Source organism: Duganella aceris (genome assembly GCF_011090165.1).
Classification (GTDB): domain Bacteria; phylum Pseudomonadota; class Gammaproteobacteria; order Burkholderiales; family Burkholderiaceae_D; genus Rugamonas; species Rugamonas aceris.
The window spans coordinates 113850-169406 of sequence record NZ_JAADJT010000013.1; the positions used below are offsets into that span (position 1 = coordinate 113850).

Here is a 55557-nt window from a genome sequence, read left to right on the forward strand (position 1 = left end):
GCGCCCGCGCCGAGCACGCTCACTTTGCGGACGCTGCCCGCCGGTTTGCTGGTTTTATCTTGCATGGAATCTCATTCAACGCCGTGGGATGGCGCCGCTACGGCAATTATATGCCCCAGACTTCGGAATTCTTGACGTAACCGCTCAGGCCGTCGCGATGACGCACCTTGAGCCAGCCGCCGGCGGCCGCTTCGGTCACTTCCAGCAGCACGCCCTTGTCGGCGATGAAGGCCGGCGCCGCGGCGTCGTCCGGGTTGGCGCGGACTTTCAGGTTGGCGCCGCGCACGATGACGTTGCGCTTCGGGCTCAGGCCCTTGGCTTCGGTCCACGCCACTTCGCCGCTGACGTCGCGCACCTTGAGCCAGTCGCCGTAGGCCAGCACCACTTCCAGCGGCGCGCCGCGCGGCACGATGAACAGCTTGCCGCCCTTGGTCGAGGGTGCGTCATACAGGATGACGGGGGCGGCGCCCACCGTTTTGAAGTCGAATGCCTGGCTGCCGGCAGCGGCCAGCGTCATGCTCAGCGCAGCGATCAAACGGGGAAAAGTCATGGCTTACCTTGATGTGAAACCGCCGCCGGACGCGTGCCCGGCGGCGTGATATTGCTGCTGATTACTGCTGCGGCGGAGGCTTAGTGGGTCGCGTCGGCCGATGGCGCCGCTGCGGCCGCTTCGGCGATCGCCGCCTGACGCTGCTGGTAGAACACTTCGAAGTTGATCTCGGCCAGATGCACTGGCGGGAAACCGGCACGGGTGATCACGTCGGCGATGTTGGCGCGCAGGTAAGGGTAGACGATGTTCGGGCAGCCGATTCCCAGCAGCGGATCCAGCTGGTCCGCAGGGATGTTGCGTGCTTCGAAGATACCGGCTTGCTTGCCTTCAACCAGGAAGGCGACTTTGTCCTTGACCTTGGCGGTCACGGTGATGGTGACGGTCGATTCGAAAATGCCGTCGGCCAGTGGCTCGGCGCCCACGTCCAGCGCGACTTCGATGGTCGGTGCTTCCTGTTCCAGGAAGATTGCTGGCGAGTTCGGTTGTTCCAGCGACATGTCTTTCAGGTAGACGCGTTGGATTTGGAATACTGGTTGCAGGTTTTCTTCAGACATGGAACGCTTTCGATGATAGGGAAAAGTGATGTTTTGGTGTGGCTTGAAGACGGCTCAAATCAAACGCGAGGGCAATTGTATCAAAACCGTTATCGTTTCCAAGGTTTTCCGCCCCCGCGTTGTTATTTGAGGTCCATTAGCCATTTAACAAGGGCGACAAACCGCCGGCTTGATCCAACGCATACAAATCGTCGAAACCGCCGACGTGGGTGTCGCCGATGTAGATCTGGGGCACGGTACGGCGGCCGGTCTTTTGCATCATCAGCGTGCGCTGCTCCGGGTCGAGGTCGACGCGGATCTTCTTCAGCCCGGTCACGCCCTTGGCTTCCAGCAGGCGTTCGGCGCGGGTGCAGTACGGGCACACGGCGGTGGTGTACATGATCACTTCGGTAGTCATATCGTTTCCTTCAATTTTTAGCCAGGGGCAGGCCGGCTTTTTGCCATGCGACAATGCCACCATCCAGGTTGACCACGTCGGTGAAACCGGCCTTGGCCAGCTTGGCCGCCGCCGCCGAGGCGCGCGCGCCGGTCTTGCAGACCACGACCACGGCCTTGCTCTTGAACTTCTCCAGCTCGCCGACGCGCTGGTCCAGATCGGCCAGCGGAATGTTCCTGGCGTCCGGCAGGTGGCCTTCGGCGAATTCCTTGGCGTCGCGGACGTCTACAATGGTGGCTTTGCTGCGGTTGATCAGCAATGTCACGTCTTGCGGCGTCGCGCGTTTGCCGCGCTGGGTCAGGAGCGGCCACAGCAGGGCGCCGCCGGAAACCAGCACGATGGCGAGGAGGAAAATATTGTCAATGAAGAATTTCACAGGGTTCCAATGGTTTAAGTCAATCCCCGCATTATAAAATAGAAGCTGGAAGAGTTCTTAAAGCACCGGTTTTACCGTTTCGTCCACTCCTTTATTGAAGATAGTTCACATGTATAAAATCGTATTCATGCGCCATGGCGAGTCCACCTGGAACCTGTCGAACCGCTTTACCGGCTGGACCGACGTCGACCTGACCGAGAAGGGCGTGGCCGAGGCCAAGGCCGCGGGCAAAGTGCTGAAGGAATCCGGCTACACCTTCGACCTGGCTTACACCTCGGTGCTGAAGCGCGCCGTGCGCACGCTGTGGCTGGCGCTGGACGAGATGGACATGATGTATCTGCCGATCAAGAACGACTGGCGCCTGAACGAACGCCACTACGGCGCGCTGCAGGGGCTGGACAAGGCCGAGACCGCCGCCAAGTACGGCGACGAGCAGGTGCTGGTCTGGCGCCGCAGCTACGACACCCCGCCGCCGGCGCTGGAAGCGTCCGACGATCGCGCCTCGTTCAACGATCCGCGCTACGCCGGCCTGGACAAACAACAGATCCCGCTGACCGAATGCCTGAAGGACACCGTGGCGCGCGTGATGCCGGCCTGGGACGAGGAAATCGCCCCGGCCATCCGCGCCGGCAAGAAGATCATCGTCTCGGCCCACGGCAACAGCCTGCGCGCGGTGATCAAGATGCTGGACGACATCAGCGACAACGACATCGTCGGCCTCAACATTCCGAACGGTCAGCCGCTGGTGTATGAGCTGGACGAGAACCTGAAGCCGATCCGCCACTACTACCTGGGCGACGCCGACGCCATCGCCGCCGCCCAGGCGGCGGTCGCGAATCAGGGCAAGGCCAAGTAATTTGACGCATTCTTCATTCCGCAAGTGGGTGGGCGCAGCGGCGCTGGGGTTGATGGTGTGCGCCACGGCGCAGGCCGCGCCGTTCGGCAAGACCACCGAGCGCAGCAAGCAGAAAGCGGCGGCCGAGGCCGAGCGGGCCGGCTTGCAGCAAAAGCTCAGCGCGCTCAAGCGCGACATCGGCAAGACCGAGAGCGCCAAGGACGACGCGGCCGATACGCTGGCCGAGTCGGAACAGGCGATCTCGGACGCCAACCGCGCGCTGCGCGACTTGCAGCAGGAGCAGGGCGACACCAACACCAAGCTGCTGCAGCTGTCGGCCGAGCACGAGCGGCTGGCCGCCACCGTGGCGCAGCAGAAGCAGCAGCTGGCAAAGCTGTTGCGCGAGCAGTATGTCGCCGGGAATGAGGACCGCATCAAGTTGCTGTTGTCGGGGGATAACCCGAACCGCATCAATCGCGATTTGCAGATGATGGCGTATGTGTCGCAGGCGCAGGCGCGCCTGCTGGACGCGTTGCGCGCCAATCTGAAGGCGGTGGAGACCAACCAGGCCGAGGCGCAGAACGCCAAGGATGAGCTGGAGGAAATCGCGCAGGAACAGTTGCAGCAGAAATCCAGACTGGAGCAGGAGAAGTCGCGCCGGGCCGAGTTGCTGACCAGCTTGTCGAAGAAGCTGGTGGCGCAGCGCAAGGAGGTCGGCAACGTCGAACGCGACGAGCAGCGCATCACCGGGCTGGTCGACAAGTTGAACAAGTTGATCGCGGAGCAGGCGATCGCCGCCGCCGCCGAGAAGAAACGCCAGGAGCAGCTGGCCGCCGCGCGCGCCGAGGCCAAGGCCAAGGCGGACGCCGAGGCGCGCGCGCTGGCCCGCGCCAAGGCCGAAGCCAAGGCCGCCGCCGAGGCGGAGCGGCAACGCCTGGCCAAGGCCAACGCCAGCAAGTCCGGCAGCATCAAGCCGGCGCAGCCGACGCCGGGCACGCAGGTCGCCCAGACGCCGGCCCGGCCGCCAGCGCAGCCGGCGGCCAAGCCCGACGCCATCGATGCCGACGAGCCGAAAGTCGCCGCGCAGCCGGGAAGGCCGGCGGCGGATCCGCAGCAGCCGGCAGTGCAGGCCGGTGGGCAAGCGGGCGCGCAGTCCGCCGCGCAGGCGTCCGCCCAGGCGGCGCAAGCGGCGGCCCAGGTGGCGCAGGCGGCGACGCAGGCCAGCCAGGCCACGCAAGCGGCGGCGCAGCTGGCCGCCAAGCCCGCCGCCAGGCCGGAGGACATCGCGCTGGCCCCGGCCGCGCCGGCCGGCGCCTTCTCCAGCCTGAAGGGCCAGCTGCGGCCTCCGGTCAACGGCAAGCTGGCGGCCAAGTTCGGCGCCAAGCGCGGCGACGGGCCGAGCTGGAAAGGCCTGTTCATCAAGGCCGCCGAAGGCGCCGACGTGCGCAGCGTGGCCGGCGGCCGGGTGGTGTTCGCCGACTGGCTGCGCGGCTTCGGCAACCTGATCATCGTCGACCACGGCGGCCAGTACATGAGCATTTACGGCTACAACTCGGCGCTGCTGAAACGCGCCGGCGACATCGTCAAGGCCGGCGATCCGATCGCCAGCGCAGGTAACAGCGGCGGCAACGAGGAATCGGGGCTATACTTTGAACTTCGCCATCAGGGCACAGCATTCGATCCGGCTGGCTGGGTCAAGTTTTAAGGTTCGCGGAAAATATGGGCAACAAAGTCAAGAGCATCGGCCTGATCGGCCTGGGTATGGTGGCTGGTGTTGCCGTCTCCCTGCAGTTTTCCGCCATCGCGCAAAAAGTCACCGGCTCGCCGCTGCCGCTGGAGGAGTTGCGCCAGCTGTCCGACGTGTTCGGCCTGATCAAGACCGACTACGTTGAAAACGTCGACGACAAGAAGCTGTTGTCCGAGGCCATCAGCGGCATGGTGTCGTCGCTCGATCCGCATTCGACCTACCTGGACAAGAAAGCCTTCCGCGAAATGCGCGAGACCGTGGCCGGCAAGTTCGTGGGCATCGGCGTCGAAGTCGGCATGGAGGACGGCTACATCCGCGTCGTCTCGCCGATCGAGGACACGCCCGCGTTCAAGGCCGGCATCAAGGCCGGCGACCTGATCACCCGCATCGACGGCGTGCTGATCAAGGGCAATTCGCTGGACGAAAGCGTCAAGAAGATGCGCGGCGAGCGGCATTCCAAGGTCAGCGTCACCATCAGCCGCAAGGACGAGGACAAGCCGCTGGTGTTCAACATCACGCGCGAGGAAATCCGCGTGCAGAGCGTCAAGGCCAAGATCGTCGAGCCGGGCTACGCCTGGGTGCGCATCTCGCAATTCCAGGAACCGACCGTGGACGACATGGCGAAAAAGATCACCGCCCTGTACGCGCAAGACCCGCACATCAAGGGCCTGGTGCTGGACCTGCGCAACGATCCGGGCGGCGTGGTGCCGGGCGCGATCGGCGTCTCGGCCGCCTTCCTGCCCAAGGATTCGGTGATCGTCTCGACCAACGGCCAGCTGCTGAGCTCCAAGGAAACCTTCTACGGCCGTCCGGAATTCTACGCGCCGCGCGCCAAGGTCGATCCGCTGGCCAAGCTGCCGGCCGGCCTGAAGGACGTGCCGATGGTGGTGCTGGTCAACGCCGGCTCGGCTTCGGCCTCGGAGATCGTCGCCGGCGCGCTGCAGGACTACAAGCGCGCCACCATCATGGGCACGCAGACCTTCGGCAAGGGCTCGGTGCAGACGCTGCGCCAGCTGACCGCCGACACCGCCGTCAAGCTGACCACCGCGCGCTACTACACGCCGCAGAACCGCTCGATCCAGGCGCGCGGCATCGTGCCGGATTTGATGGTCGATGAAACCGCCGACGGCGACGGCTTGAACCGCCTGCGCGTGCGCGAGTCCGATTTGCAGAAACACCTCGGCAACGACAAGGATCCGGAGGACGACGCCGCCAAGAAAGCCCTGGCCGCGCAGCGCGATCAGCTGGAGGACGATCAGCGCCTGCTGGCGCTGGCGAAGAAAGCCAAGCCGGTGGAATTCGGCACCAAGGAAGACTTCCAGCTGGCGCAGGCGATCAACCACTTCAAGGGCCTGCCGGTCAAGCTGTCCAAGGTGGAGCCGGGACCCGCCGCCGGCGATATCGGCGAGAGCAAGTCCGATCTGAAACCCGAGCTGAAGCCGGTCGACATCCCGGCCGCCAAGCCCGAGGTCAAGCCGGAAGTCAAACCGAAGCCGGCCGACAAGAAGCCCGCGTTGAAACAGCCCGTCACCCAGTAACCGCAGCGCGCCGCTGCCGCATTGATGAACGACTCACAACTGCTGCGCTATTCGCGCCACATCCTGCTCGACGAAATCGGCATCGAAGGCCAGCACAAGCTGCTGGCCGCGCATGCGCTGGTGATCGGCGCTGGCGGCCTCGGCTCGCCGGCGGCGATGTACCTGGCCTCGGCCGGCGTCGGCCGCATCACGCTGGTCGACGACGACACCGTCGACCTGACCAACCTGCAACGCCAGATCGCCCACACCACCGAGCGTGTCGGCCAGCCCAAGGCCGAATCGGCGCGCGCCACGCTATTGCAGATCAATCCCGAGATCAGCGTCACCGCCCTGAACCAACGGGTCGACGACGCCCGCCTGGCCGCGCTGGTGGCCGACGCCGACGTGGTGCTGGACTGCACCGACAACTTCGCCACGCGCCACGCGGTCAACCGCGCCTGCGTGGCGGCGCGCAAGCCGCTGGTGTCGGGCGCGGTGATCCGCTTCGACGGCCAGGTCAGCGTGTTCGATCCGCGCGGCGGCGCGCAGCCTTGCTATTCGTGCCTGTTCCCGCAGGACCAGCGCTTCGAGGACGTCGCCTGTTCCACCATGGGCGTGTTCGCGCCGCTGGTGGGCGTGGTCGGCGCGATGCAGGCGGCGGAGGCGCTCAAGCTGCTGATGGGCGTCGGCGCCTCGCTGGCCGGACGGCTGATGATGCTGGACGGGCTGCACATGGAATGGACCAGCATCGGCGTGGGCCGCAACGGCGCCTGCCCGGTCTGCGCCGATCACACAATCTAAAGGAGTTCCACCTTGCTCAAGAAACGACTCGCGGTATTGCCGCTGGCCCTGGCCGCAGCCTTCGGCGCGCACGCCGCCAGCACCACCAGATATCTGATCATCTCCGAGAACGCCAAACAGATCGGCGAGCAGGTGGTCGAGCGCGGCGACGACGGCCTGACCAAGGTGGCCTTCAGCTACAAGGACAACGGCCGCGGCCCGGACCTGGCGGAACAGTTCCGCCTCGGCGCCGACGGCACCATGACCGAGTACTCGGTCAAGGGCAATTCCACCTTCGGCGCGGTGGTCGACGAGCACTTCACGCGCAAGGGCGACCAGGCCGAATGGACCTCGACCTCCGAAAAGGGCAACAAGACCGTCAGCGGCCCGGCCGCCTACCTGCCGCTGAACGGCTCCTTCGAAGTGGAGTCGATCGCCATCGCCGCGCTGGCCGCCGCGCCGGAAGGCAAGCTGCCGCTGCTGCCATCGGGCACGCTGTCGCAGCGCGTGCTGGATAGCGTCGAAGTCACCGGCCCGGATGGCCGCAAGCAGACCGTGCGCCTGCTGGCGCAAACCGGCGTCGGGCTGTCGCCATCGTTCTACTGGGCCACCTCCGGCGACAAGCCGCGCCTGTTCGGCGTGATCATCCCCGGCTTCGCCAACATGCTGGAGCAGGGCTGGCAAGCGGCCGCGCCGGAACTGGCCGCGCGCCAGAAGGCCGCCGAGAGCAAGATGCTGGCCGACGTCGCCGCCAGGCTGCAACATCCGCTGACCGGCCTGACGGTGGTGCGCAACGCCCGCGTGTTCGACAGCGAGAAGGCGGTGGTCGGCCCGGCCTCCGACATCTACGTGCTGCGCGGCCGCATCACCGCCGTGCTGCCGGCCGGCTCGCCGGTGCGCGAGGCCGACAACAGCATCGACGCCGGCGGCCGCATCGTGCTGCCGGGCCTGTTCGACCTGCACGCCCACGTCGACCGCTGGTCCGGCGCGCTGGACATGTCGACCGGCGTCACCAGCGTGCGCGACATGGGCAACGACAACAAGCAATTACAGGCGATGCTGGACGAAACCGCCGCCGGCAGGCTGCTGGCGCCGCAGGTGGTGCCGGCCGGCTTCCTCGAAGGCGAGAGCCCGTTCAGCGCCAATCTCGGTTTCGTCATCAAGGACCTTCCTGCGGCGCAGAGCGCGATCGACTGGTATGCGGAGCGCGGCTATCCGCAGCTGAAGATCTACAACTCCTTCCCCAAGGCGATCCTGAAGGACACCATCGCCTATGCGCACCAGCGCGGCATGCGCGTCTCCGGCCACATCCCGGCCGGCCTGCGCGCGCAGGACGCGCTCGACGCCGGCTACGACGAGATCCAGCACATCAACCAGGTGCTGCTGAACTTCCTGGTCAAGCCGGACACCGAAACGCGCAACCTGAACCGCTTCGTGCTGCCGTCGGAAAAAGTGGCGGACCTGGACTTCAATTCCAAGCCGGTCAAGGACTTCGTGGCGCTGCTGGCGAAGAAGCAGATCTCGATCGATCCGACGCTGGCCACCTTCGCCTTCCTCAAGCAGCGCGACGGCGACATGAACGAGCCGTATGCGGCGGTGGCGTCGCACATGCCGCCGGACGTGGCGCGCGGCTTCTCGGTCGGCACCATGAAGATCGACGGCGACGCGACCTTGAAGCGTTATGAAAAATCCTACGCCAAGATGGTGCAGTTCGTCGGCATCATGTACAAGGCCGGCGTGCCGATCGTGGCCGGCACCGACGACATCGCCGGCTTCACGCTGCATTCCGAGCTGGCGCTGCTGGTCAAGGCCGGCCTGACCCCGGCCCAGGCGCTGCAGGTGGCGACGCGCAACGGCGCCCGCTACACCCGCACCAGCAATGACCGCGGCAGCATCGTGGCCGGCAAGCTGGCCGACCTGGTGCTGGTCGATGGCGATCCGACCAAAAATATCGAGGACGTGCGCAAGGTGTCGGCGGTGATCACGCGCGGCTTCCTGATCTACCCGGCGGAGATCGACGCGGCGCTCGGCATCGCGCCGTTCGTCAAGGATGCGCCGTCATTGTTGAAGTCCGACGCCCCGGTCACGGCCGGGGAAAGCGGCGGCAACGAAGGCGCGCGCGCCCGCATCGGCGCCAGCGCCTTAAGGCATCATTAAACGCGCATCATTAAATGCGGCCGGAATCTCGCTTGTGCCGTGATTCCGCCTTATACTCTGCACTCACTTTAATTGGCACTCAATCTTATGAAAAAGTCACCTATCTTCCGCCGCGCCGCGCGCGGCTTTACGCTGATTGAAATCATGGTGGTGGTGGTCATCATGGGCGTGCTGGCCGCGCTGGTCGTGCCAAAGTTGCTGAGCCGCACCGGCGAATCGAAAGTGGCCGCCGCCAAGGTCGATATCGCGACCGTGATGCAGGCGCTCAAGCTGTACAAGCTGGATAACTCGCGCTACCCGACCACCGAGCAGGGCTTGCAGGCCTTGCTGGTCAAGCCGACCTCGGGCCCGGCCGCCAGCGGCTGGAAGGCCGGCGGCTACCTGGAAAAAATGCCGAAAGACCCATGGGGCAACCAGTACCAGCTGCTGTCGCCGGGCGTCAAAGGTGAAATCGACGTGTTCTCCTACGGCGCCGACGGCGCCCCGGGCGGCACCGGCGACGACGCCGACATCGGCTCCTGGGATCAATGATCGCGGGAGGATAGCCTATCATGCGCGTCGGCCATGAGCGTGGGTTCACGCTGATCGAACTGCTGGTGGTGATGGTCATCCTCGGCATCACGCTGGGATTGGTGTCGCTGAACGCGCTGCCGAGCCAGAAACAGGCGATGCAGCAGGACGCGCAGCGCATCGCGCTGCTGCTGCAACTGGCGCGCGACGAGGCCATCGTGCGCAACCGCCAGATCGCCTTCGAGGCCGGCTCGGACAGCTACCGTTTCCTGATCCGCAACGACAAGCAGTGGACCGAGGCGGTGCAGGACGACCTGCTGCGGGCGCGCGATTTCAAGCACGGCCCGTTCACGCTGATGCTCGATCCGCAACCCAACGTGCCGGAGGAAAAGCTGCGCATCATCTTCGGCCGCGAGCCGGTCGACAAACCGTTCGTGCTGACCATGGCCTCCAGCGACGGCAGCAGCGTCGCCATCCGCGCCGACGGCATCGGCCATTTCACGGTGGACTGAGCATGCTGCCTATTTCACAACGACGACGCGCGCGCGGCTTCACGCTGCTGGAGGTGCTGGTGGCGCTGGTGATCGTCGGCACCGCGCTGGGCGCGTCGCTGCGCGCGGTCGGCAGCCTGACGCAAAACAGCGACGGCCTGCGCAGCGCGATGATGGCCACCTGGTCGGCCGAGAACCGGCTGGTGCAGATGCGCTTGTCCAAGCTGTTCCCGGCGGTCGGCAAGCAAACCTACGAGTGCCCGCAGGGCGACCTGAAACTGATGTGCGAGGAAGAAGTCATCGCCAGCCCGAATCCGCGCTTCCGCCGGGTCGAGGTCAGCGTGTATGCGCAGGACCATCCGGAGCGCCGCATCATCAAGCTGGTCCAGCTGGTGCTGAACGGCTGATGCGTACCCGTCGCGGCGGCTTCACGCTGGTCGAACTGCTGGTGGCGATCACCATCCTGGCCTTCATCGCGGTGCTGGGCTGGCGCGGCCTGGACGGCATCATCCGCTCGCGCGGCGCGCTGACGGCGACCATGGAACAGACCCGCGGCCTGCAGCTGGCGTTCGCGCAGATGCAGAGCGATTGCGAAAACCTCGCCACCTCGGCGCTGCTGCGCAACCGCGCCAACATGCAGGTCGAGGACAACCGCATCACGCTGGTGCGCATGGTGCTGGCGGAGAACCAGCCGTCGCGCCTGCAGGTGGTGGCTTACCGCGTGCGCGAAGGCGTGCTGACGCGGCGCGAGTCGTCGGCGACGCGCGACCTGCTGGAGCTGGACAGCCTGTGGCAGGCGGCGCTGGCCGACACCGATCCGGCCGTCAGCGTGGCGCTGCAATCGGGGGTGCAGAACATGAGCATGCGCTACTGGATGCCGGGCGCCAGCGCCACCGGCTCGTCCGGCTGGCGCGACGGCGCCGGCGTCTCGACCTCGACGGTGGTATCGGCCGCGCCCGCCGCGCCCGCCGCCACGCCGACCGGCATGGAGGTGTCGCTGACCTTGCAGGGGCTGGAAGTGCCGCTGGTGAAATCCTTCCTGCTGGGGGCGATATGATGTCGCCCATGCTGCGGCGCCAACGCGGGGTGGCCGTCATCACGGCGCTGCTGCTGACCACCCTGGCGGTGACCATCGTCGCCAGCCTGTTCTGGCAGCAGCAGGTGCAGGTGCGTTCGATGGAGAACCAGCGGCTGCAACTGCAGACGCGCTGGATCGTGCGCGGCGCGCTAGACCTGAGCCGTTTGCTGCTGAACCAGGACTTGCTGGATTCGCAGACGGTGACTCGGATCAACGGCGTCTGGGCCACGCCGCTGGAAGAGACGCGGCTGGACGACTACATCGAACGCGAACGCCAGGAAGGCGAAAATTTCAACGCGACATTGGCGGGCCGGCTGGTGGACGCCCAGTCGCGCTACAATCTCGCCAATCTGGCCACGGCCAGGGTCGTCGATCCCACCGAGCTGACCGTGTTCGAGCGCTTGCTGGAGAACCTGAAGCTGGATGCGAGCCTGGCGCGGCCGGTGGCGGAGATGGTGGCGAGCGCGCAGAAGGTGGCGACGCCGCCGACGCCGACGCCGACGCCGACCTCGGCCCCGCAGTCCGGCGGAGCCGAGCCGATGGACCTGCTGCGGGTGGAGGATCTGCTGGCGGTGAGCGGCGTGACGCCGCAGGTCATCGAGCGGTTACGCGACTATGTCATCATCCTGCCGGGAGTGACGCGGGTGAACGTCAACACCGCGTCGGCGGAGCTGATTTCGGCGCTGGTGCCCAACCTATCCCTGTCGGACGCGGCGGCGCTGGTCAACACCCGCGACCGGGGCGCATACTACCTCGACGAGGCGCGCTTCAAGGATCTGCCGCAGGTGAAGGCGGCGCTGACGCAGAGCGCGGTGACGATGACGCAGATCGTGGTGAGGAGTAATTATTTCCTGGCATATAGCCGGGTGAGGCTGGACCGCGCGTCGCTCGATACGCAGTCGCTGCTGTCGCGGCCGGGCACGACGCCGACCACCTCGGTGGTCTGGATACGGGAAAACTAGAACAGCGATGAACGAAAGCGAGCTCCATTGACTACATTATTTATCCGCTATCCGGCCAAGGCCAGCGTCGACAGCGGCGCGGCGCAGACCTGCCCGTTCGCGCTGATCGGCGACGGCGGCAATCTGTTGCAGCAGGGCGCCTCGCCGCTGGGCAACCTGGGCGAGCTGGTGGCCTCGGCGCGGCGCGTGGTGCTGCTGCTGGCCGCGTCCGACGCCACGCTGCTGCGGCTCAAGACGCCGCCGCTGTCGGCCGCGCGCCTGAAGGCGGCGTTGCCGGCGCTGGTCGAGGAGCAGGTGTTGGGCGATCCGGCCGACTGCGTGCTGGCCGCCACCGCCGCCGACGCCGACGGCATGCGCACCGTGGCCGTGGTGCAGCGCGCCTGGCTGGAGGTGCTGGTCAAGGCCTTGCTGGCGCAGGGCGCGCACGCGGTGTCGGTGGTGCCGTCGCAGCTGTGCCTGCCGTTCCAGCCGGGTGCCGTCTCGGCCGCGCTGACGCAGGGCGACGCCGGGTTTGAACTGATCATGCGCCAGTCGCAGTACGAAGGCCTGGGCCTGACGCTGCCGGCGCAGCCGCAGGCGGCGTTGCAGACGCTGCGCGCGCTGGCCGGCGAGCAGCCGGTGACGCTGTACCTGGCGCCGGCGCTGCTGAAGCAACTGGAGCCGCTGGCCGCCGCGCTGCACGCCGAGACGCCGCACCTGACGCTGGCCGAAGACCATTGGGCCCACTGGGCCGCCGCCGCGCGCGGCGCCGGGCTGGACCTGGCGCCGGCCTTGGGCGCCAGCGGCGCCAGCGCGCGCCAATGGCAGCGCTGGCGCTGGCCGTTGCGCATCGCGGCGCTGGCGGTGCTGGTCAATGTGGTCGGCATCAACGTCGAATGGCTGCGCCTCAAGCGCGAGGCGGCCGCCGTGACCCAGTCGCAGGAGCGCATCTTCAAGGCCGCCTATCCGAAGGAAATGGTGATCTACGACCGGCTGGAGCAGATGCGCAAGAACATCTCGGTGGCCAAGGCCGCCGGCGGCCAGCCGGCCGCCGATGAGTTCACCGCGCTGTGCGCCGGCTTCGGCGAGGCGCTGAGCGTGCTGCCGCGCAAGGACATCATCGCCACCCTCGATTACAAGGAGCGCGCGCTGCTGGTCAAGGTCAAGCCCAACCTGGTGGACGCGGCGGCGATGGCGCAGCTGCGCGCGGCGCTGGAAGGCCGCAAGCTGGAGCTGTCGGAGACCAGTCCGGGCGCGTGGCAGATCCGCGCCGCCGCCGCCGGAGGAAAGAAATCATGAGCAAACTGAATCAGACCGTGCAACGTTGGCGCGGCCAGGCCGCCGCCTTCTGGCAGGCGCGCACCGAGCAGGAACGCAAGCTGCTGACCGTGGGCGGCGCGGTGGTCGCGCTGGCGCTGTTCTACAGCCTGTTGATCGATCCGGCGCTGAGCGGCCGCGACAAGCTGCGCCAGCAGTTGCCGCAGCTGCGCCAGCAGGAGGCCGAGATGCAGGCGCTGGCGCGCGAGGCCTCGTCGCTGCAAAGCCAGTCCCACATCGCGCCGACGCCGATGACGCGCGACAACCTGAACGCCGGCCTGGCGGCGCGCGGCCTGACGCCGCAGTCGCTCAACATCACCGGCGAATACGCCAAGGCGCAGTTCAACGGCGTGCCGTTCTCCGGCCTGGTGGCCTGGCTGGACGCGGTGCGCACCGAAAGCCGCATCAACGTGGCCGAGGCCAGCATCACCGCGCAGGAGACGGCCGGCACCGTCAACGCCACGCTGACGCTGCGCCAGGGCGGCGGCCAATGACGATGCCGTCAAAAGGCGCCGCATGAAGCGCGCCATGTTATGGTTGCTGACCATCGCGCTGACGGTGGTGCTGACCCTGCTGGTGTTCTTTCCAGCAAGCTGGCTTGGTTCCCTGGTGGAACAACGCACCGGCGGCCGTTTGACGCTGGGGGATGCACAGGGTACGCTGTGGCGGGGCTCGGCTTTCGTCGGCGGCGCCGTCGGCGGCGACGGCCCGGTGACGCCGCTGTTGCCGGGCCGCTTCAGCTGGCGGATTTCGCCGCTGGCGCTGATCGGCATGGTCGAGGTGCAGCTGGAAAACAGCGAGGCGCTGGCGCAGCCGGTCAGTTTCAAGGGCGGCTGGTCGCAATGGCGCCTGAGCCCGTCCGCGCTGCTGTTGCCGGCCGAGGGCTTGTCCGGCCTGGGCGCGCCGCTGAACACCATCGCGCCGAGCGGCGCCATGCGGCTGTCCTGGACCGGGCTGGAGCTGGCGCTGGACGGCCGCCAGATGGCGGTCAACGGCCGCACCACGCTGGAGATGAGCGACATGGCGTCGCGCCTGTCGTCGATCCGGCCGCTGGGCAGCTATGCGCTGGCGCTGGACTGGACCGGGCAGCGGGCGCAATTGACGCTGAGTTCGGTCAAGGGACCGTTGCTGCTGAGCGGACGCGGCGAGTTGAACAATGGCCGCCTGCGCTTTTCCGGACAGGCCGAGGCGGCGCGGGGGCAGGAGGAGGCGCTGGCCAACCTGCTGAATTTGCTGGGCCAGCGCAAGCCGGGTAGTGAACGCAACATCATCGCTTTAGAGTTCCATTAAAGATAAAAGTTCAGACAATGAAAAAACAGTCCGTGAGCAAATCCAACCTTCCCGCGCTGCGCCGCCTGAGCGCGGGTGCGATGCTGTGCTGCGCGGCCGCCGCCGCGCCGGTCGCGCCGCTGCTGGCCGTGCTGCTGCCGGCGACGGCCCACGCCGCCGCCGACGACGCCGCGCTGAACTTTGTCGGCGCCGACATCGAGTCGGTGATCAAGGCCGTCGGCCACTACACCAACATCACCTTCGTCATCGACCCGCGGGTCAAGGGCACGCTGACCGTGGTGTCGGAAAAGCCGGTGACCAAGTCGCAGGCCTTCAGCCTGTTGACCTCGGCGCTGCGCCTGCAGGGCTTCGCCGTGGTCAGCGGCGACGGCTACGCCAAGGTGGTGCCGGAAGCGGACGCCAAGCTGCAATCCGGACCGACGCTGGTGGGCTCGGCGCCGACCCAGATCAAGGGCGACCAGATCGTCAGCCAGATCTTCTATCTCAACTATGAAACCGCCGCCAACGTGGTGACGGTGCTGCGGCCGCTGATCTCGCCCAACAACACCATCAACGCCAACCCCGGCAACAACAGCGTGGTGGTGACCGACTACGCGGACAACCTGAAGCGCCTGGCCAAGATCGTCGCCGCGCTGGACGCGCCGGCGGTGGCCGACCTGGACGTGATCCCGGTGCGCTACGCCATCGCCAGCGACCTGGCCTCGATGGTCAACAAGCTGCTCGACGGTTCCAGCGCCGGCGGCGGCGGCGACGCCGCCGGCAAGACCAGCGTGCTGGCCGATCCGCGCACCAATTCCGTGATCCTGCGCGCGCCGTCGGCGGCGCGCTCCAACCTGGCCAAGTCGCTGATCTCCAAGCTCGACCAGCCGACCCAGGAACTGGGCAATGTGCACGTGGTCTACCTGAAGAACGCCGAGGCGACCAAGCTGGCGCAGACGCTGCGCTCGCTGGTCTCGGGCGATGTCTCGCAGAACAACACCGGCAACGGCACCGGCACCCAGGGCCAGAACACCGGCGGCGGCATGGGCGGCCAGAGCAGCAACACCGGCAGCCTCGGCGGCGGCAGCAACCAGAGCGGCGGCAGCTCCGGCCCGAGCAACCCGCTGCTGAGCGGCTCCGGCTCGCAGCAGCAACAGGGCGGCGGCAGCGGCGCCGGCTATATCCAGGCCGACTCCAGCACCAACACGCTGATCATCACCGCGCCGGAATCGGTGTACCGCAACCTGCGCGCCGTGATCGACCAGCTGGACGTGCGCCGCGCCCAGGTCTACATCGAATCGCTGATCGTCGAAGTCACCTCGGACAAGGCGTCCGAGTTCGGCGTGCAGTGGGTCGGCGCCACCGGCGACGCGGACAGCAAATACCGCATCGGCGGCCTGCAGTCGTTCACCGCCGCCGGCGCCAACGGCACGCTGACCTCGGTCATCACCGGCAACGGCACCGTGTTGCCGAGCAACGGCCTGTCGATCGGCGTGTTCAAGCAGATCGGCGGCGCGCTGGGCCTGGGCGCGCTGGCGCACTCGCTGGAATCGGACGGCAACGCCAACATCCTGTCGACGCCGAACATGATCACGCTCGACAACGAGCTGGCCACCATCCGCGTCGGCCAGAACGTGCCGATCCTGACCGGCCAGTTCACCACCACCACCGGCGCCAACACCAACCCGTTCCAGACCATCGACCGCAAGGACGTCGGCCTGACGCTGAAGGTGCGGCCGCAGATCTCCGAGGGCGGCACCATCAAGATGGCGATCTACCACGAGACCTCCAGCGTCGATCCATCCAGCCTGTCGGCCAGCGCCGGCATCACGCTCAACACCCGCGTGATCGAGAACAATGTGGTGGCCGACGACGGCCAGATCATCGTGCTGGGCGGCCTGATCGAGGACACCGAGGGCGACGGCGTCGACAAGGTGCGCGGCCTGGGCGACATCCCGATCCTCGGCAATCTGTTCAAGTACCAGAAGCGCAGCCGCAAGAAGACCAACCTGATGGTGTTCCTGCGCCCGGTGGTGATCCGCAACAAGGAGCAGAGCACCACTCTGGCCACCGACCGTTATGACCTGATGCGCAGCAAGCAGCAGGCGATCCAGCCGCCGGACAACATCCTGGTGCGCGACCTGGGCCAGCCGATGCTGCCGCAGCTGCAGAACGGCGTGCCGGAAGGCGGCGATACGGTGTCGCGTCCGGTGCCGCCGGCGCCGATCCCCAACCGCGGCACCGGCGCCGGCGCCGAAAACGTGCAACCGCAACCGCGACAGTGATATGAGTAATTTGCTCCCCTACGCCTTCGCCCGCGACTTCGTGGTGCTGGCACAGCACAGCGACGAGGCCGAAGCCACCGTCGACGTGCTGGTGTGCGGCGCCACGGCGCCGGCCGCCATCGCCGAGGTGTCGCGCCGCTTCGGCCGCATCCAGCTGAAGAACATGACGCGCGCCGACCTGGAGACCGCGATCGCCGCCGCCTACGCCAGCTCGGGCGGCAACGCCTCGATGGTGGCCGAGGAATTCGACGCCAACCTCGATCTGACCAAGCTGCTGCAGGACGTGCCGGCGATCGAGGACCTGCTGGAATCGTCCGACGACGCGCCGGTGATCCGCATGATCAACGCGCTGCTGACGCAGGCGCTGCGCGACAGCGCGTCCGACATCCACATCGAGCCGTTCGAGCAGACCTCGGTGGTGCGCTTCCGCGTCGACGGCTCGCTGCGCGACGTGGTGCGGCCGCGCAAGGCGATCCACGGCTCGCTGATTTCGCGCATCAAGATCATGGCGCAGCTGGACATCGCCGAGAAGCGCCTGCCGCAGGACGGCCGCATCACCTTGCGCATCGGCGGCAAGCCGGTCGACGTGCGCGTCTCGACGCTGCCGACCGGGCACGGCGAACGCGCGGTGCTGCGGTTGCTCGACAAGGAAGCCGGCCGGCTCGACCTGAACCATCTCGGCATGAGCGAGACCATGCTGCCGAAGTTCGACGCGCTGATCAACCAGCCGCACGGCATCGTGCTGGTGACCGGTCCGACCGGCTCCGGCAAGACCACCACGCTGTATGCCGCGCTGGCGCTGCTGAACGCGGCCACCGCCAACATCATGACGGTGGAAGATCCGATCGAATACGACTTGAACGGCGTCGGACAAACACAAGTCAATCCGCGCATCGACATGACCTTCGCCAAGGCGCTGCGCGCCATCCTGCGCCAGGATCCGGACGTGATCATGATCGGCGAGATCCGCGACCTGGAGACCGCGCAGATCGCGGTGCAGGCCTCGCTGACCGGCCACCTGGTGCTGGCGACGCTGCACACCAACGACGCCGCCGCCGCCGTCACCCGCTTGCTGGACATGGGCATCGAGCCGTTCCTGCTGTCGTCGACGCTGCTCGGCGTGCTGGCGCAGCGGCTGGTGCGCAAGCTGTGCGTCCACTGCAAGAGCTTCGACGGCCAGCAGTGGCACGCGGTCGGCTGCGAGCATTGCGGCCACACCGGCTACCAGGGCCGGGTCGGCGTCTACGAGTTTTTGGAGACCACCGAGAAGATCCGCGCCCAGATCCACAACCGCGCCTCGGAGGCGGACGTCAAGGCGGCCGCCATCGCCAGCGGCATGCAGACCATGCGCGACGACGGCGAGCGCTGGCTGGCCGCCGGCGTGACCACGCAGGCGGAACTGCTGCGCGTGACCAAAGAGTAGAGCGACCATGCCCGCATTCCGTTATGAAGCCGTCGACGCCGGCGGCGCCACCAAGAAGGGCGTGCTGAATGCCGACAGCGCGCGCTCGGCGCGCTCCGAGCTGCGCACGCAGGGACTGGTGCCGCTCAGCGTGGACGCCATCGCCGCCCAGGTCGACGCCGCCGGCGTCACCAAAAGCCGCGGCTTCGGCGAGCGCCTGTCGGCCAACGAGCTGGCGCTGTTCACGCGCCAGCTGGCCAGCCTGCTGGAGGCCGGCCTGCCGCTGGAGCAGGCCTTCACCGCCTTGCTGGAGCAGGCCGAGCGCCCGTATATGCGCGACCTGATCGCGTCGATCCGCTCCGAAGTGATCGGCGGCGCCGCGCTGTCCGACGTGCTGGGACGGCATCCGCGCGACTTCGCCGAGATCTACCGCGCGCTGGTGGCGTCGGGCGAGCAGATCGGCCAACTGTCGCGGGTGCTGTCGCGCCTCGCCGACTACATCGAACGCCGCAACGGCTTGATCCAGAAGGTCAAGCTGGCGTTCACCTATCCGGCCATCGTCACGGTGGTGGCGTTCTCGATCGTGATCTTCCTGCTGACCTACGTGGTGCCGCAGATCGTCTCGGTGTTCGCCAACACCAAGCAGAAGCTGCCGGTGCTGACCATCATCATGCTGGCGGTGTCGGACTTCGTGCGCAACTACGGCATCGTGGTGGCGATCGCGCTGGTCGGCGCCTGGTTCATGTGGCGCCGCGCGCTGCAGAATCCGGCGCTGAAGCGGCGCTGGCACACCTGGCTGCTGACCGCGCCGCTGTACGGCAAATTCGAGCGCAGCCTGAACACGGCGCGCTTCGCCAGCACGCTGGCGATCACCACCGGTTCCGGCGTGCCGATCCTGCGCGCGCTGGAGACCAGCCGCGACACCTTGTCCAACGTCGCCATGCAGGAGCTGGTGGAGGAGGCCAGCGACGCGGTGCGCGAAGGCGTCAGCCTGGCGCGCTCGCTGTCGGCGCAAAAGCATTTTCCGCCGATGCTGATCCACATGATCCGTGCCGGCGAGATCACCGGCGAACTGCCGGCCATGCTGGACCGCGCCGCCGCCGCGCAGGAGTCCGACCTGGAACGGCGCACGCTGACCATCGCCGGCCTGCTGGAACCGGCGCTGATCCTGGCGATGGGCGTGGTGGTGCTGTTGATCGTGCTGGCGGTGCTGATGCCCATCATCGAAATTAATCAGCTGGTACGCTGAGAAGGAAGCCATGAAGCGTTTGCCCTTATTCGTAACTGTCCTCGCCGTGGTGCTGTTGTCGGCATCGCTGGCCTATTGGGGGCTGCAGTTGTTCAAGCCGCAGCAGCGCGCGATCGCCGCGCCGCCGCCGCAGCCGGCGATGGCGCTCAACATCGACGCCGCCAAGGGCCTGTTCGGCGGCCAGATCACGGTCGCCGTGGTCAGCAACTACCAGCTGAAGGGCGTGGTCGCCGCGCGCGGCCTGGACAGCGCGGCCATCCTCTCGACCGACAACAAGCCGGCCGAGTCGATCGCGGTCGGCAAGGAAGTGGCGGCGGGCGTGGTGGTCAAGGAAGTCCATCCGAAATACGTGCTGCTGTCGGAAGGGGGCGTGATCAAGCGCCTCGACCTGCCGAGCGACGCCGGCGTCTCCAGCAGCCCGGCGGCGACGCCGCCGCAGGCGCCCGGCATCCAGCCGATTCCGATGCAGCCGGCCCAATCGGTGCAGCCGACGCAGACGCAAACGCCGCAGCAGCAGCAACAGCAGCAACAACCGCAGCAACAGCAGCCGCCGGGGCAGCAGGCGCCGCGTCCCGCCATCGCGCCGATGGGCATTCCGCCGGTTCCCGGCAACGATCGGCGCTAGGTCGGCCCATGGCCCGCTTCCGCACCCTGGCCGCAGCCCTCAGCTGCGGCTTTTTCTTGGTCGCCGCCTTTGTCGCGCCGGCGCGCGCGCAGAACGCCACCTCGGTCGCGCCGGAGGCCGATCTGAAGCCGCGTCCCAAGGTCGCGCTGGTGCTGTCCGGCGGCGGCGCGCGCGGCTTCGCCCACATCGGCGTGCTGCGCGCCCTACAGGAGCTGCGCATCCCGGTCGACTTCGTGGTCGGCACCAGCATGGGCAGCGTGGTCGGCGGCGCGTACGCCGCCGGCAGCTCGGTCGAGCAGCTGGAGCAGCTGGTGCGCCGCACCGACTGGAACGCGGTGGTGGCCGACCGGCCGCCGCGCGACGAGCTGGTGTACCGCCGCCGCGAAGAGGACTTGCTGCTGCCGTCGCGGATCGAGTTCGGCGTCACGCTGGACGGCGTCTCGCTGCCGCCGGCCGCCGCCGGCAACGAGGCGCTGGAACTGGCGCTGACCCGCGTGCTGCCGTCCGGCGCGCGCGACAAGCCGGTCAACCTGCTGCAACTGCCGTTCCGCTCGGTCGCCTCCGACCTGGTGACGGGCGAGCTTGTGGAATTGAACGACACCCCGTTGTTCCTGGCGATGCGCGCCTCGCTGGCGGTGCCGGGCGTGTTCGCGCCGGTGCGGGTCAACCAGCGGCTGCTGGTCGACGGTGGCCTGGTGCGCAACCTGCCGGTGGACGTGGCGCGCGAAATGGGCGCCGACATCATCATCGCGGTCAACGTCGGCACGCCGCTGGCGCAGGAGAAGGAGTTGATCAGCGCGGTCAGCGTGGCGCAGCAGATGCTGCAGATCCTGACCGAGCAGAACGTCCAGCGCTCGCTGAAGGAACTGCGGCCGGACGACATCCTGCTGGCGCCGGACCTGGGCGGCATCGGCTTCCTGGATTTCGCGCGCCACGACCGCGCGATGAAGGAGGGCGAGGCGGCGGTGCGTGCGATGAGCGCCAAGCTGGTCAAGCTGGCCTTGCCGGAGGCGCAGTACGCCGCGTATGAAGTCAAGCGCCTGTCGGCGCCGCTGGCGATCGACCAGCCGGTGCGCCTGACCAAGCTGGAGGTGGCGCCCAGCGGCCATATCAATCCGAAAGAACTGGAAGTGCAATCGGGCCTCAAGGTGGGGCAGCTGATCACCAGCGAAGAGGCGCAGCACGCCGGCAACCAGTTGTTCGGACGCGGCGACCTGTCGCGCGTCGAGACCGAGGTGCGCGACGACAAGGACGGCCGCAGTGTCCTGATCAAGCCGACCGAAGCCGATTGGGCGCGCAGCCGTCTGCGCGTGGGCCTGGAGCTGGCCAGCGACTTCACCGACAACAACACCTTCGAGCTGAAGGTGATGCACGTGCTGTCGTCGTTGAACGACTGGGGCGCGGAGCTGCGCACCATCGCCCACATCGGCACCGAGCGCATGATAGGCACGCAGTTCTGGCAGCCGCTGGGTGCCGGCTCGCAATGGTATGTGGCGCCGGCGCTGGAATATGGCTCGTCGGCGGCCGATGTGTTCAGCGCCTCCGGGTTCCGCCAGTCGCGCTACGGCTACAATTACCAGGCGGCGCAGGTGTCGGTGGGCCGCCAGCTGGGACGCTGGGGCGATCTGCGCTACTCGGTGGCGCGGCAGAAGAGCGAGATGCACCAGACCATCCCGGAACAGTTCACCCGGCAGACCGTGAGTCAAACGGTGCAGGCGCTGTCGTTCAATGTCGACAGCCTCGACACGCCGGCCTTCCCGACGCGCGGCACCCTGTTCAGCGTGGACTGGCAGCGCGGCCTGCACAAGGCCGACAACTCGGCGGTGCCGACGCGGCAGAGCATCGAGGCGCTGGAGGCGTTCCATACCGGGCGCTGGGCGGGCCATGTCTACGCCGAGTGGGCGCGCAGCCAGGGCGGAGCGTCGGACAATAATCTGGGCGGTTTCCTGCGGCTGTCCGGCAGCACGCCGAATTCGGTGATCGGCAGCCGCACGGTGCTGGGGCGGGTGGTGATGGCGCGCAGCATCGGCGCGATGCCGGCCGCGCTGGGCGGCGACGTGCGGCTCGGCTTTTCGCTGGAGGCGGGCGGCGCCTACAGCCCGGACAATCCGCTGCGCTTCGGCACGCTGAAGCAGGCCGCCAGCGGCTTCATCGCGGTCGACACGCGCTTCGGCCCGGTGTACTTCGGCGCCGGCACCACGCGCGAAGGCAAGAGCAGCGGCTACCTGTTCCTCGGCCCGATCTGGTGAGGCGGTGAGGCGCTAGTGCTGCCAACTCTTGAAGACGAATTCAAGGCTGTAGCCGTCCGGGTCGAATACGTTGGCGGCGTAGTATTCCGGATCGTAGTGCAGGCGCGCGCCCGGCGCGCCGTTGTCGGTGGCGCCGGCCGCCATCGCCGCCGCATACGCGGCGTCCACTTCCGCCTTGCCGGCGGCGATGAAGCCCACGTGCGCCGCGCGGCTGTCGGCGGCGCCCTGGCGCAACCAGAAATACACGCGGCCGTTGGAGCCGAAGCCTTTCAGGTCGGGATGGCCCGGCGGGCCGTCCTTGCCGTCGTAGTCGAGACGGTTGACGATGCCGAGCGGCGCCAGCGCCGCCGTGTAGAAAGCGATCGAGCGATCGGTGTCGCTGACGGTCAGGAATACATGGTCGAGCATGGTGCGGTCTCCTCAAAGGTCAGACATTGTAGCCGCCGGCGACTTCGATCGTCTGCGCGTTGATCCAGCCGCCGTCGTCCGAGATCAGCGTCGCGATCACGCGGCCGACATCGTCCGCTTCGCCGACGCGGCCAAGCGCGGTCTGCGCCGCCAGCATGGTTTCGAATTCCGGCGTCAGGCCGCCACCGAGCTCGGTGCGGATCGCGCCCGGCGATACGGCGTTGACGCGGATGCGCCGCGCGCCGAACTCCTTGGCCATGTAGCGCGTCAGCACCTCCAGCCCGCCCTTGAAGGCGGCGTACGGCGCCACGCCGGCGGTGGCCACGCGGGTGGTGGCGCTGGTCAGGTTGACGATGCTGGCGCCTTCGGCGAACAACGGCAGCAGCGCCTGGGTCAGGAAGAACGGTCCTTTCAGGTGCACCTTCATCAGGCCGTCAAACTGCTCTTCGGTGACGCTCTCCATCAGGTTGTACAAGCCGTAGCCGGCGTTGTTCACCAGGCCATGCAGCCGCGTTTGTCCCCACACCGATTGCAGTGCTTGCAGCACCGCCTCGCGGAAGGCGCGGAAGCTGGCGGCGTCGCCGACGTCGAGCCGCAGCGCGACCGCCTGGCCGCCGGCCGCTTCGACCGCGCGCACCGTCGCGGCGGCCGCGTCCGGATTGTCCTTGTAGGTCAGGATGACGCCGAAGCCGCGCGCGGCGCACTGCAACGCGGCGCTGGCGCCGATGCCACGGCTGCCGCCGGTGATGACGATAATTTTCATGATGTACCTCCTTGAATGTGGAGTCATCACTGTATGCCCCGAACCGCGCGGCGGCATGCCTCTTTCTCCCGGCTTGCTGCCTGATCCTGCTTTTCGCTTGCGCCGGCGGCCGGGGGCGGGTCTAATGGAAGCATGAAAACCCAACTGGACGAATTAAGGCGCCTCGCCGCCCACGCCGAAAACCGCCGCACCGAGACCGGCATCCCGCGCGTGGCCATGGTGCAGGGGAAGATCCCGGAGCACGACCTGGCGGCGCTGTATGAACCGATGGTCAACCTGATCCTGAGCGGCAGCAAGGCGATGACGGTCGGCGCGCGCACGCTGGAATACGACCCGGCGACCTATTTCGTCATGTCGGTCGACTTGCCGGCGGCCGGCGTGGTGCGGCCCGCGGCCGACGGCGCGCCCTACCTGGCGGTGAGCCTGACGCTGAAGCCGGCGATCATCGCCGCGCTGTTGGAGGACTTGCCTGAAACTGGCGGCGAACCGTCCGCCGGTTTCGCGGTGGCGCACACCACGCCGGAGCTGATGGACGCCTGGGTGCGCATGCTGCGCCTGATGCAACACCCGGCCGACATCCCGGCGCTGGCGCCGGCGTACGAACGCGAGATCCTGTACCGCGTGCTGCAAGGTCCGCACGGCCGCATGCTGCGCGACATCGCCACCCCGGACACCGCGCTGGCGCGCGTCGGCCAAGCGATCCAGCACATCAAGCGCGATTTCGCCCAGCCCTTGCGGGTGGGGATGCTGGCGAAGATCGCGGCGATGAGTCCATCGGCGTTTCACCGCCACTTCAAGGCGGTGACGGCGCTTAGTCCGGTGCAGTACCAGAAGCGCATCCGCCTGTTGCAGGCGCGCTCGCTGCTGTTGACCGGCGCGCACGGCGTCACCGCCGCCGCGATGCAGGTCGGCTACGAGAGCGCGACCCAGTTCTCGCGTGAATACGCGCGCGCCTTCGGCATGCCGCCGGCGCGCGATGCGGCGCGGATCCGGACGGGCGGGGTCAGTTCCGGCATCGTGCCACGGGCTCTGCCGTAGCGTCCGCTACGGCAGAGCCCGTGGCACGATGCCGGAACTGACCCCGCGTCGCAGGGCGGTGAAGGCGGCGAATTCCCATGAGCGGAAGCCGACCAGCAGCGTGAAGCCGTCGCGGTCCTGCGGCGCCAGGCGGCGGTCGTTCTGGTGCAGCCGCGCCAGCTCGGCGGCCAGTTGCTGGATGCGCGCCACCAGCTCCTTCGCGCTCGGCTGCGACAGCCGCGCCGGCAGGCACAGCAGCGTTTCGCCAACGCCGTCGAAGCTGCCGCCGAAGTAGTCGGCCACCGCGTGCTCGCGGAAAAAGCGCTGCACCGGACCGTCCGGCAGCCAGCGGAAGGCGTTCGAGACGCGCAGCCGGTAGCGGTTCATCGGCTTCAGCTCGATCACGCCCAGCCGGTCCAGCTCGGCCAGCAGCAGGATGCATTCCGGTTCGCTCAGGCTGTAGGTTTCCAGCACCTGCTCGATGGTCCAGTGGCCCAGGCAGCAGATCGCCATCAGCAGCAGGTGCGGATTGGCCAGCAGCGATTTTTCCTGGGTCAGCGTCAGCGCGTCCGCCTGCGGCGTGGCGTCGGCGGCGCCGCGCAGCACGTCCTCCATCGCCACCCCGGCCGCCTTGCAGATCTGCGCCAGCCGCGACAGCGACATGTCCTGCTGGCCGAACATGCGCTTGACGCTCGACTCGCTCATCGCGATGCGCTCGGCCAGCATTTTGTAGGTGACGCCGGCGGCCCGCATCTGGGTCCGCAGCACTTGCAGCAGCAATTCCGGTGAGCTCATGGTTCGCCTTGGTGAAAAAACAAAAGGTATCGTAGCACGATACCTCTCGGGGCGAAAACCAGCGCTTGGCGTAATCTATTGGTACATTGACGGGGACGGGCGCAGACTGCATCGATCGCCCGAGCGCGGGCGCCATCACAGGCGCCCGGCAAGGGGTCACTCTTCTTCCGCTTCCGGCTTCAGATTGGCTTTGGCCAGCAGGCGCTTGGCGGCCTGGCGGCCGGTGGCCTGCGGCTTGGCGTGCGGACCGGCGCCGCCGGCGCGCGCCTTGGCCGCCACCGCCACCGGATTGCGCGGCGGCTTCTGCGACGGTTCGACCCGTATCGTCATCTTCTGCCGCGTCGACAAGGCCTTGTTCGCCATGCTGCTTTCCTCTTACAACACGTAGCGCGACAGGTCTTCGTTGACCGCCAGCGCGTCCAGCCGCGCGTTGACATAGGCGGCGTCGATGACGATCACCTTGCCGCTGTCCTCGCTCGCGGTGAACGACAGTTCCTCCAGCAGCTTTTCCATCACCGTGTACAAGCGGCGCGCGCCGATGTTCTCGGTGCGCTCGTTGACCGAGTAGGCGATCTCCGCCAGCCGCGTGATGCCTTCCGGCGCGAACTCGATGCTGACGTTCTCGGTCGCCAGCAGGGCTTCGTACTGCTTGGTCAGGCAGGCGTCGGTGCTGGTCAGGATGCGCTCGAAATCGGCGATCGACAGCGATTCCAGTTCCACCCGGATCGGGAAGCGGCCCTGCAGCTCCGGGATCAGGTCCGACGGCTTGGCCAGGTGGAACGCGCCCGAGGCGATGAACAAGATGTGGTCGGTCTTGATCATGCCGTACTTGGTGTTGACGGTGGTGCCCTCGACCAGCGGCAGCAGGTCGCGCTGCACGCCGGCGCGCGAGACGTCGGCGCCGCCCACTTCCGAGCGCGAGGCGATCTTGTCGATCTCGTCGAGGAACACGATGCCGTTCTGCTCGACGTTCTGGATCGCCTTCTGCTTCATCTCGTCGTCGTTGACCAGCTTGGCGGCCTCCTCGTCGAGCAGCACCTTCATCGCTTCCTTGATCTTGATCTTGCGCGGCTTCTTGCGCGCGCCGCCGATGCCGGAGAACATCGACTTGATCTGCTCGGTCATTTCCTCCATGCCGGGCGGGGCCATGATCTCCATCTGCGGGCCGGCCTCGGCCAGTTCGATCTCGATTTCCTTGTCGTCCAGCTCGCCCTGGCGCAGGCGCTTGCGGAAGGTCTGGCGGGTGCTATCGCCTTCCTTGCCTTCCTTCGGCGTGTCCGACGGCGCGTTCTGGGTAAAACCGAAATCGCGCGCCGGCGGCAGCAGGATGTCGAGCACGCGGTCTTCGGCGGCGTCCTCGGCGCGGGCGCGCACCTTGGCCATCTCGGCCGAGCGGGTCTGCTTGACGCCGATGTCGATCAGGTCGCGGATGATGGTGTCGACGTCGCGGCCGACATAGCCGACCTCGGTGAACTTGGTGGCTTCGATCTTGATGAACGGCGCGTCGGCCAGCTTGGCCAGGCGGCGCGCGATCTCGGTCTTGCCGACGCCGGTCGGGCCGATCATCAGGATGTTTTTCGGCGTGATCTCGTGCCGCAGCGGTTCCTCGACCTGCTGGCGCCGCCAGCGGTTGCGCAGGGCGATCGCGACCGCCTTCTTGGCCTTGCCCTGGCCGACCACGTGCTTGTCGAGTTCGCCGACGATTTCCTGTGGGGTCATGTTCATGCTGGATCCAGTGTTTCGATGATGTGGTTCAAGTTGGTGTAGATGCACAGCTGCCCGGCGATGGTCAGTGACTTTTTGACGATTTCCGCCGGCGACAGTTCCGTGTTTTCCACCAAAGCCTTGGCGGCCGACTGGGCGTAGGTGCCGCCCGAGCCGATCGCGCCGACGCCGTCCTCGGGCTCGAGCACGTCGCCGTTGCCGGTGATGACCAGCGTCGATTCGCTGTCGGCCACCAGCAGCATCGCTTCCAGCCGGCGCAGCACGCGGTCGGTGCGCCAGTCCTTGGCCAGCTCGACCGAGGCGCGCAGCAGGTTGCCCTGGTGCTTCTCCAGCTTGCCCTCGAAGCGGTCGAGCAGGGTGAAGGCGTCGGCGGTGCCGCCGGCGAAGCCGACCAGCACCTTGCCCTGGTAGACCTTGCGCACCTTGCGGGCCGTGCCCTTCATGACGATGTTGCCGAGCGTGACCTGGCCGTCGCCGCCCAGCGCGACTTCCTTGCCGCGTCGCACGCACAGGATGGTGGTGCCGTGAAATTGTTCCATAGTGACCTCAAAGTGATGATGCAAACTGCGTCAAGACTGAAAAGTGGGGCTGGAAACGGGGATTACAAGTTAGTAGCGGTGTGGATAGATTCTGGCGATATTCGCATAGCCTAGCAGTCTCAACAGGGCAGTAACCAGATGGTTCACGTCGCGGAACTCGATCTTCTTGCCGGCGCCGGCCAGCGGCTGCAACTGCGCGTGCAGCTGGATGGCGCAGGCGTAGTCGATGCGCGTCAGGCGCGAGCAGTCGAACACCAGCGTCTGGTATTGCCCGGCATAGTCGTGGATCGCCGGCAGCACCGGCCCCAGCTGGTGTTCGATCAGCGGCGGCAGCATGAAGCGGTCCGGCGACGCCGACACGTGCTGCGCCGCCGCCGTCGCCACCTTGTGCGGCGCCGCGAACGACGGCGGCGACACCTCGAAGGTGACGCAGTAGTCCATGCCGATTTCCTCGAACTCCTTTTCGCGGTTGAGCAGCTGCAACAACTCCAGCAGCAACAGCCACGGCGCCTCGGTGTCGTCGCGCCGGCCGATGGCGATGCCGGCGCGGATCTGCGCCGCCAGGCCGGCGGCGTCCACCAGGATCAGCTCGCGCTGGCGCGCCTGCAGCTTGCGCAGCGTGTCGCGCAGCAGCGTGCAGCCGGCGGCATCGACGGCGTGGAGGCGGCCGAACTCCAGCCGCAGCACCGGGCTGGCGGCGGCCAGTTGCAGCAGGCGGTCCAGCTGCGGCGCGATGTGCTGGTCCAGCACGCCGCTGAACGATTCGGTCGGGATCACCCCGGCCCAGTCCGGCGTGCCGGCGGCCGGCGCGGCCGGCGCGTTCCACGGCGGCGGCGAGGTTTCGAAGGTGCTGGCGTAGTCGATCGACAGGTTGTCGAACAGGTCTTGCTGGCCGCCGACCTGGTACAGGTCGAACAGCATCCACCAGACGATGCGGTCGCGGCCGCCGGTGTCGGCCACCGCCGCCGTCAGCAGTTGCTGCGCCACCGCGCCCTGGGCGTTGGCGTACAGAATGGCGATTTCCTCCACCACCGGCGCGCTCTCGGCCGCCGTCGCCTGTTGCGGCAGCTCGTCGTCGTGCAGCAGCAGCGTGGTGGGGATGTCGAGCCCGGCCAGCGTGTCGCCGCCGTGGTCGCCGGCGGGGCGCGGACGCGGCGGGCGGGCCGCGCGCGGGCTGCCCCAGGCCGGCTCCGGCTGGTTGAAGATGTCGAAGGTCATCGCCGATTCGATGGCGTCGATCTTCATCGCCGTGGCGCGCGCGATCTCGCGCTGGCGCGCCTGCTGGCTCTGGCGTTCGGCTTCGCTGTTGGCGGCCAGCCGCGCCGCCTCGTCGTCGCTGAGCGGCGCAAGCGTGTCGCGGTCGGCCTTCTTGAAGATGGAGAACAATCCCACGCTGACCTCGTTGTCTTAATCAGCACTAGTGTAGCGGAAGGGAAAGCGTTTGCCGTGTTACGGATGGGATGGCGTTGCAAAACCACGTAAAAAAAGCACGCGGGGTTGAGGCGCGTGCTTCTTGATGGGGAACGACTGCTTAGTCGCCGTACAGCTTCTGCTTCAGTTCGCGGCGCTGTTGCGCTTCCAGCGACAGCGTCGCGGTCGGACGCGCGATGAGGCGCGGGATGCCGATCGGTTCGCCGGTCTCTTCGCACCAGCCGTAGTCGCCGCCGTCGATGGCGACGATGGATTGCTGGACTTTTTTCAGCAGTTTGCGCTCGCGGTCGCGGGTGCGCAGTTCCAGCGCGTGTTCCTCTTCGATGGTGGCGCGGTCGGCCGGGTCCGGCACCAGCACGGTTTCGCGCAGGTGTTCGGTGGTTTCGCCGGCGTTTTTCAACAGTTCTTTTTCAAGCTGCTGCAGCTTCACTTTGAAAAAGGCCAACTGCGCCGCGTTCATGTAATCCTTTTCATCCATCTTCAGAATTTCTTCGTCGGTCAGGATGCGGTCGGCGGCGGCGGGGGTCGATTTATTAGTTTTGGTCATAACTTCGCTTACCTTCGATACGACAGAGTTTTCAATTAATCAGCCCGGGCTTTGTGGTTTTTTAGCTATCCCCACAAAACCCGGATAGTTTATACCAGACATTGTTCTAATCCGCTAATAAAGATATCTTTCGGCAGATTTTTACCTATAAATACCATTTTGCTGCCTCGAACGTCGTTTTCTCCCCATTTTGCGCCCAGATCGCTGCCCATGATCTGATGCACGCCTTGAAACACCACCTTGCGATCGGCGTCTTTCATCAACAATACGCCTTTGTAGCGCAGCATGCGAGGACCATAGACATTCACCAGCCCGCCGAGGAACTCATCCAGCTTGGCGGTGTCGAACGGACGGGTGCTTTTGAACACGAAGGCGGCGATGTCGTCGCTGTGGTGGCCATGGTGGTGGTCGTGGTGATCGTGATGGGCGTGCCCATGGTCATGGTCGTGGCCGCAGTGCTCGTCGTGGACGTGGTCGTCGTCGTGCGCCTGGTCGGTGTGCAGGAAGTCCGGGTCCAGCTCCAGTTTGTCGTTGAGGTTGAAGCCCTTCAGGTCCAGCACGTCGGCGATCGGGGCGCGGCCGAAGTCGGAGCTGCTGATCGGCGCGCGCGGGTTGATGCGCTTGAGGCGCGCGGTCAGCGCGGCCAGTTGGTCCGCGTCGACCAGGTCGGTCTTGGACAGCAGCAGCTTGTCGGCGAACCCGACCTGGCGCTGGGCTTCCTCGTGCTGGTCCAGCTGATCCATCGCGTGACGGGCGTCGACCACGGTGACCACGGCGTCCAGCATATAGTGAGCGCCTACTTCCTCGTCGACGAAGAAGGTCTGCGCCACCGGACCGGGGTTGGCCAGGCCGGTGGTCTCGATGACGACGCGGTCGAACTGGATCTCGCCGGCGTCGCGTTTTTGCGCCAGGCCGGTCAACGCCACGATCAGGTCGCCGCGCACGGTGCAGCAGATGCAGCCGTTGTTCATTTCGACGATCTGTTCGCCGCTGTCCTGCACCAGGATCTCGTTGTCGATGTTTTCCTGACCGAACTCGTTCTCGATCACGGCGATGCGCATGCCGTGATCTTCCTGCAGGATACGGTTGAGCAGGGTGGTCTTGCCGGCGCCGAGGAAGCCGGTCAGGATGGTGGTCGGAATCAGTGCCATGGTGCGTGCCAGTTCAAGGTAAGGGGATACCCATATGGGGATCGAATGCGACAAATGCAATCGGGCGATTATGCCGGAATTTGTGCGGCGCTAGCAATTGGTCCGATTGAGCAATATCAGTACCGGGTGCGCTATTTCACTTTGGCGCGCGGATGGGCCTGGTCGTACACCTCGGCCAGGCGCTGGAAGTCGAGCGCGGTGTACACCTGCGTCGAGCTGATGCTGGAATGGCCCAGCATCTCCTGCACCGCGCGCAGGTCGCCGGACGATTGCAGCACATGCGAGGCGAACGAGTGGCGCAGCATGTGCGGATGCACGTGCACCGGCGCGCCGCTGGCCACGCCATGGGCCTGCAGCCGCTGCTGGATCACGCGCGGCGAGACCCGCGTGCCGCGCGCGCTGAGGAACAGCGCGTCGCCGCCGTCCAGCGGCGCCGGCCGCACCGCGATCCAGGCTTGCAGCGCGTCCAGCGCGGCGGCGCCGACCGGCACCACGCGCCGCTTGTTGCCCTTGCCGGTGACGATCACTTCACGGTTGTCGAACGCCACCCAGCCCAGCGCGTCCTTGCGCGGGGTCAGGTCCAGCCCGGCCAGCTCGGACACCCGCAGTCCGCTGGAATATAACAGTTCGAACATGGCGCGGTTGCACAGCTCGGCGGGCGCGGGCGCGGCGCCGGCGCTGGGGCGCTGCGGCGCCACCAGGTGCACCGCGTCGTCCACCGACAGCGCGCGCGGCAGGGTCTTGGCGCGCCTGGGCGCGCGCACCCCCTGCACCGGGTTGGCCGCCAGCGCCACCTGGTCGCCGAGCCAGGCGAAAAAGCCGCGCCAGCTGGACAGCTTGCGGGCGATGGAACGGGGATCGAGTTGCTGCGCGTGCAGCTTGGCGGTCAGGCGGCGGATGGCGAAATGGTCGAGCGCGGTCCAGTCCTGGCCGTCCGACAGCGCGGCCAGTTGCTGCAAATCGCGGGCGTAGGCGGCGGTGGTGTGCGGCGACAATTGCCGCTCGCCGCGCAGATGCGCGAGGTAGGCGTCGATCCAGGCCAGTTTGCGGTCCGGATCGGCGCTCATGGGCGTGGGCGCGCGGCTTAGGCCAGCAGCCAGGCCAGCGCGGTGCTGGAGGTTTCGCCGATGTGGACCAGGAAGTCGGTCGCCATCAGCGAGGTGAAGCGGGCCGGGTCGGGCGAGCCGAGGATCAACAGGCCGAAGGCGTTCTTGTTGCCCGGCTTGCGCAACGGAATGATGACGGTCGAGGTGATGCCGGCCGGATCGTCCAGCCAGCGCACCGCTTCGAAATCCTTGTTGGTGCCGCAATACGGCGCCAGCAGACTGTTGGCGAAGATGCGCGCGTCCTCGGTGACGCCGCCGACAAACCATTCGCCGGCGTAGTCGGGCGCCGTGTCCCAGATGCGCAGGGTCACCTGCGGCACCTCGAAACTGTTCTTCAGGCCGCTGACCACGGAATGCGGCATCGAGCCGACGTCTTCGGATTCCAGCAGCACCTTGGTCCAGCGGTGGAATTTGTTGGCGATCGCTTCGTTTTCCGAGGCCAGGCGCATCAGGTTGCTCATGCGCAGTTCCAGCGTTTTGTATTTATCGCGCAACACTTCCATCTGGCGTTCCTGCAGCGATACGGCGCGGCCCGTCAGCGGGCTGGCCAGCTTGATGTCACCCAGCAGGTCGGCATGTTCTTCGAAGAAATTCGGGTGATCGGTCAGGTATTGCGCGACCAGGGTGGAGTCCAGAGGGGCAGTCATTGAGGTACTTTATAAGCGTGGTTGGAGTTGCACTGGCATTCTAAACGAAAAAAAACGGACATGGTTGCCCATGCCCGCCATTCCCCATCTCACGCATACAGTTCTTGTCGACTGCGCCGCTTAGAAATTGTGATGGATGCCAAGGCTGTAGTAATTGAAGGTGGCGGCCGGGGTGATCTTCTTGCGCGCCGCGTCGACGTACAGATAGGTGCGGGCCGACAGGTTGTAGTCGTAACCGACCGAGAACTGCTTGGTCTTGGCGATCGCCGGGCTGTTGAGGAAGTTGTCCGGCGTCTTGCGGCCCACGCCGGCGCGGATCATGCCGGCGCCGATGTTGTAGTTGGCGCCGACCAGCCAGGCCTTGGTGATCGGGTTGATCAGCACGCTGTTGTCCTGGTCCTGGCGCTGGTAGGACGCCATCAGTTTCAACGCCGGAATCGGCTTGAACGAACCGCCGATCGACCACAGCTTGGTTTCCACCGCGTTGCGCTCGTAGGCGGCGTAGATCGAATACGGACCCTGGCCGACGGTCGCGCTCAGCGAATACGGCGCCACCTGCGGCACGTAGTTGGCGGTGAACTGCGGCGCGGCGGCGGTGCCGCGGCCGACGATGGCGGCGTTGCCGTTGGCTTCCTTGGCGGCGACGGTGACGTTCAGCTGGAAGATGCCGCCGATCACCGGGGTGTTATAGAACACCGCGTTGGAGAAGCGGTTGGCCGAGTTGCCGGGCGCGCTCAGCGGATCGCTGGTGTAGCCGGCCACTTGCAGATCGGTCTGGTAGCCGGCGACGGCGGGCATGCCGCTCCATGGCTCGTAGGCGGTGCTGGTTTCCTGGAACGCGGTCAGGCCGCGGCCGAGGCGGATGGTACCGAAGTCGCCCTGCAGGCCGACGCGGCTCTGGCCCTGGAACAGCGGGCGGGTGGTGCTTTCGATCACGCCGGTGTCCGGCTCGTAGCGGATTTCCAGTTGGAACAGGGCCTTCAGGCCGCTGCCCAGGTCTTCGACGCCGCGGAAGCCCAGCTTGTTGTTGTCACGCTTGCCGACGGCGGTCACGTCGGTGTCTGTACGCCTGGAAACACCAGCATCCAAAGTGCCGTAGATGGTCACGGACGATTGCGCGTACGCGCCGGAAAACGCGCCCATGAGTGCCAGAGCCACTAAAGATTTTTTCATTTGAGTTATTCCTTTTTATAAGTGAGTCGTACAAACATCCCAAGGTGCACCGTCTCATTGTGACCGTCAGATGAGAAGTACCTTAAATGCTGATCGGGCCAAATGCGTTGGAATGGTCGATTATGACGGCTTGTTTTGGTCGAAAGCCCGCAATTTCCGAGTTCCTGTTGTATTTTTGAAACGCTTGTCCGGCCTGCCGATCGGCTGCCGGCGCGCAAGATTTCCTTTCACTGAGGCATCAAAACAACTCTAGCGTACCGTCCAAAGCGGGGTGTCGCGGTTGTTCAAGATCAAACCGGCGCGCATATTATTTCGCGTGTGGCGCGGATCGCACGCTACACTTATAACCATACGGCGCCGCAGACAGCACAGTGGCGTCACCCGCTTCGATGGATCATTTCATAGTGAGACGATGGCAAATCGAGAAGAGCTAGGGATCATCAGGGGTGCCCGCGCCGGAGACGCGGTGTGCCAACTGGCGCTGGGCAAGCTGTATCTGTTCGGCGGCGCCAGCCTGCCACTGAGCGTGCCCACCGCACTGCACTGGTTGAACCGCGCCGCGCTGCAGCAGCAGGACGAGGCGTGGATGCTCATCGGCGCCAACATCCCGTTCGAGCACGCCCAGCATTGCGTGCCGGCCGTGCTGCCGTGGTACGAACGCGCCTACGACGCCGGCGTCGAGCAGGCCGGCATGGTGCTGGCGCAACTGGTGCTGCAGCCGGCCGCGCCGCACGATATGTCCCATTTACACAACAAAGCCCGCCAGGCGCTGGACGCGGCCGCGCAGACCGGCTCGCCGGAGGCGCTGTGGCTGCTGGCGCATCTGTCCGGCGGCCGGCCGTCGGCGTCGGCCGCCACCCCATCCCCGGCGGGCGCGCCGGCGCCGCCGCCGCGCCCGAGCGCGCGCCAGCCGTGGCGCGCCGACAACGCTGTCGTCGCGGCCCAGTATGCGTTGCTGGAGAAGCTGTGGCCGGAAGACCACGTGGCGTTCCTGCAACAGGCACAACCGCTGCTGCGCCAGCTGCTGGCCGCCGCGCCGGCCGACGCCGAAGCGGCGCGGCTGGCCGACTGGCCGTTGACGCCGCAGCAGGTGACCTTGCTGGCGCGCTGCGCCGAACTGCTGGAGCGGCATGACGGCGATCCCGAACTGCGGCACTGCCGCGAGCTGGCCGCGCACGGCGGCGAGCGCAACGCCCAGCTGGCGCTGGGACTGTGGTTCGCGCGCATGGACGGCGACGGCAAGCGCCAGAGCAACGGCATCGCCGCCGTCAACTTCAAGCGCGCGATCCGCTGGCTGACGCTGGCCGGCGAGCAGGGCCTGGCCGAGGCCTGGTTCGCGCTGTCGCGCATTTATCTGAAACCGGAGTTTTCGCAGCGTTGCGTGGCCGAGGCGCAAGCCTACCTGGAGCGCGCGGCGGAGATGGGCCATTGCGGCGCCCAGCTGGAGTGCGGCATGTATGCCTGGCGCAATCGCCGCGCCGACCAGCACAGCGATGTGCGCGCCGCCTACTGGCTGCAGAAGGCCGCCGCCCAGGGCTGCGACGAGGCGGAAACGGCGCTGGCGCGCATCGTCGCCGCGCCCAAGGAGTCGGGCTGGATCGCCAGCATCGTGGCCTGTCTGACGCGGGAATTGCTGGAAAGCCAGCCGCTGCTGGCGGCCCGGCTGGAGCTGGCCACGCTGTTCGGCCTGAGCCGGGCGGAAGCCTTGTTGCTGGATGTGAAGGCGGCCGACCAGGGCCATTGCCTGGTGGTCGACATCCGCGCCAGTTACGGCCGCAGCAAGCGCCGCCTGGTGTTGCTGCGCACCGCGCGCGAGCGCCAGGCGCTGGACCGCATCGTGCGCCTGTTCGAAGAGGTCGACAGCGGACCGGACGGCCTGGAAGGCAACTACCGCCAGCGCCTGTACCGGCTCAAGACCTGGCTGCCGGCCGTCGGCGATGGCGAGGGCGACCTGCTGGCCGCCTAGGGCTCGCCTAGAGTTCTATTTCACCTTCGAAGACGGTGACGGCCGGCCCGGTCAGCCACACCGGCTGGCCTGCGCCGGCCCAGCTGATCGACAACTGGCCGCCGCGCGCATCGACCCGCACCGGGCTGTCCAGCAGGCCGCGCCGGATGCCGGCCACGGCGGCGGCGCAGGCGCCGGTGCCGCAGGCCAGCGTCTCGCCGACGCCGCGCTCGAACACGCGCAGTCTCACATGATGGCGATCGACCACCTGCATGAAGCCGGCGTTGACGCGGTTGGGGAAGCGCGCGTGATGCTCGATCAGCGGACCGGTCAGCTCCACCGGCGCGGTGTCGACATCGTCGACGATCTGCACCGCATGCGGGTTGCCCATCGACACGGCGGAAACCAGCACGCTCTCCTTGGCGCCGCCCAGTTCCAGCACCAGCGGCCACAGCGTGTCGGCGCCCTGCGCCACGCCCTGCAAGCCTTCGGCGTCGAACGGCACGCGCGCCGCGTCCAGCACCGGCGCACCCATGTCGACCGTGATGCTGCCGTCCAGTTCCAGCCGGGGCGCGATCACGCCGGCCTTGGTTTCCACGGTGATGCTGCGGCGGTCGGTCAGCCCCTTTTCCGAGACGAACTTGACGAAGGCGCGCGAACCGTTGCCGCACTGTTCGACCTCGCCGCCGTCGGCGTTGAAGATGCGGTAGCGGAAATCGCAACCCGGCTGGCTCGGCTTTTCCACCAGCAGGATCTGGTCGGCGCCGACGCCGAAGCGGCGGTCGCCCAGCAGTTGCCACTGCGCCGGCGTGAAGTCGATGTGCTGGTTGATGCCGTCGATCACGACGAAATCGTTGCCGGCGCCGTGCATTTTGGTGAATTTGAGTTTCATGGGGTGACTTAGTTTTTACTGTACAGCGAAGGTTCGCCATTCGGCCGCGTCTTGAAGCGTTTGTGGGTCCAGAAATATTCGGCCGGCGATTCGCGCACGCGTTCCTCGATGAACTCGTTCATGCGGCGGGTGGCGGCGACCATGTCGGGACCGGGGTAATTGTCCCACACCGGATAGAATTTCACACGCCATCCCTGGTAATTCGGCAGGAAGGTGGCGATCACCGGCATCACCTGGGCGCCGGTGGTGGCGGCGATGCGCGCGGTGGCCGTCAGCGTGGCGGCCTCGACGCCGAAGAAGGGCACGAATTCCGCGTCCTTGTCGCCGAAGTCCATGTCCGGCAGCATGAAGTAGGGCAGCTTGTCGCGCAGCGCGCGCAGGATCGGCTTGATGCCGTCCTGGCGGGTGAACAGCTTGACCGGCTTGAAGCGGGCGCGGCCGGCGCGCAGCACCTTGTCGAAGGTGGCGTTCTTTTGCGTCACGTACATCGACGAGGCGCTGGCCACCATCGCGATCGAGGCGCCGGCCACGTCCAGGCAGACGAAGTGTGGGCACAGCAGGATGGTCGGCTTGGCGGTCATCTCGTCCACCGGGACCGCGCCCGGTTCGATCGTGATCAGGCGCCGCAGCCGCGCCTCCGACGCCCACCATAAAATGCCGCGTTCCCACACGCTGCGCGAATACGCCTGGAAGTGGCGGTGCGCGATGGCGACCCGCTCGGCCTCGCTCAGTTCCGGCAGGCACAGCCGCAGATTGGTCAGCGCGATATGCCGCCGCGGACGCATCACCAAAAACAGCAGGCTGCCGACGGCGTCGCCGAAGCGGCCCAGCAGCGGCAACGGCAGCCAGTGCAGCAGCCACATGAATCCCAACATCAGCTTCATGGCTGCGCCTCCCGGCTTGGCGCGGCGATGCCGGCCGGCACCTTGTAACGGTTGTAGCTCCAATAATATTGCGATGGGTTGCGCGCGATCAGCCGCTCCATCGCGCTGTTGATCGCCTGCGCCTGCTGCGCGGCGTCGCCGTCCAGGCTGCCGTCGAACGGCACGAAGCGCACCACATACCCTTTGCCGCCGGGCAAGCGCTCTGCGTAGGTGACGATGATGGTGGCGTCGCCCAGTTGCGCCAGCTTGGCCGGCAAGGTCATGGTGTAGGCGTCGCGGCCGAAGAAGGTGGCCCAGACGCCTTCGCCTTCCTGCGGCACCTGGTCCGGCAGCAGGCCGATCGGCTTGCCCTTCTTGAGGAACTTGGCCAGCATGCGCACGCCGGACATGGTGGCCGGCGCCAGCAGCAGGTTGTCGCGCGCGCGCGCGCCTTCGATCAGCGGTTTCAGCGCTTCCTTTTTGGGCGGCCGGTACATCACCATCAGCTCGGTGCGCAGCGCGATTTCCTGCGCCACGATTTCAAAGCAGCCCAGGTGCGGCGTCAGGAACACCACGCCGCGGCCGGCGTCCAGCTCGGTCTGCACGATGGCCCAGTTTTCATCGCTGGCGTGGCGCGACACGCGCCGCGGATCGGCGCACCAGATGAAAGGCAGTTCGACGATGCTCTTGCCGGCTTCGGCCACGGCGGCCGGCAGGTGCCGGGCGTAGCCGGCCTGCGTCATGTTGTCGCGCATGCGGCGGCGGTACGAGGGCGAACTCAGGTACACCAGCCAGCCCAGCGCCGCCCCCAGCGCGTGCAAAAACGACAAGGGGAAGATGGAAAGAAAACGAAAAATAGGAACGAGCATGAATGTTGAATTGTCTAGGTCAAGTTTGCGTTCGGCGACGTTGCAGTCGCCAAACTTTTTCAAAGAAGCGTAAAATACCACGTATGGCAGTACCCGCTGAGTTAACAGACAACTTGCGAAGCGGAATATAAATATCGCTAAAGCGTCGCAAGCCGTATTGGTTGGCGACAGAACATTCTTAACCAGTATGAGGAGCTTGCGATGTCCAATGATTATCTTTTCACTTCCGAATCCGTTTCGGAAGGCCACCCCGACAAAGTCGCCGACCAGATTTCCGATGCGATCCTGGACGCGATCCTGACCCAGGATCCGAAGGCGCGCGTCGCCGCCGAAACGCTGTGCAACACCGGTCTGGTGGTGCTGGCCGGCGAGATCACCACCCACGCCAACGTCGATTATATTCAGGTCGCGCGCGAAACCATCAAGCGCATCGGCTACGACAACACCGACTTCGGCATCGACTATCGCGGTTGCGCGGTCATGGTCTGCTACGACAAGCAGTCGCCGGACATCGCCCAGGGCGTGGACGAAGGCGCGGGCATCGACCTCGACCAGGGCGCCGGCGACCAGGGCCTGATGTTCGGCTACGCCTGCGACGAGACCGCCGAGCTGATGCCGGCCGCGATCCACTATGCGCACCGCCTGGTCGAACGCCAGTCGCAGCTGCGCAAGGACGGCCGCCTGGCGTGGCTGCGTCCGGATGCCAAATCGCAAGTCACGCTGCGCTACGTCAACGGCCGTCCGGTCGCGGTCGATACCGTCGTGCTGTCGACCCAGCATGCGCCGGAAATGCAGCACAAACAGATCGAAGAAGCGGTGATCGAAGAGATCATCAAGCAAGTGCTGCCGCGCGAGTGGCTGGTCGACACCAAGTACCTGGTCAACCCGACCGGCCGCTTCGTCATCGGCGGTCCGCAGGGCGATTGCGGCCTGACCGGCCGCAAGATCATCGTCGACACCTACGGCGGCGCCAGCCCGCACGGCGGCGGCGCGTTCTCGGGCAAGGATCCGACGAAAGTGGACCGTTCGGCCGCCTACGCGGCGCGCTACGTGGCCAAGAACGTGGTCGCGGCCGGCCTGGCGCGCCAGTGCCAGGTGCAGGTCAGCTACGCCATCGGCGTGGCGCGTCCGATCAACATCACCGTGTACACCGAAGGCACCGGCGTGATCCCGGACGAGAAGATCGCCCAGCTGGTGATGGAGCATTTCGACCTGCGCCCGAAAGGCATCGTGCAGATGCTGGACCTGCTGCGTCCGATCTACGCCAAGACCGCCGCCTACGGCCACTTCGGCCGCGAAGAGCCGGAATTCACCTGGGAACGCACCGACAAGGCCGCCATCCTGCGCGACGCCGCCGGCCTCAAGTAAGCCGGCCCGGTTCGGTAAAAAACGCCCTGCGGGGCGTTTTTTTTTGCTAAAATGCGCCTTCCGAGGAGCGTTGCGACGAATCAAGAATTCGCCAGGCTCGGAGTCTCAAACCGCGCTCACGTTACTTTTTTCAACAATGAAAGGAGGGCGTGATGAACGCCGTACTCAAATCCGCACAAGACTACCTGGTCGCCGACATCTCCCTGGCAGCATGGGGTGACAAAGAGATCAAGATCGCCGAAACCGAAATGCCTGGCCTGATGGCCATCCGCGAGGAATTCGCCGCCGCGCAACCGCTGAAGGGCGCGCGCATCACCGGTTCGCTGCACATGACCATCCAGACCGCCGTGCTGATCCAGACGCTGGAAGCGCTGGGCGCCAAGGTGCGCTGGGCCTCGTGCAACATCTACTCGACCCAGGACCACGCCGCCGCCGCCATCGCGGCCGCCGGCACCCCGGTGTTCGCCATCAAGGGCGAAACCCTGGACGAATACTGGGACTACACCCACCGCATCTTCGACTGGCCTGCCGACGCCTCGGGCAACGCCGTGTACTCGAACATGATCCTCGACGACGGCGGCGACGCCACGCTGCTGCTGCATCTGGGTGCGCGCGCCGAAAAAGACATCTCGGTGCTGGCCGCGCCGGGTTCGGAAGAAGAGATCTGCCTGTTCAACGCCATCAAGGCCCACCTGGCGATCGATCCGGCCTGGTACTCCAAGCGCCTGCCGCAAATCCTGGGCGTGACCGAGGAAACCACCACCGGCGTGCACCGCCTGTACCAGATGCACAAGGAAGGCAAGCTGGCCTTCCCGGCGATCAACGTCAACGACTCGGTCACCAAGTCGAAGTTCGACAACCTGTACGGTTGCCGCGAATCGCTGGTCGACGGCATCAAGCGCGCCACCGACGTGATGATCGCCGGTAAGGTCGCCGTCATCGCCGGTTACGGCGACGTCGGCAAGGGCTCGGCCCAGGCCATGCGCGCGCTGTCGGCGCAGGTGTGGGTCACCGAAATCGATCCGATCTGCGCACTGCAGGCGGCGATGGAAGGCTACCGCGTCGTGACCATGGACTACGCCGCCGAACACGGCGACATCTTCGTCACCTGCACCGGCAACTACCACATCCTGACCGAGCAGCACATGCTGGCCATGAAGGACCAGGCCATCGTCTGCAACATCGGTCACTTCGACAACGAGATCGACGTCGCCTCGCTGAAGAAGTACACCTGGGACAACATCAAGCCGCAGGTCGACCACGTCATCTTCCCATCGGGCAAACGCATCATCCTGCTGGCCGAAGGCCGCCTGGTCAACCTGGGTTGCGGCACCGGCCATCCGTCGTACGTGATGTCGTCGTCGTTCGCCAACCAGACCATCGCCCAGATCGAGCTGTACGCCAACACCGCCAAGTATCCGGTCGGCGTGTACGTGCTGCCGAAGCACCTGGATGAAAAGGTCGCGCGCCTGCAGTTGAAGAAACTGAACGCGCAACTCACCGTGCTGACCGAAGAGCAGGCGTCGTACATCGGCGTGTCGCAACAAGGTCCGTACAAGCCAGACCACTACCGTTACTAAAACACCGTCCCTCCCGCGTCAGCGGGAGGGATGTTCATCTTGCAGCGAGAACTTCCCATGCGTTTGGTCCTTACCTGGTTAATCAATGCGATCGCCCTGCTGGCGGTGCCTTACCTGATGCATTCCGTCGATGTCACAAGCATAGGCGCAGCCCTCGTCGCGGCTCTTGTCCTGGGCCTGGTCAATACGCTGATACGCCCCGTCCTGCTGTTGCTGACGCTGCCCGTGACCCTGGTGTCGCTGGGCCTGTTCATCTTCATCATCAACGGCTTCATGTTCTGGCTGGTGGCGCAATGGGTGGACGGCTTCCATGTCGACAGCTTCCTGTCGGCGATTGGCGGAGCCTTGTTGTACAGCGTGATTTCCTGGGCCTTGTCGACCATACTTTTGAAGACATCCGATGGCCAATCCTAATTTCAGTATCGAGTTCTTTCCGCCCAAGACGGCGGAAGGCGCGGAAAAGCTGCGCGTCACGCGCGCCAAGCTGTCCGAGCTGCATCCCAAATATTTTTCCGTGACCTTCGGCGCTGGCGGCAGCACGCAGCGCGGCACGCTGGACACCGTGGTCGAGATCCTTGCCGCCGGCGAAGACTCCGCGCCGCACCTGTCCTGCGTCGGCGGCACGCGCGAGTCGATCCGCGCGATCTTGGCCGAGTTCAAGTCGCACAACATCAAGCGCATCGTCGCGCTGCGCGGCGACCTGCCGAGCGGCTACGGCGCGGCCGGCGAATTCCGCTACGCGAACGAGCTGGTGGAGTTCATCCGCCAGGAGACCGGCGAATGGTTCCACATCGAAGTGGCGGCCTATCCGGAAGTGCACCCGCAGGCCAAGTCGCCGCAGGACGACCTGCTGGCGTTCGAGCGCAAGGTCAAGGCCGGTGCCAACGCCGCCATCACGCAGTACTTCTACAACGCCGACGCCTACTTCCAGTTCGTCGACCAGACCCGCAAGCTGGGCATCGACGTGCCGATCGTGGCAGGCATCATGCCGATCACCAACTACACGCAGCTGATGCGCTTCTCCGACATGTGCGGCGCCGAGATCCCGCGCTGGGTGCGATTGAAGCTGGCCAGCTTCGGCGACGACAGCGCCTCGATCAAGGCCTTCGGCCTGGACGTGGTGACGGCGTTGTGCGAGCGCCTGCTGGCCGGCGGCGCGCCGGGCCTGCACTTCTACAGCATGAACCAGGTGGCGCCGACCACCGCGCTGTGGCAACGGCTGGTGTGATTTCCTGAGTGCCGCCGCACCCGGCAAAGCCAGGCAGGGTCAGACCCCGTACGGGGTCTGACCCTTGTGGCCGCAGTGCGGGTTAGCGGCCGGCGATTTCGGTGAGTATGCGGTCCAGCGCCACATCGTGATCGTCGCCGGCGAATGGCACTTGAAGGCACTGGTAAGCGATGCCCAGCGTCTGCGGCCGGGGCGAGCGCGCCAGCGTGCGGTCGTAGAAGCCGCCGCCGTAACCCAGGCGATACCCCTGCGGATTGAAGCCCAGGCAGGGCACCAGCAGCGCCGGCGGATAGGCCGCCTGCAAGCGTAGATCGGCCGGCACCGCCACGCCCATCGCATCCTTGACCATCGCCTCGCCGATGCGCCATTCGGCGAATTCCAGCGCCTGATCCTTCGCCACCACCACCGGCAGCAGCAGCCGCGCGCCCAGCCGCGCCAGTTGCGCGTAGGCTGCGTGCAGGTCCGGCTCGTCGCGCAGCGGCCAATACACGCCCAGCGCCCGCGGCCGCGCCGACTGCCACCACGCCACCACCCGCTCGCCGATCGCCCGGTCCCACGCCGCCCGCGTCGCCGGATCCAGCGCGCGCCGCGCCGTCAGCAGCCGCTTGCGCAAATCCCCTTTGGACGGGGCGTCCGGGGCTGGTGGTTCGGTCGCGCTGCGTGGTATTCTAGGGTGGCTGGTCATATTTGATTCAAGACTTAAGAGAGTTGCACATTGATTTCTGCTTCGAAATGGATCGCCGGCGCCCTCGTCGTTGCCCTGACATCGTTCGCCCACGCCGAGGACATCAGCGCCGACAGCCGCAAGGAAGACGATTCCTTCCTGCTGCTGCGCGACGCCGTGCGCCAGGACGATGCCAGCAAGGCGGAGTTCTACGCCGCGCGCCTGCCCAATTATTCGATCCCTTCCTACGTCGATTATTATCGGCTGAAATCGCACCTGAAGGACGCGTCGTACGCGGAAATCCGCGACTTCATGCGGCGCTACGAGGGCGAGGCCATCGTCGACCGCCTGCGCAACGACTGGCTGCTGGACCTGGGCCGCAAGCGCGACTGGGCCACCTTCGACGAACAGCTGCCGCTGTACGTGATCAACGACGACACCCAGGTCAAATGCTACGCGCTGATTTCGCGCGCGCTCAAGGGCCAGAAGGTGGCCGACGAGGCGCGCGCGCTGCTGACATCGCCCAGCGTCTACGGTGAACCGTGCGCGCTCCTGATCGCGACCTTGTACCAGTCCGGCCAGTTCAACATCGACGATTTGTACGCGCAGCTGCGGCTGGCCGGCGAATTCAACGCCACCGGCCAGGCACGCCGCATCGTCGCGCTGCTGGACGGGAACGAGAAGAAGGCGGTGCAGGCGGTCGACCTGCCGGCCCTGACCTTGGCCAAGGGCGTCGGCGCCGGCCGCACCGAACACGAGATCTTCATCGTCGCCGTGGGCCGCATGGCCAAGACCAGCGTCAAGCTGGCGGTGCTGGCGCTGAACAAGGCCGCGCCCAAGCTCAGTCGCCAGGAGGCGCAGGAAGGCTGGGCCGCGATCGCGCTGCAATCGTCGTACTCGCTGGCGCCGGAGACCGGCGACTACTGGAACAAGTCGACCGGCGCGCCGCTGTCGATCGACCAGATGCAGTGGAAGACACGATTCGCGCTGCGCAACGGCGACTGGAAGCAGGTCAAGAACAATATCCGCGCCATGCCGCAGGCGCTGCGCAACGATCCGGCCTGGGTCTACTGGCTGGGCCGCGCGCTGATGGCGGAAGCCGGCGCCACCAGCCAGCCGACCGGCGAGGCGCTGCAGCTGTTCCGCAGCATCGCCGACCAGTCGAACTACTACGGCCAGCTGGCGCTGGAGGAAACCGGCAAGTTGATCACCATCCCGCTGCCCGGCCTGCCGATCGGCCAGTCCGAGATCGCGCCGATCGCCGCCAATCCCAATTTCCAGCGCGCGCTGAAGTTCTTCAGCATGCGGCTGCGTTTCGAAGGCACGCGTGAATGGAACTGGGGCCTGCGCGGCATGAGCGAGCGGGAACACCTGGCCGCCGCCGAATTCGCGCGCCAGAACAATATTCTCGACCGCATGGTCAACACCTCGGAGCGCACCCGCATCCAGGTCGATTACACGCAGCGCTTCCCGTCGCCGCACAACGACATCATGCATCCGACCACGCAGACGCTGGGGCTGGACAAAGCCTGGGTCTACGGCCTGATACGGCAAGAGTCGCGCTTCATCATGGACGCGCAGTCGCACGTCGGCGCCTCGGGCCTGATGCAGGTGATGCCGTCGACCGGGCGCTGGGTCGCCAAGAAGATCGGCCTGACCGACTTCGTGCAGGACATGCTGAGCGACGTGCGCACCAACATCCTGCTGGGCGCGAACTACCTGAACATGGTGCTCGGGAACATGGACGGCTCGCAGGTGCTGGCCACCGCCGCCTACAACGCCGGGCCGGGCCGCCTGCGCTCGTGGCGCTCGACGCTGACCAAGCCGATGGACAGCGCGGTCTTCATCGAATCGATTCCCTTCGTCGAGACCCGCACCTACGTCAAGAATGTGATGTCGAACACCACCTACTACGCCGCGCTGTTCGAAGGCCGGCCGCAATCGCTGAAGGCGCGCCTGGGCAACGTCGCGCCGAAAGGCTACACCGAACAGGAACAGCAGGAAGCCAGCTTCGGCTCCCGCCCATAACAACAAATCAGGACGCATCGCCATGCAGACCACTCAACTCGATCCCAGCTTGTCCAACGCCCTGGCCGCCGCGCGCGAGCCGGGCCTGACGCTCGTCATCGGCAACAAGAACTACTCGTCGTGGTCGATGCGCCCGTGGGTGGCGATGACCGCCTTCGGCATCCCGTTCCAGGAAGTGCGCGTGCTGCTGGACCAGCCGGACACCGCCAACCGCATCTGCGGCTACTCGGCCTGCGGCCGGGTGCCGGTGCTGCTGGCCGGTGAGATGACGATCTGGGACAGCCTGGCGATCTGCGAATACCTCGCCGAACAGTTCCAGGAGCTGCATATGTGGCCGCAGGACGTGGCCGCGCGCGCGATGGCGCGCTCGATCTGCGCCGAGATGCACGCCGGCTTCGCCGACCTGCGCAGCGCGATGTCGATGAACATCCAGGGCAGTTATCCGGGTCGTGGCCGCACCAACGGCAGCCAGGCCGACATCGGCCGCATCAGCGAGATCTGGGAGGAATGTCTGTCGCGCTTCGGCCACCACCAGTTCCTGTTCGGCGAGTTCTCGATCGCCGACGCCTACTACGCGCCGGTGGTGATGCGGTTTAAAACCTACGGCGTTTCGCTGGCGCCGGCGCTGGACGCCTACTGCCAGCGCGTGCTGGCCCATCCGGCGGTGGCGCGCTGGGTCGCCGAGGCCATGGCCGAAACCGAAACGGCGCCCGACCACGACGCCGAAATGCCGGATTGATACGATGCGGATCTATGTAGTCGGCGGCGCCGTGCGCGATGCATTGCTTGGTCTGCCGGTCAAGGACCACGATCACGTGGTGGTCGGCGCCACGCCCGAGCAGATGCTGGCCCAGGGCTTCCGCCCGGTCGGCAAGGACTTCCCGGTGTTCCTGCACCCGAAGACGCAGGAGGAGTACGCGCTGGCCCGCACCGAACGCAAGACCGCGCCCGGCTACAAGGGCTTTGTATTCCACACCTCGCCGGACGTCACGCTGGAAGACGACCTGGTGCGCCGCGACCTGACCATCAACGCCATCGCCCGCGCCGACGACGGCACGCTGACCGATCCCTATGGCGGCCGGCGCGACCTCGAAGCGCGCGTATTCCGCCACGTGTCGGAAGCCTTTGCCGAAGACCCGGTACGCATCCTGCGCGTGGCACGCTTCGCCGCGCGCTTCAGCGACTTCCGCGTCGCGCCAGAAACCAACGCGCTGATGCGGCAGATGGTGCAACAGGGCGAGGTCGATGCGCTGGTGCCGGAGCGCGTGTGGCAGGAACTGGCGCGCGGGCTGATGGAGGCGAAGCCGTCGCGCATGCTGGAAGTGCTGCGCGATTGCGGCGCGCTGGCGCGCATCCTGCCGGAGCTGGACGTGCTGTGGGGCGTGCCGCAGCCGGAGAAGTGGCATCCCGAGATCGACACCGGCATGCACATGCTGCAGGTGATCGATTGCGCGGCCGACGCCGGCCACGAACTGGCGACCCGCTTCGCCTGCCTGATGCACGACCTGGGCAAGGGCGTGACGCCGGCCGACAAATGGCCGGCGCATCATGGGCACGAGGGCATGGGCGTCAAGCTGGTGGAGCAGGTGTGCAAGCGCCTCAAGGTGCCGACCGAGTGCCGCGACCTGGCGGTGATGACGGCGCGCGAACACGGCAACGTCGGCCGCGCCTTGCAGCTGCGGCCCAACACCATCGTCACGCTGCTCGAGCGCTGCGACGCCTTCCGCAAGCCGGCGCGCTTTTCGCAGATGCTGCTGGCGACCGAATGCGATTCGCGCGGCCGCATCGGCCCGAACGCCAGCTACCGCGACGCGCCGTTCCCGCAAGGTCCGTACCTGGAGGCCGCGCTGGCCGCCGCGCGCGGCGTCAACGCCGGCGAGATCGCGCAGGGCTGCGCCGCCAACCCGCAACGCATCCCGGAGCTGGTGCACCGCGCCCGCGTCTCCGCCGTCAAGCTGGCGCTCAAGGCGGCCGATGCCGACGACGAGGACGAGGCGGGCATGCCGCTGCAAGCGCCCGGCGCGTAAATTCGAAGCGAGGTACAATGGCGGTCGATGTTGCACTGCACCATAACCTTTTCGCAAGTATGAACTCGATCGATCTGTTCCAGAATCCGTTGCGCCGCTGGGGGAGCAACAAAGACGGCAAGAGCCGTCCGACGGTGCTCGTCAAGGAGTTGCGCGAGCGCGACCGGCGGCGCATGCTGAAGCACTTCCTCGGCCTGGAGAACAACGACCGCCTGCTGCGCTTCGGCACCGTGCTGCCCGACGAGCAGGTGGAGAACTACGTCAACCGCATCGACTTCGGGCGCGACATGGTGTTCGGCGTGTACAACCGCGTGTTCAAGCTGGTGGCGGTCGGCCACCTGGCGTTCGCGCCGCGCGACGACAGCAAGAGCGCGGTCACCGAGAAGGACCGGATCGCCGAATTCGGCGTCTCGGTCAGCAAATCCGCGCGCGGCATGGGCGTCGGTTCCAGGCTGTTCGAACGCGCCGCCATCCACTGCCGCAACAACGATGTCGATACGTTGTACATGCACTGCCTGTCGTCCAACAAGACCATGATGCACATCGCGAAAAAAGCCGGGATGGAGATTCATCGCGACTACGGCGAGGCGGACGCCTATCTGAAACTGCTGCCGGCCAATCCGGCCAGCATGCTGCAGGAAGCGCTGGGCGAGCAATTCGCCACGCTGGATTACACCCTCAAAGCCAACAAGCGCATCGCCACCAAGTGGCTGGACCGATTGACCGGTCGAAAATAATCCCCTCCGCTTAGAACCTTTGCCGCGCGACCGGGAATGAACGGTCAGACAAGATGCGCAATTTGAAAAGGTTATGTGTTGATCACCGAGCTATGCGGCCCGCGGTTGCTGGCGCCGGACGCCGGCGCCTGGCTGCTTCTGCTCCTGCTGTCGCCGCTGCTGGAGGAGTGCGTGTTCCGTGCCGGCTTGCAGGAGTGGCTGATGCGGCGCGGCGCGGCCGCCGTTCCGCTCTCGACGATCGCCTTCGCCTTGCTCCACCTGGGTTCCGGCTGGCCGCACGCGCTGGCGGTGGCCGCACCGGGCCTGGCGCTGGCGCTGCTGTACCGGCGCACGCGCAACTGGGGCTGGTGCGCGCTGGCCCATAGCGCCATGAACGGCTTTGCCATCTCTGTCTGCGGTTGATAACTTCACTAGGAGAATGGCATGACTGGATTGATTGCGCGCGCGGCGGGTGTGGTTACCGCCGCCGCTATGCTGCTGGGCCTTGCATCGGCTGCGGCCAATGCGGCGGATGCCTTGAACGGCAAAAGCCTTTACCTGAACGGCCCGGTGGGCGGCGGCGCCACCTGCGCCTCGTGCCACGGCCCCACGCCGGCCAACAACGTCAACGGCATACTGGCGGCGGCCAACCAGCCTTCCGTGATCTCCAGCGCCTTCGCCGCCAACAAGGGCGGCATGGGCAGCCTGTTCAACGGCAAATTCAGCGCGGCGGAACTGGCCGATCTGGCGGCCTTCATCGGCAATCCCAACGTGGTGGCGGCGCCGGCGGCATCGCTGGCGCCGGCCAGCCTGGCCTTCAGCGGCGCCAACATCGGCCAGAGCAGCGGCCCGCTCGCGGCCACGCTGACCAATACCGGCAACGCGGCGCTGAACATCGGCACCATCTCCATCGGCGGCGCGGCGGCGGGCGACTTCAGCCTGGCCGGCGGCAGCTGCGCCAACGGCGCCTCCCTGGCAGCGGGCGCCGCGTGTTCGGTGCAGGCCAGCTTCACGCCGACCGCCGCCGGCGCGCGCGCCGCGACGCTGACCATCACCCATAACGCGGCCGGCGGCGGCAGCAGCGTGGCCCTGAGCGGCACCGGCAACGCCGTGCCGCAGGCAACCATCGCCTTGTCCGCCGCCGGAGTCAACTTCGGCACGCTGCTGACCGGCGCGCCATCGGTGGTATTCACCATCACCGTCAGCAACAGCGGCCAGGCCGCGCTGGCCTTCAGCGCCATCACGCTGGATGGACCCAACGCCGCCATCATCACGCGCGGCGGCAGCTGCACCACCGCGACGCCGGTGGCCGCAGGCGCCAGCTGCAGCGTGACGCTGCAAGCGGTGCCGGTCGCCGCCGGTGCGTTCTCCGCCAATTTGACGCTGGCGTCGAACGCGTCCAACGGCAATGCGGTGGTCGGGGTGTCCGGCACTGCGGCGGCGCCGGCGCCGGCCCTGGCGGCCACGCCTTCCGCCATCGCGTTCGGCGCCCAGACCATCGGCGCGGCGGCCGCCGCGCAGAGCGTGGTGCTGGCCAATACCGGCAACGTCGTCATCAGTTTCAACAATATCGGCGTGACCGGCTCCGGCACCGTCAGCGTGGGCGGCAGCGATTGCGGCGCCACCCTGGCGGTCGGCGCATCGTGCACGGTATCGCTGCGCTTCGCACCGACGGTGGATGGCGCGGTCAGCGCGGCGCTGGCGGTGAGCTCGAACGCGGCGCCGCTGCAAGTCGGCATCAGCGGCACCGGCACCGCACAGGCCACGGCCAAGCCGGCGTTGTCGGAAACCGGTCCGATCGCCTTCAGCGATACGCAGGTCGGCGGCAGCGCCGCCGTCCACACCACGACCTTGAGCAACAGCGGCAACGCCGCGCTGAAGATCGCCACGCTGACGCTGGGCGGCAACCAGCCGGGCGACTTCGTCGTCGGCGGCAGCTGCGCCGCCAACGCATCGGTCAGCTCCGGCGCCAGCTGCACCATCACCACTGTCTTCAAGCCGACGGCGGCCGGAGCGCGCAGCGCCGATCTGATGCTGGTGACCGACGGCGGCGCACAGTTCCATTTGGCGCTGAACGGCGTCGGCGTGGCGGTGGCGGTCAGCGCGCCGTCGCTCACGGTCGCTCCGCAGAACTTCGACTACGGCACGGTGACGATAGGTGGCGCCGCCGCGACGCGCCGCTTCAAGCTGACCAACAGCGGCGCCAGCGCGCTGACATTGGCCAGCGCTTCCTTCAGCGGTCCGTTCGCCGCCGCCGCCGACAGCACCGGCTGCGCGGCTCTCCCCTTGACGCTGCAACCGGGCGCCTCCTGCGATCTGGTGATCGGCTACACGCCGGTCAACGCCGGCGCCAGCAACGGCGGTGTGACGCTGCAAGCCAGCGTGGCCGGCGCCAGCTGGAATATCGCGTTGACCGGACAGGGCGCCACGGCACCCGCCGCGCCGGCAACGCCATCGAACCGGGGCGGCGGGGGGTGCTCCGCGTCGCAGGATGTCAGCGATCCGATGTTGCCGGCGCTGGTGATGTTGTCGCTGCTGGTCATCGGCTGGCGTCGCCGTAACAAATCGAAGGGAGCTTGAGATGAAGAGGATCGCCGTGATGCTTGCCGTGGCCTTGGCCGCGTCGTCCGCCTGCGCGCTGGAGAAGGGCGTGGCGGCGCCCCAGTTCGACCTGCAAGGGCTGGACGGTGCGGTGAAGCTGGCCAAACTGCAGGGCAAGGTGGTGTATGTGGATTTCTGGGCCTCGTGGTGCGGTCCGTGCCGCCAGTCCTTCCCGTGGATGAACGAGATGCAGGCCAAGTACGGCGCGCGCGGCCTGCAGGTGGTCGGCGTCAACGTCGACGCCAACAACGCCGATGCGCGTCAGTTCCTGGCGGCGACGCCCGCGCGCTTCGTCATCGGCTTCGATCCGCAAGGCGCGACGCCGCGCAGCTACGGCATCAAGGGCATGCCCAGCAGCGTGTTGATCGGCCCGGACGGCAAGGTGTTGCTGGAGCATTCCGGTTTCCGCGACGCCGACCGCGCCGAGTTGGAAAGCAGGATCCAATCCGCGCTGGGAGCCGTCAAATGAAGGCGCTGCTTATTTTGACGATGGCCGCCGCGCTGGGCGGCTGCGCTTCGATCGGCAATGTGCAGCCGTGGGAGAAGGGCACGCTCGCGCGGCCCGAGATGACCTTCAGGGACGGCCACGCCTTCAACCGTTACGACGACCATATCTACACCAGCCGCGAAGCCTCGTCCGGCGGCGCCGGCGTCGGTGGCGGCGGCTGCGGTTGCAACTGAGGATGCTTATGACGACCAACAAAGACAGCGGCATGGCCGCCTCGATCCTGGCGGCGGCCATGCTGCTGCCGGGCGTGCAGGCGCATGCCGAGGCGCCGCCGACCAACGGCACCATCAGCGTCGGTTACCTCGATTACCGCGACAGCCAATCGGGCCTGGACCGGATACGGGTCAAGGCGCCGTCGGTCTCCATCATGGCGCCGGTGGCGGGGGTGTGGAGCGTCAGCGGTTCGCTGGTGGTGGACGATGTGTCGGGCGCGTCGCCGCGCTATCACACGGCGATCTCCGGCGCCTCGCGCATGAGCGACGACCGCAAGGCCGGCGACGTCTCGGCCACGCGCTATCTGGAGCGCGGCAGCGTGACGGTGGGCGCGGCGTATTCGACCGAGCATGACTACGTGTCGCGCGCGCTGTCCTTGCAGGGCAGCTGGGAAAGCGAAAGCCGCAACACCACCTGGACCGCCGGCATCGGCCATGCCGACGACCGCATCGACCCGGTCAACAACATCGTCAGCAATGAACGCAAGCGCACGAATAATTTTCTGCTGGGCGTGACGCAAGTGCTGACGATGAACGACGTGGTGCAGCTGACGCTGGGCCACGACGCGGGCAAGGGCTATTTCTCCGATCCATACAAGTCGCTGGACAACCGGCCGCGCAGCCGGTCGGAAAGCACGCTGCTGGCGCGCTGGAACCATCACATCGCGTCCACCGGCGGCACCAGCCGCTTGTCCTACCGCTATTACCGCGACAGCTTCGGCGTGCGCGGGCATACGCTGGGCGGCGAGTATGTACAGCCGCTGTCGGACGGTTGGACCGTGACGCCCGAGGTGCGCTTGTACACGCAGAGCGCGGCGCGCTTTTATTACGATCCGGTCTACGACGCGCAATTCGGCGCGCCGTTCCCGCCCGGTTACAACGGTGGCGGCGGTTTTCTGACGGCGGACCAGCGCCTGTCGGGCTTCGGCGCGGCGACGCTGGCGCTGAAGGTCGGCAAGCAGCTCGACAAATTGTGGTCGGTCGACGTCAAGGCGTCGGTGTACCAGCAGCGCGGCAGCTGGCGTCTGTTCCATAGCGGCAGTCCTGGCCTGGACGCGTTCCGCGCGCAGACCTTGCAGATCGCGGTGAACCGGCAATGGTAACCACCGTCCACCGCACGCTGTTCGACGCGATGGCGAGCCGCTGCGAGGTGCGGCTGGCGACGCCGGACGCGCAACGGGCGGAACGCCTGATGCGGCTGGCCATCGAGGAAGTCCGGCGGATCGAGACCAAGTATTCGCGCTATCGGCCGGACAGCGTGGTTTCGCGCATCAACGCGGCGGCGGGCAAGGAGCCGGTGGCCTGCGACCGCGAGACCATGTCGCTGATGACCTATGCCGGCGCGCTGTACGGCGCCAGCGACGGCCTGTTCGACATCACCTCGGGCGTGTTGCGCGGGGCCTGGGATTTCCGTCATCCCAAGCTGCCGGACGCGGAGGTGCTGGAGCCCCTGCTGGCGCTGGTCGGCTGGCCTGAGGTCGAATGCGGTGGGGAGGATGTCTTCCTGCGCAAGGCCGGGATGGAGATCGACTTCGGCGGCTTCGGCAAGGAGTATGCGGCGGACCGCGTCGCGGCGATGCTGGCCGATGCCGGTGTGCGGCACGGCTACGTGAACCTGGGCGGCGACATGCGCTTTCTGGGGCCGCAGCTGGACGGCAAGCCGTGGTACATCGGCATCCAGGATCCGCGCGATCCGGATGGGCTGGCGGGGGCGGTGCCGATCAGTCAGGGGGCGTTGGCCACCAGCGGGGATTACGAGCGGTTCTTTGAGCTGGATGGGGAGCGCTATTGCCACATCCTCGATCCGCGCAGCGGCATGCCGGTGCGCTATTGGCGCTCGGTCAGCGTGGTGGCGCCGCTGGCCATCGCCGCCGGCAGTTGTTCGACCATCACGATGCTGAAGCAGCAGGATGGGTTGGATTTTTTGAACGCGTCGGACATGGGCTATCTGGCCGTGGACGATCAGGGGAAGACGCTGTATAGGGATATCTGACATGGGCATGCAAAAATGGATCAAGGTGCTGGCCGCGCTGGTGGTGGCGATGTTGGCGCTGGTGTATGGCGCCGAGACGCGGGCGGCGGATTTCCTGGAGCCGGAGCAGGCGTTCAAGTTGACGGCGGAGACGGTGGATGCGCGCACGGTACGGCTGTCGTGGGTGATCGCGCCGGGATATCACTTGTATCGCGATCGCTTGAGTTTCAATGCGGCGGGCGGGCAGGTGAAGGCGCCTTCGCTGCCTGCGGGGCTGCGCAAGTTCGACGCCAACTTCAACAAGGAAATGGAGACGTATCAGGACCGGCTGGAGGTCGAGGTGCCGGTCGCGGCGAGCGCGCCGTTCACGCTGGCCGTCGGCTACCAGGGATGCGCGGATGCGGGGCTGTGCTATTCGCCGGCGACGCAGAGTTACCGCGTTGATCCCACCGCGCCGGGCACGCTGACGCCGCTCGCCGATGCCGCCGCCGCGCCGCCGGCCGGCGCGCCTTCGCCCGAGGCCCGTGCTGCCGCGACCGAGTCCGCCGTGTCCGCACCCGCGCCCGCCGCGCCGCCGGCCGCCACGTCTTCGCCCGACGCGCGTGCCGCCGCGACCGCGTCCGCCGCGCCGGAAGACGACAGCTCGCTGGCGCAGCGCACGCTGCAAAGCGGCAGCGCGTGGCGCATCGGCCTGGCCTTCCTCGCCTTCGGCCTGCTGCTGTCGTTCACGCCGTGCGTGCTGCCGATGGTGCCGATCCTGTCGTCGATCATCGTCGGCGAAGGCGTGGTCTCGCGCGGACGCGGCTTTTCGCTCGCGCTGGCGTACTGCCTTGGCATGGCCCTGGTCTACACCTCGCTCGGCGTGGCGGCGGGCCTGGCCGGCGAAGGCCTGGCCGGCGCGCTGCAAAAGCCCTGGGTACTGCTAAGCTTTGGCGCACTGCTGTTCGCCCTCGCGCTGTCGATGTTCGATGTCTACCAGTTGCAGCTGCCGAGCGCCCTGCAAAGCCGCTTGAGCAGCACCAGCGGCAATATGGGCGGCGGGCGCTTCGCCGGCGTGTTCGTCATGGGCGCGCTGTCCGCGCTGATCGTCGGACCATGCGTGGCCGGCCCGCTGGCCGGCGCGCTGCTCTACATCAGCCAGACCCGCAACGTCTGGACCGGCGGCTGGGCCCTGTTCTCGATGGCGGTCGGCATGAGCGTGCCGCTGCTGCTGACCGGCGTCTCGGCCGGCAGCCTGCTGCCGCGTGCGGGCGCATGGATGAACGGCGTGAAGAAAATCTTTGGCCTTCTGCTGATCGCGGTAGCGATCTGGATGGTGTCCCCGGTGTTCCCGGTCACGGTGATGATGGCCATGTGGGGCGTGTTCGCGCTGCTGTGCGCGATGTTCCTGCACGTGTTTGAGCCACTCAAGCCTGGCGCGGAGCTGCGTGCCTACGCCGGCAAGACGCTCGGCCTGGCCTTCCTGATCGGCGGCCTGTTCGAACTGACCGGCGCCGCCAGCGCCGGCCGCGACGTGCTGCAACCGCTGGGCCACCTGAGCATCGCGCGCGCCGATGGCGCAACCCCGGCCAACGGCGCCGAGATCCAGTTCAGCCGCATCAAGACCGTGGCGGAGCTGGATCAGGTGCTGGCCGCCAGCGCCACACCGGTGATGCTGGACTTCTACGCCGACTGGTGCGTGTCATGCAAGGAGATGGAACGCTACACCTTCTCGCAGCCGGCGGTCGGCGGCAAGCTGAAACAGGTAAAGCTGATCCAGGTCGACGTCACCGCCAACAATGCCGACGACAAAGCGTTGATGAAGCGCTTCGGCCTGTTCGGCCCGCCGGGCATCATCCTGTTCAGCGGCGGCAAAGAGATCCCCAACAGCCGCGTGATCGGCTTCCTGGCGGCGGAGCCCTTCGTCGCCCATCTGGAGCGCCATATCTAAGGGTTCAGATAGACCGGATTCCCCAGCAACAGCAAGCGGCCATCGGCATCGCGCACCTCGGCGCGCAGCCAGTGGCGCTTGCCGTCACTGATCCAGTCGAAGCCGCGCGTGACGTCGGCGCCATCGACCTTGCGCTCGGCCAGCAAGCCGGCGGCCGCGCCATCCAGCATCAGAGCGATGACGGCGCCGTCGGCATGCGCCACCCGCACCTTGAAGCGCACCACGGCGCCCGCCGGCGCGGCCAGCGCATCGCCCATCATCGCATGCGCGCCGCCGCTGTCGGCCTCCAATTCCAGCACCCGGTCCGGCGAGCCGGCGACATCGACAAACACATGGCCGGCGCGTATCCCCTGCAGGATCGCCGTCTGCGACAACTCCACCGCATGCACCACCGTGGTCGGACTGCCGATATGGCCACCATCCTTGCCCATGCCGGCGCGATGGTCGTCGCTGCCGCCGATCGCGGTCATGCGCAGCCCGCGCC

Annotated in this window: 57 protein-coding genes and 1 riboswitch (2 of these 58 running past the window's edge); of the genes, 35 read left to right on the plus strand and 22 right to left on the minus strand. The window is 66.8% G+C overall.

Annotation, left to right across the window (positions count from 1 at the left end):
- The 5 genes from GW587_RS25255 to GW587_RS25275 all read right to left on the minus strand — a co-directional run.
- Positions 1-65 carry the 5' end (the start) of an NAD(P)H-dependent glycerol-3-phosphate dehydrogenase gene (locus GW587_RS25255; protein WP_166107666.1) on the minus strand. It extends 964 nt beyond the left edge of the window, so 65 of the gene's 1029 nt are visible here — the first part of the coding sequence; the start codon lies at positions 63-65; the stop codon falls past the left edge of the window.
- A 41-nt stretch (positions 66-106) separates the two neighbouring features.
- Positions 107-550: an SH3 domain-containing protein gene (locus tag GW587_RS25260; protein ID WP_166107667.1), complete on the minus strand. Its 444-nt coding sequence runs from the start codon at positions 548-550 to the stop codon at positions 107-109.
- A gap of 80 nt (positions 551-630) precedes the next feature.
- Complete coding sequence (gene secB / locus GW587_RS25265) at positions 631-1104, minus strand: protein-export chaperone SecB (RefSeq protein WP_166107668.1); 474 nt, start codon at positions 1102-1104, stop codon at positions 631-633.
- Positions 1105-1240: 136 nt separating this feature from the next.
- A complete protein-coding gene (gene grxC, locus GW587_RS25270) occupies positions 1241-1501 on the minus strand; it encodes a glutaredoxin 3 (protein ID WP_166107669.1) in 261 nt (86 codons plus the stop codon).
- Positions 1502-1511: 10 nt separating this feature from the next.
- Positions 1512-1916 carry a rhodanese-like domain-containing protein gene (locus GW587_RS25275; RefSeq protein ID WP_166107670.1) on the minus strand — a complete coding sequence of 135 codons (405 nt, stop codon included), beginning with the start codon at positions 1914-1916 and terminating at the stop codon, positions 1512-1514.
- Between the two features lie 109 nt (positions 1917-2025).
- Here GW587_RS25275 and gpmA point away from each other — a divergent pair, with 109 nt between their 5' ends.
- The 18 genes from gpmA to GW587_RS25365 all read left to right on the plus strand — a co-directional run bounded on the left by gpmA (position 2026) and on the right by GW587_RS25365 (position 22368).
- Positions 2026-2772 (plus strand): 2,3-diphosphoglycerate-dependent phosphoglycerate mutase, encoded by a 747-nt coding sequence (gene gpmA / locus GW587_RS25280; protein ID WP_166107671.1) that lies wholly within the window; start codon positions 2026-2028, stop codon positions 2770-2772.
- 52 nt (positions 2773-2824) lie between these two features.
- Positions 2825-4456, plus strand: coding sequence for a murein hydrolase activator EnvC family protein (locus GW587_RS25285; RefSeq protein ID WP_166107762.1), 1632 nt, complete (start codon positions 2825-2827; stop codon positions 4454-4456).
- A 14-nt stretch (positions 4457-4470) separates the two neighbouring features.
- Entirely contained in the window at positions 4471-6036 is a 1566-nt protein-coding gene (locus GW587_RS25290; protein WP_166107672.1) for a S41 family peptidase, read from the plus strand.
- 24 nt (positions 6037-6060) lie between these two features.
- A complete protein-coding gene (locus GW587_RS25295; protein ID WP_166107673.1) occupies positions 6061-6816 on the plus strand; it encodes a HesA/MoeB/ThiF family protein in 756 nt (251 codons plus the stop codon).
- A 12-nt stretch (positions 6817-6828) separates the two neighbouring features.
- The gene (locus GW587_RS25300; RefSeq protein WP_229259654.1) at positions 6829-8952 is read left to right on the plus strand and encodes an amidohydrolase family protein; all 2124 of its coding nucleotides are present in this window, start codon (positions 6829-6831) and stop codon (positions 8950-8952) included.
- An 87-nt stretch (positions 8953-9039) separates the two neighbouring features.
- Positions 9040-9483 carry a type II secretion system major pseudopilin GspG gene (gene gspG / locus GW587_RS25305; protein WP_166107674.1) on the plus strand — a complete coding sequence of 148 codons (444 nt, stop codon included), beginning with the start codon at positions 9040-9042 and terminating at the stop codon, positions 9481-9483.
- 20 nt (positions 9484-9503) lie between these two features.
- The gene (locus tag GW587_RS25310; protein ID WP_166107675.1) at positions 9504-9974 is read left to right on the plus strand and encodes a GspH/FimT family pseudopilin; all 471 of its coding nucleotides are present in this window, start codon (positions 9504-9506) and stop codon (positions 9972-9974) included.
- Between the two features lie 2 nt (positions 9975-9976).
- Positions 9977-10360 (plus strand): type II secretion system minor pseudopilin GspI, encoded by a 384-nt coding sequence (gene gspI, locus GW587_RS25315; RefSeq protein WP_166107676.1) that lies wholly within the window; start codon positions 9977-9979, stop codon positions 10358-10360.
- The gene (locus GW587_RS25320; RefSeq protein ID WP_166107677.1) at positions 10360-11010 is read left to right on the plus strand and encodes a PulJ/GspJ family protein; all 651 of its coding nucleotides are present in this window, start codon (positions 10360-10362) and stop codon (positions 11008-11010) included. Before gspI ends, GW587_RS25320 begins: the two co-directional genes overlap by 1 nt.
- The gene (gene gspK / locus GW587_RS25325; protein WP_229259655.1) at positions 11007-11993 is read left to right on the plus strand and encodes a type II secretion system minor pseudopilin GspK; all 987 of its coding nucleotides are present in this window, start codon (positions 11007-11009) and stop codon (positions 11991-11993) included. The genes GW587_RS25320 and gspK overlap by 4 nt, the downstream gene beginning before the upstream one ends.
- Before the next feature lie 27 nt (positions 11994-12020).
- A complete protein-coding gene (gene gspL / locus GW587_RS25330) occupies positions 12021-13271 on the plus strand; it encodes a type II secretion system protein GspL (protein WP_166107678.1) in 1251 nt (416 codons plus the stop codon).
- The gene (locus GW587_RS25335) at positions 13268-13783 is read left to right on the plus strand and encodes a type II secretion system protein M (protein ID WP_166107679.1); all 516 of its coding nucleotides are present in this window, start codon (positions 13268-13270) and stop codon (positions 13781-13783) included. Before gspL ends, GW587_RS25335 begins: the two co-directional genes overlap by 4 nt.
- Before the next feature lie 22 nt (positions 13784-13805).
- Entirely contained in the window at positions 13806-14579 is a 774-nt protein-coding gene (gene gspN / locus GW587_RS25340) for a type II secretion system protein N (RefSeq protein ID WP_166107680.1), read from the plus strand.
- Between the two features lie 17 nt (positions 14580-14596).
- On the plus strand, positions 14597-16843 hold the full coding sequence (gspD, locus tag GW587_RS25345) for a type II secretion system secretin GspD (protein ID WP_166107681.1): 2247 nt from the start codon (positions 14597-14599) through the stop codon (positions 16841-16843).
- Position 16844: 1 nt separating this feature from the next.
- The gene (gene gspE / locus GW587_RS25350; RefSeq protein ID WP_166107682.1) at positions 16845-18266 is read left to right on the plus strand and encodes a type II secretion system ATPase GspE; all 1422 of its coding nucleotides are present in this window, start codon (positions 16845-16847) and stop codon (positions 18264-18266) included.
- A 7-nt stretch (positions 18267-18273) separates the two neighbouring features.
- Entirely contained in the window at positions 18274-19494 is a 1221-nt protein-coding gene (gene gspF / locus GW587_RS25355; RefSeq protein WP_166107683.1) for a type II secretion system inner membrane protein GspF, read from the plus strand.
- A gap of 10 nt (positions 19495-19504) precedes the next feature.
- The gene (locus tag GW587_RS25360) at positions 19505-20119 is read left to right on the plus strand and encodes a type II secretion system protein N (protein WP_166107684.1); all 615 of its coding nucleotides are present in this window, start codon (positions 19505-19507) and stop codon (positions 20117-20119) included.
- An 8-nt stretch (positions 20120-20127) separates the two neighbouring features.
- A complete protein-coding gene (locus tag GW587_RS25365; protein WP_166107685.1) occupies positions 20128-22368 on the plus strand; it encodes a patatin-like phospholipase family protein in 2241 nt (746 codons plus the stop codon).
- 12 nt (positions 22369-22380) lie between these two features.
- Here GW587_RS25365 and GW587_RS25370 read toward each other — a convergent pair whose 3' ends face one another.
- Positions 22381-22776, minus strand: coding sequence for a VOC family protein (locus GW587_RS25370; RefSeq protein WP_166107686.1), 396 nt, complete (start codon positions 22774-22776; stop codon positions 22381-22383).
- Positions 22777-22795: 19 nt separating this feature from the next.
- On the minus strand, positions 22796-23539 hold the full coding sequence (locus GW587_RS25375) for an SDR family NAD(P)-dependent oxidoreductase (RefSeq protein ID WP_166107687.1): 744 nt from the start codon (positions 23537-23539) through the stop codon (positions 22796-22798).
- A gap of 132 nt (positions 23540-23671) precedes the next feature.
- On the opposite strand from GW587_RS25375, the gene GW587_RS25380 reads away from it, so the two are divergent.
- Complete coding sequence (locus GW587_RS25380) at positions 23672-24577, plus strand: AraC family transcriptional regulator (protein ID WP_166107688.1); 906 nt, start codon at positions 23672-23674, stop codon at positions 24575-24577.
- A gap of 6 nt (positions 24578-24583) precedes the next feature.
- Here the strand turns inward: GW587_RS25380 and GW587_RS25385 are convergent, their stop codons facing one another.
- The 10 genes from GW587_RS25385 to GW587_RS25430 all read right to left on the minus strand — a co-directional run bounded on the left by GW587_RS25385 (position 24584) and on the right by GW587_RS25430 (position 33670).
- Positions 24584-25351, minus strand: a complete 768-nt coding sequence (locus GW587_RS25385; RefSeq protein ID WP_166107689.1) for a helix-turn-helix domain-containing protein — start codon at positions 25349-25351, stop codon at positions 24584-24586.
- Positions 25352-25507: 156 nt separating this feature from the next.
- The gene (locus tag GW587_RS25390) at positions 25508-25714 is read right to left on the minus strand and encodes a hypothetical protein (RefSeq protein ID WP_166107690.1); all 207 of its coding nucleotides are present in this window, start codon (positions 25712-25714) and stop codon (positions 25508-25510) included.
- A 12-nt stretch (positions 25715-25726) separates the two neighbouring features.
- Complete coding sequence (gene hslU / locus GW587_RS25395; protein WP_207393637.1) at positions 25727-27076, minus strand: ATP-dependent protease ATPase subunit HslU; 1350 nt, start codon at positions 27074-27076, stop codon at positions 25727-25729.
- Positions 27073-27615, minus strand: a complete 543-nt coding sequence (gene hslV / locus GW587_RS25400; protein WP_166107691.1) for an ATP-dependent protease subunit HslV — start codon at positions 27613-27615, stop codon at positions 27073-27075. Before hslV ends, hslU begins: the two co-directional genes overlap by 4 nt.
- Before the next feature lie 69 nt (positions 27616-27684).
- Entirely contained in the window at positions 27685-29007 is a 1323-nt protein-coding gene (locus tag GW587_RS25405; protein ID WP_166107692.1) for an STAS domain-containing protein, read from the minus strand.
- Between the two features lie 139 nt (positions 29008-29146).
- Positions 29147-29593, minus strand: coding sequence for an RNA polymerase-binding protein DksA (gene dksA / locus GW587_RS25410; protein WP_166107693.1), 447 nt, complete (start codon positions 29591-29593; stop codon positions 29147-29149).
- 89 nt (positions 29594-29682) lie between these two features.
- Positions 29683-30744 (minus strand): CobW family GTP-binding protein, encoded by a 1062-nt coding sequence (locus GW587_RS25415; RefSeq protein ID WP_166107694.1) that lies wholly within the window; start codon positions 30742-30744, stop codon positions 29683-29685.
- A gap of 131 nt (positions 30745-30875) precedes the next feature.
- A complete protein-coding gene (locus GW587_RS25420; protein ID WP_166107695.1) occupies positions 30876-31811 on the minus strand; it encodes a tyrosine recombinase XerC in 936 nt (311 codons plus the stop codon).
- A gap of 17 nt (positions 31812-31828) precedes the next feature.
- The gene (locus tag GW587_RS25425; RefSeq protein ID WP_166107696.1) at positions 31829-32497 is read right to left on the minus strand and encodes a DUF484 family protein; all 669 of its coding nucleotides are present in this window, start codon (positions 32495-32497) and stop codon (positions 31829-31831) included.
- A gap of 120 nt (positions 32498-32617) precedes the next feature.
- Positions 32618-33670 (minus strand): porin, encoded by a 1053-nt coding sequence (locus tag GW587_RS25430; protein ID WP_166107697.1) that lies wholly within the window; start codon positions 33668-33670, stop codon positions 32618-32620.
- A gap of 412 nt (positions 33671-34082) precedes the next feature.
- On the opposite strand from GW587_RS25430, the gene GW587_RS25435 reads away from it, so the two are divergent.
- Entirely contained in the window at positions 34083-35636 is a 1554-nt protein-coding gene (locus tag GW587_RS25435) for a tetratricopeptide repeat protein (protein ID WP_166107698.1), read from the plus strand.
- A gap of 7 nt (positions 35637-35643) precedes the next feature.
- Here GW587_RS25435 and dapF read toward each other — a convergent pair whose 3' ends face one another.
- From dapF to GW587_RS25450, 3 genes are read right to left on the minus strand one after another with little or no spacing between them, the layout of a single operon-like run.
- Positions 35644-36507, minus strand: a complete 864-nt coding sequence (gene dapF, locus GW587_RS25440) for a diaminopimelate epimerase (protein ID WP_166107699.1) — start codon at positions 36505-36507, stop codon at positions 35644-35646.
- Between the two features lie 8 nt (positions 36508-36515).
- Positions 36516-37391, minus strand: coding sequence for an LpxL/LpxP family acyltransferase (locus GW587_RS25445; RefSeq protein ID WP_166107700.1), 876 nt, complete (start codon positions 37389-37391; stop codon positions 36516-36518).
- Positions 37388-38239 carry a lysophospholipid acyltransferase family protein gene (locus GW587_RS25450; protein WP_166107701.1) on the minus strand — a complete coding sequence of 284 codons (852 nt, stop codon included), beginning with the start codon at positions 38237-38239 and terminating at the stop codon, positions 37388-37390. Before GW587_RS25450 ends, GW587_RS25445 begins: the two co-directional genes overlap by 4 nt.
- Positions 38240-38440: 201 nt before the next feature.
- On the opposite strand from GW587_RS25450, the gene metK reads away from it, so the two are divergent.
- The 4 genes from metK to metF all read left to right on the plus strand — a co-directional run bounded on the left by metK (position 38441) and on the right by metF (position 42415).
- Positions 38441-39607: a methionine adenosyltransferase gene (gene metK / locus GW587_RS25455; protein WP_166107702.1), complete on the plus strand. Its 1167-nt coding sequence runs from the start codon at positions 38441-38443 to the stop codon at positions 39605-39607.
- A gap of 56 nt (positions 39608-39663) precedes the next feature.
- A riboswitch (S-adenosyl-L-homocysteine riboswitch) is annotated at positions 39664-39732 on the plus strand.
- Between the two features lie 27 nt (positions 39733-39759).
- Complete coding sequence (ahcY, locus tag GW587_RS25460; protein WP_166107703.1) at positions 39760-41187, plus strand: adenosylhomocysteinase; 1428 nt, start codon at positions 39760-39762, stop codon at positions 41185-41187.
- Between the two features lie 57 nt (positions 41188-41244).
- The gene (locus tag GW587_RS25465; protein ID WP_166107766.1) at positions 41245-41601 is read left to right on the plus strand and encodes a phage holin family protein; all 357 of its coding nucleotides are present in this window, start codon (positions 41245-41247) and stop codon (positions 41599-41601) included.
- On the plus strand, positions 41588-42415 hold the full coding sequence (gene metF / locus GW587_RS25470) for a methylenetetrahydrofolate reductase [NAD(P)H] (RefSeq protein ID WP_166107704.1): 828 nt from the start codon (positions 41588-41590) through the stop codon (positions 42413-42415). Before GW587_RS25465 ends, metF begins: the two co-directional genes overlap by 14 nt.
- An 82-nt stretch (positions 42416-42497) precedes the next feature.
- Here metF and GW587_RS25475 read toward each other — a convergent pair whose 3' ends face one another.
- Entirely contained in the window at positions 42498-43100 is a 603-nt protein-coding gene (locus GW587_RS25475; RefSeq protein WP_166107705.1) for a 5-formyltetrahydrofolate cyclo-ligase, read from the minus strand.
- A gap of 30 nt (positions 43101-43130) precedes the next feature.
- Between GW587_RS25475 and GW587_RS25480 the strand changes: the two genes are divergently transcribed.
- The 11 genes from GW587_RS25480 to dsbD all read left to right on the plus strand — a co-directional run bounded on the left by GW587_RS25480 (position 43131) and on the right by dsbD (position 55073).
- A complete protein-coding gene (locus GW587_RS25480) occupies positions 43131-45107 on the plus strand; it encodes a lytic transglycosylase domain-containing protein (protein ID WP_166107706.1) in 1977 nt (658 codons plus the stop codon).
- 22 nt (positions 45108-45129) lie between these two features.
- Complete coding sequence (locus GW587_RS25485) at positions 45130-45846, plus strand: glutathione S-transferase family protein (protein ID WP_166107707.1); 717 nt, start codon at positions 45130-45132, stop codon at positions 45844-45846.
- A 4-nt stretch (positions 45847-45850) separates the two neighbouring features.
- A complete protein-coding gene (locus GW587_RS25490) occupies positions 45851-47134 on the plus strand; it encodes a multifunctional CCA addition/repair protein (RefSeq protein ID WP_166107708.1) in 1284 nt (427 codons plus the stop codon).
- A 59-nt stretch (positions 47135-47193) separates the two neighbouring features.
- Entirely contained in the window at positions 47194-47871 is a 678-nt protein-coding gene (locus GW587_RS25495; protein ID WP_166107709.1) for a GNAT family N-acetyltransferase, read from the plus strand.
- A gap of 75 nt (positions 47872-47946) precedes the next feature.
- Positions 47947-48273, plus strand: coding sequence for a JDVT-CTERM system glutamic-type intramembrane protease MrtJ (gene mrtJ, locus GW587_RS25500; RefSeq protein ID WP_371875652.1), 327 nt, complete (start codon positions 47947-47949; stop codon positions 48271-48273).
- A 21-nt stretch (positions 48274-48294) separates the two neighbouring features.
- The gene (locus GW587_RS25505; RefSeq protein WP_166107710.1) at positions 48295-50430 is read left to right on the plus strand and encodes a choice-of-anchor D domain-containing protein; all 2136 of its coding nucleotides are present in this window, start codon (positions 48295-48297) and stop codon (positions 50428-50430) included.
- Between the two features lies 1 nt (position 50431).
- The gene (locus GW587_RS25510; RefSeq protein ID WP_229259656.1) at positions 50432-50920 is read left to right on the plus strand and encodes a TlpA family protein disulfide reductase; all 489 of its coding nucleotides are present in this window, start codon (positions 50432-50434) and stop codon (positions 50918-50920) included.
- Entirely contained in the window at positions 50917-51132 is a 216-nt protein-coding gene (locus GW587_RS25515) for a DUF4266 domain-containing protein (RefSeq protein ID WP_166107711.1), read from the plus strand. The genes GW587_RS25510 and GW587_RS25515 overlap by 4 nt, the downstream gene beginning before the upstream one ends.
- An 8-nt stretch (positions 51133-51140) precedes the next feature.
- Entirely contained in the window at positions 51141-52274 is a 1134-nt protein-coding gene (locus GW587_RS25520; protein WP_166107712.1) for a DUF3570 domain-containing protein, read from the plus strand.
- Complete coding sequence (locus tag GW587_RS25525; RefSeq protein ID WP_166107713.1) at positions 52268-53164, plus strand: FAD:protein FMN transferase; 897 nt, start codon at positions 52268-52270, stop codon at positions 53162-53164. The genes GW587_RS25520 and GW587_RS25525 overlap by 7 nt, the downstream gene beginning before the upstream one ends.
- A gap of 1 nt (position 53165) precedes the next feature.
- Positions 53166-55073, plus strand: a complete 1908-nt coding sequence (gene dsbD / locus GW587_RS25530; protein WP_166107714.1) for a protein-disulfide reductase DsbD — start codon at positions 53166-53168, stop codon at positions 55071-55073.
- Here dsbD and GW587_RS25535 read toward each other — a convergent pair.
- On the minus strand, positions 55070-55557 hold the final stretch of the coding sequence (locus GW587_RS25535; protein ID WP_166107715.1) for a CehA/McbA family metallohydrolase. 985 nt of this gene lie beyond the right edge of the window; 488 of the gene's 1473 nt are visible here — the last part of the coding sequence; its start codon lies beyond the right edge, outside the window; the stop codon is at positions 55070-55072. The two genes, dsbD and GW587_RS25535, sit on opposite strands and share 4 nt — an antisense overlap.

Excerpts from the sequence above, each read along its gene's own strand:
- GW587_RS25490 (WP_166107708.1), top strand. The coding sequence starts at position 45,851 with ATGCGGATCTATGTAGTCGGCGGCGCCGTGCGCGATGCATTGCTTGGT.
- GW587_RS25290 (WP_166107672.1), top strand. The coding sequence starts at position 4,471 with ATGGGCAACAAAGTCAAGAGCATCGGCCTGATCGGCCTGGGTATGGTG.
- dsbD (WP_166107714.1), top strand. The coding sequence starts at position 53,166 with ATGGGCATGCAAAAATGGATCAAGGTGCTGGCCGCGCTGGTGGTGGCG.
- metF (WP_166107704.1), top strand. The coding sequence starts at position 41,588 with ATGGCCAATCCTAATTTCAGTATCGAGTTCTTTCCGCCCAAGACGGCG.
- GW587_RS25520 (WP_166107712.1), top strand. The coding sequence starts at position 51,141 with ATGACGACCAACAAAGACAGCGGCATGGCCGCCTCGATCCTGGCGGCG.
- dksA (WP_166107693.1), bottom strand. The coding sequence starts at position 29,593 with ATGACCAAAACTAATAAATCGACCCCCGCCGCCGCCGACCGCATCCTG.
- GW587_RS25310 (WP_166107675.1), top strand. The coding sequence starts at position 9,504 with ATGCGCGTCGGCCATGAGCGTGGGTTCACGCTGATCGAACTGCTGGTG.
- gspK (WP_229259655.1), top strand. The coding sequence starts at position 11,007 with ATGATGTCGCCCATGCTGCGGCGCCAACGCGGGGTGGCCGTCATCACG.
- gspG (WP_166107674.1), top strand. The coding sequence starts at position 9,040 with ATGAAAAAGTCACCTATCTTCCGCCGCGCCGCGCGCGGCTTTACGCTG.
- GW587_RS25465 (WP_166107766.1), top strand. The coding sequence starts at position 41,245 with ATGCGTTTGGTCCTTACCTGGTTAATCAATGCGATCGCCCTGCTGGCG.
- grxC (WP_166107669.1), bottom strand. The coding sequence starts at position 1,501 with ATGACTACCGAAGTGATCATGTACACCACCGCCGTGTGCCCGTACTGC.
- GW587_RS25260 (WP_166107667.1), bottom strand. The coding sequence starts at position 550 with ATGACTTTTCCCCGTTTGATCGCTGCGCTGAGCATGACGCTGGCCGCT.
- gspN (WP_166107680.1), top strand. The coding sequence starts at position 13,806 with ATGAAGCGCGCCATGTTATGGTTGCTGACCATCGCGCTGACGGTGGTG.
- GW587_RS25390 (WP_166107690.1), bottom strand. The coding sequence starts at position 25,714 with ATGGCGAACAAGGCCTTGTCGACGCGGCAGAAGATGACGATACGGGTC.
- GW587_RS25380 (WP_166107688.1), top strand. The coding sequence starts at position 23,672 with ATGAAAACCCAACTGGACGAATTAAGGCGCCTCGCCGCCCACGCCGAA.
- GW587_RS25420 (WP_166107695.1), bottom strand. The coding sequence starts at position 31,811 with ATGAGCGCCGATCCGGACCGCAAACTGGCCTGGATCGACGCCTACCTC.
- gspE (WP_166107682.1), top strand. The coding sequence starts at position 16,845 with ATGAGTAATTTGCTCCCCTACGCCTTCGCCCGCGACTTCGTGGTGCTG.
- GW587_RS25515 (WP_166107711.1), top strand. The coding sequence starts at position 50,917 with ATGAAGGCGCTGCTTATTTTGACGATGGCCGCCGCGCTGGGCGGCTGC.
- GW587_RS25385 (WP_166107689.1), bottom strand. The coding sequence starts at position 25,351 with ATGAGCTCACCGGAATTGCTGCTGCAAGTGCTGCGGACCCAGATGCGG.
- GW587_RS25485 (WP_166107707.1), top strand. The coding sequence starts at position 45,130 with ATGCAGACCACTCAACTCGATCCCAGCTTGTCCAACGCCCTGGCCGCC.
- GW587_RS25415 (WP_166107694.1), bottom strand. The coding sequence starts at position 30,744 with ATGGCACTGATTCCGACCACCATCCTGACCGGCTTCCTCGGCGCCGGC.
- gspD (WP_166107681.1), top strand. The coding sequence starts at position 14,597 with ATGAAAAAACAGTCCGTGAGCAAATCCAACCTTCCCGCGCTGCGCCGC.
- gspI (WP_166107676.1), top strand. The coding sequence starts at position 9,977 with ATGCTGCCTATTTCACAACGACGACGCGCGCGCGGCTTCACGCTGCTG.
- GW587_RS25335 (WP_166107679.1), top strand. The coding sequence starts at position 13,268 with ATGAGCAAACTGAATCAGACCGTGCAACGTTGGCGCGGCCAGGCCGCC.
- gpmA (WP_166107671.1), top strand. The coding sequence starts at position 2,026 with ATGTATAAAATCGTATTCATGCGCCATGGCGAGTCCACCTGGAACCTG.
- dapF (WP_166107699.1), bottom strand. The coding sequence starts at position 36,507 with ATGAAACTCAAATTCACCAAAATGCACGGCGCCGGCAACGATTTCGTC.
- gspF (WP_166107683.1), top strand. The coding sequence starts at position 18,274 with ATGCCCGCATTCCGTTATGAAGCCGTCGACGCCGGCGGCGCCACCAAG.
- GW587_RS25475 (WP_166107705.1), bottom strand. The coding sequence starts at position 43,100 with ATGACCAGCCACCCTAGAATACCACGCAGCGCGACCGAACCACCAGCC.
- GW587_RS25370 (WP_166107686.1), bottom strand. The coding sequence starts at position 22,776 with ATGCTCGACCATGTATTCCTGACCGTCAGCGACACCGATCGCTCGATC.
- GW587_RS25450 (WP_166107701.1), bottom strand. The coding sequence starts at position 38,239 with ATGCTCGTTCCTATTTTTCGTTTTCTTTCCATCTTCCCCTTGTCGTTT.
- GW587_RS25295 (WP_166107673.1), top strand. The coding sequence starts at position 6,061 with ATGAACGACTCACAACTGCTGCGCTATTCGCGCCACATCCTGCTCGAC.
- GW587_RS25510 (WP_229259656.1), top strand. The coding sequence starts at position 50,432 with ATGAAGAGGATCGCCGTGATGCTTGCCGTGGCCTTGGCCGCGTCGTCC.
- GW587_RS25525 (WP_166107713.1), top strand. The coding sequence starts at position 52,268 with ATGGTAACCACCGTCCACCGCACGCTGTTCGACGCGATGGCGAGCCGC.
- GW587_RS25320 (WP_166107677.1), top strand. The coding sequence starts at position 10,360 with ATGCGTACCCGTCGCGGCGGCTTCACGCTGGTCGAACTGCTGGTGGCG.
- ahcY (WP_166107703.1), top strand. The coding sequence starts at position 39,760 with ATGAACGCCGTACTCAAATCCGCACAAGACTACCTGGTCGCCGACATC.
- GW587_RS25375 (WP_166107687.1), bottom strand. The coding sequence starts at position 23,539 with ATGAAAATTATCGTCATCACCGGCGGCAGCCGTGGCATCGGCGCCAGC.
- GW587_RS25365 (WP_166107685.1), top strand. The coding sequence starts at position 20,128 with ATGGCCCGCTTCCGCACCCTGGCCGCAGCCCTCAGCTGCGGCTTTTTC.
- GW587_RS25495 (WP_166107709.1), top strand. The coding sequence starts at position 47,194 with ATGAACTCGATCGATCTGTTCCAGAATCCGTTGCGCCGCTGGGGGAGC.
- metK (WP_166107702.1), top strand. The coding sequence starts at position 38,441 with ATGTCCAATGATTATCTTTTCACTTCCGAATCCGTTTCGGAAGGCCAC.
- GW587_RS25435 (WP_166107698.1), top strand. The coding sequence starts at position 34,083 with ATGGCAAATCGAGAAGAGCTAGGGATCATCAGGGGTGCCCGCGCCGGA.
- hslV (WP_166107691.1), bottom strand. The coding sequence starts at position 27,615 with ATGGAACAATTTCACGGCACCACCATCCTGTGCGTGCGACGCGGCAAG.
- GW587_RS25425 (WP_166107696.1), bottom strand. The coding sequence starts at position 32,497 with ATGACTGCCCCTCTGGACTCCACCCTGGTCGCGCAATACCTGACCGAT.
- GW587_RS25360 (WP_166107684.1), top strand. The coding sequence starts at position 19,505 with ATGAAGCGTTTGCCCTTATTCGTAACTGTCCTCGCCGTGGTGCTGTTG.
- GW587_RS25445 (WP_166107700.1), bottom strand. The coding sequence starts at position 37,391 with ATGAAGCTGATGTTGGGATTCATGTGGCTGCTGCACTGGCTGCCGTTG.
- GW587_RS25505 (WP_166107710.1), top strand. The coding sequence starts at position 48,295 with ATGACTGGATTGATTGCGCGCGCGGCGGGTGTGGTTACCGCCGCCGCT.
- secB (WP_166107668.1), bottom strand. The coding sequence starts at position 1,104 with ATGTCTGAAGAAAACCTGCAACCAGTATTCCAAATCCAACGCGTCTAC.
- GW587_RS25430 (WP_166107697.1), bottom strand. The coding sequence starts at position 33,670 with ATGAAAAAATCTTTAGTGGCTCTGGCACTCATGGGCGCGTTTTCCGGC.
- GW587_RS25285 (WP_166107762.1), top strand. The coding sequence starts at position 2,825 with ATGGTGTGCGCCACGGCGCAGGCCGCGCCGTTCGGCAAGACCACCGAG.
- hslU (WP_207393637.1), bottom strand. The coding sequence starts at position 27,076 with ATGAACATGACCCCACAGGAAATCGTCGGCGAACTCGACAAGCACGTG.